50 protein-coding genes (1 of these 50 running past the window's edge) are annotated in these 57,671 nt (G+C 43.4%); 33 read left to right on the top strand and 17 right to left on the bottom strand.

Annotated features, from left to right (window positions below):
* Positions 1 to 208, bottom strand: partial view of a hypothetical protein gene (locus SFU91_13595; GenBank protein ID MDX2130062.1) — the 5' portion only. It extends 167 nt beyond the left edge of the window; only the first 208 of its 375 coding nucleotides appear in the window; it begins with the start codon at positions 206 to 208; its stop codon lies off the left edge, out of view.
* A gap of 141 nt (positions 209 to 349) precedes the next feature.
* Between SFU91_13595 and SFU91_13590 the strand changes: the two genes are divergently transcribed.
* From SFU91_13590 to SFU91_13575, 4 genes are all read left to right on the top strand, one after another.
* Positions 350 to 862, top strand: coding sequence for a YkgJ family cysteine cluster protein (locus SFU91_13590; protein MDX2130061.1), 513 nt, complete (start codon positions 350 to 352; stop codon positions 860 to 862).
* A gap of 368 nt (positions 863 to 1,230) precedes the next feature.
* Positions 1,231 to 3,327, top strand: coding sequence for a thiamine pyrophosphate-dependent enzyme (locus SFU91_13585; protein ID MDX2130060.1), 2,097 nt, complete (start codon positions 1,231 to 1,233; stop codon positions 3,325 to 3,327).
* Positions 3,328 to 3,558: 231 nt separating this feature from the next.
* Positions 3,559 to 4,437 carry an ABC transporter ATP-binding protein gene (locus SFU91_13580; GenBank protein MDX2130059.1) on the top strand — a complete coding sequence of 293 codons (879 nt, stop codon included), beginning with the start codon at positions 3,559 to 3,561 and terminating at the stop codon, positions 4,435 to 4,437.
* Positions 4,434 to 6,005: a hypothetical protein gene (locus tag SFU91_13575; GenBank protein ID MDX2130058.1), complete on the top strand. Its 1,572-nt coding sequence runs from the start codon at positions 4,434 to 4,436 to the stop codon at positions 6,003 to 6,005. Before SFU91_13580 ends, SFU91_13575 begins: the two co-directional genes overlap by 4 nt.
* Before the next feature lie 662 nt (positions 6,006 to 6,667).
* Here SFU91_13575 and infB read toward each other — a convergent pair.
* From infB to SFU91_13560, 3 genes are all read right to left on the bottom strand, one after another.
* Positions 6,668 to 10,051, bottom strand: a complete 3,384-nt coding sequence (infB, locus tag SFU91_13570; GenBank protein ID MDX2130057.1) for a translation initiation factor IF-2 — start codon at positions 10,049 to 10,051, stop codon at positions 6,668 to 6,670.
* Between the two features lie 92 nt (positions 10,052 to 10,143).
* Positions 10,144 to 11,691 (bottom strand): transcription termination factor NusA, encoded by a 1,548-nt coding sequence (gene nusA, locus SFU91_13565; GenBank protein MDX2130056.1) that lies wholly within the window; start codon positions 11,689 to 11,691, stop codon positions 10,144 to 10,146.
* A gap of 87 nt (positions 11,692 to 11,778) precedes the next feature.
* The gene (locus SFU91_13560) at positions 11,779 to 12,363 is read right to left on the bottom strand and encodes a hypothetical protein (GenBank protein ID MDX2130055.1); all 585 of its coding nucleotides are present in this window, start codon (positions 12,361 to 12,363) and stop codon (positions 11,779 to 11,781) included.
* A gap of 446 nt (positions 12,364 to 12,809) precedes the next feature.
* Between SFU91_13560 and SFU91_13555 the strand changes: the two genes are divergently transcribed.
* A complete protein-coding gene (locus SFU91_13555) occupies positions 12,810 to 15,278 on the top strand; it encodes a zinc-dependent metalloprotease (protein ID MDX2130054.1) in 2,469 nt (822 codons plus the stop codon).
* 112 nt (positions 15,279 to 15,390) lie between these two features.
* Here the strand turns inward: SFU91_13555 and SFU91_13550 are convergent, their stop codons facing one another.
* Positions 15,391 to 15,939: a hypothetical protein gene (locus tag SFU91_13550; GenBank protein MDX2130053.1), complete on the bottom strand. Its 549-nt coding sequence runs from the start codon at positions 15,937 to 15,939 to the stop codon at positions 15,391 to 15,393.
* A gap of 579 nt (positions 15,940 to 16,518) precedes the next feature.
* Here SFU91_13550 and SFU91_13545 point away from each other — a divergent pair.
* Entirely contained in the window at positions 16,519 to 18,405 is a 1,887-nt protein-coding gene (locus tag SFU91_13545) for a CocE/NonD family hydrolase (protein MDX2130052.1), read from the top strand.
* A 200-nt stretch (positions 18,406 to 18,605) separates the two neighbouring features.
* Here SFU91_13545 and SFU91_13540 read toward each other — a convergent pair whose 3' ends face one another.
* Positions 18,606 to 18,749, bottom strand: coding sequence for a hypothetical protein (locus tag SFU91_13540; protein MDX2130051.1), 144 nt, complete (start codon positions 18,747 to 18,749; stop codon positions 18,606 to 18,608).
* A 292-nt stretch (positions 18,750 to 19,041) separates the two neighbouring features.
* Positions 19,042 to 19,572 (bottom strand): hypothetical protein, encoded by a 531-nt coding sequence (locus SFU91_13535; GenBank protein ID MDX2130050.1) that lies wholly within the window; start codon positions 19,570 to 19,572, stop codon positions 19,042 to 19,044.
* Positions 19,573 to 19,906: 334 nt separating this feature from the next.
* On the opposite strand from SFU91_13535, the gene SFU91_13530 reads away from it, so the two are divergent.
* The 5 genes from SFU91_13530 (at position 19,907) to SFU91_13510 (ending at position 22,168) form a co-directional block, all read left to right on the top strand.
* Positions 19,907 to 20,200: a hypothetical protein gene (locus SFU91_13530; GenBank protein ID MDX2130049.1), complete on the top strand. Its 294-nt coding sequence runs from the start codon at positions 19,907 to 19,909 to the stop codon at positions 20,198 to 20,200.
* 286 nt (positions 20,201 to 20,486) lie between these two features.
* The gene (locus SFU91_13525) at positions 20,487 to 20,753 is read left to right on the top strand and encodes a hypothetical protein (GenBank protein MDX2130048.1); all 267 of its coding nucleotides are present in this window, start codon (positions 20,487 to 20,489) and stop codon (positions 20,751 to 20,753) included.
* Between the two features lie 12 nt (positions 20,754 to 20,765).
* Positions 20,766 to 20,996, top strand: coding sequence for a hypothetical protein (locus SFU91_13520; protein ID MDX2130047.1), 231 nt, complete (start codon positions 20,766 to 20,768; stop codon positions 20,994 to 20,996).
* A 234-nt stretch (positions 20,997 to 21,230) separates the two neighbouring features.
* Positions 21,231 to 21,923 carry a response regulator transcription factor gene (locus tag SFU91_13515; GenBank protein MDX2130046.1) on the top strand — a complete coding sequence of 231 codons (693 nt, stop codon included), beginning with the start codon at positions 21,231 to 21,233 and terminating at the stop codon, positions 21,921 to 21,923.
* Between the two features lie 35 nt (positions 21,924 to 21,958).
* Complete coding sequence (locus SFU91_13510; GenBank protein MDX2130045.1) at positions 21,959 to 22,168, top strand: DUF2283 domain-containing protein; 210 nt, start codon at positions 21,959 to 21,961, stop codon at positions 22,166 to 22,168.
* Between the two features lie 21 nt (positions 22,169 to 22,189).
* Here SFU91_13510 and SFU91_13505 read toward each other — a convergent pair whose 3' ends face one another.
* Positions 22,190 to 23,749 (bottom strand): family 10 glycosylhydrolase, encoded by a 1,560-nt coding sequence (locus tag SFU91_13505; GenBank protein MDX2130044.1) that lies wholly within the window; start codon positions 23,747 to 23,749, stop codon positions 22,190 to 22,192.
* Positions 23,750 to 24,044: 295 nt separating this feature from the next.
* Between SFU91_13505 and SFU91_13500 the strand changes: the two genes are divergently transcribed.
* From SFU91_13500 to SFU91_13490, 3 genes are read left to right on the top strand one after another with little or no spacing between them, the layout of a single operon-like run.
* On the top strand, positions 24,045 to 25,091 hold the full coding sequence (locus tag SFU91_13500) for an efflux RND transporter periplasmic adaptor subunit (GenBank protein ID MDX2130043.1): 1,047 nt from the start codon (positions 24,045 to 24,047) through the stop codon (positions 25,089 to 25,091).
* Between the two features lie 17 nt (positions 25,092 to 25,108).
* Positions 25,109 to 26,086 (top strand): ABC transporter ATP-binding protein, encoded by a 978-nt coding sequence (locus SFU91_13495; protein MDX2130042.1) that lies wholly within the window; start codon positions 25,109 to 25,111, stop codon positions 26,084 to 26,086.
* Entirely contained in the window at positions 26,083 to 27,039 is a 957-nt protein-coding gene (locus SFU91_13490) for an ABC transporter ATP-binding protein (protein MDX2130041.1), read from the top strand. Before SFU91_13495 ends, SFU91_13490 begins: the two co-directional genes overlap by 4 nt.
* Here the strand turns inward: SFU91_13490 and SFU91_13485 are convergent.
* A complete protein-coding gene (locus tag SFU91_13485) occupies positions 27,032 to 27,433 on the bottom strand; it encodes a type II toxin-antitoxin system death-on-curing family toxin (protein ID MDX2130040.1) in 402 nt (133 codons plus the stop codon). The two genes, SFU91_13490 and SFU91_13485, sit on opposite strands and share 8 nt — an antisense overlap.
* Positions 27,433 to 27,633, bottom strand: a complete 201-nt coding sequence (locus SFU91_13480) for a hypothetical protein (protein ID MDX2130039.1) — start codon at positions 27,631 to 27,633, stop codon at positions 27,433 to 27,435. The genes SFU91_13485 and SFU91_13480 overlap by 1 nt, the downstream gene beginning before the upstream one ends.
* Positions 27,634 to 27,681: 48 nt before the next feature.
* Here SFU91_13480 and SFU91_13475 point away from each other — a divergent pair, with 48 nt between their 5' ends.
* Genes SFU91_13475 through SFU91_13465 form a run of 3 tightly spaced genes read left to right on the top strand, consistent with a single transcriptional unit; the run spans position 27,682 to position 30,221 of the window.
* Positions 27,682 to 28,818 carry an ABC transporter permease gene (locus SFU91_13475; protein ID MDX2130038.1) on the top strand — a complete coding sequence of 379 codons (1,137 nt, stop codon included), beginning with the start codon at positions 27,682 to 27,684 and terminating at the stop codon, positions 28,816 to 28,818.
* A 19-nt stretch (positions 28,819 to 28,837) separates the two neighbouring features.
* Positions 28,838 to 29,971, top strand: a complete 1,134-nt coding sequence (locus SFU91_13470; protein MDX2130037.1) for an ABC transporter permease — start codon at positions 28,838 to 28,840, stop codon at positions 29,969 to 29,971.
* A 49-nt stretch (positions 29,972 to 30,020) separates the two neighbouring features.
* Positions 30,021 to 30,221 carry a DUF433 domain-containing protein gene (locus tag SFU91_13465; protein MDX2130036.1) on the top strand — a complete coding sequence of 67 codons (201 nt, stop codon included), beginning with the start codon at positions 30,021 to 30,023 and terminating at the stop codon, positions 30,219 to 30,221.
* 6 nt (positions 30,222 to 30,227) lie between these two features.
* On the opposite strand, the gene SFU91_13460 is transcribed toward SFU91_13465, so the two are convergent.
* From SFU91_13460 to dapA, 4 genes are read right to left on the bottom strand one after another with little or no spacing between them, the layout of a single operon-like run.
* Positions 30,228 to 31,271, bottom strand: a complete 1,044-nt coding sequence (locus SFU91_13460; protein ID MDX2130035.1) for an ATP-grasp domain-containing protein — start codon at positions 31,269 to 31,271, stop codon at positions 30,228 to 30,230.
* A gap of 18 nt (positions 31,272 to 31,289) precedes the next feature.
* Positions 31,290 to 32,105, bottom strand: a complete 816-nt coding sequence (locus SFU91_13455; GenBank protein MDX2130034.1) for a M48 family metallopeptidase — start codon at positions 32,103 to 32,105, stop codon at positions 31,290 to 31,292.
* Positions 32,106 to 32,156: 51 nt separating this feature from the next.
* Positions 32,157 to 32,915 (bottom strand): imidazole glycerol phosphate synthase subunit HisF, encoded by a 759-nt coding sequence (hisF, locus tag SFU91_13450; GenBank protein ID MDX2130033.1) that lies wholly within the window; start codon positions 32,913 to 32,915, stop codon positions 32,157 to 32,159.
* A gap of 22 nt (positions 32,916 to 32,937) precedes the next feature.
* Positions 32,938 to 33,858: a 4-hydroxy-tetrahydrodipicolinate synthase gene (dapA, locus tag SFU91_13445; protein MDX2130032.1), complete on the bottom strand. Its 921-nt coding sequence runs from the start codon at positions 33,856 to 33,858 to the stop codon at positions 32,938 to 32,940.
* Between the two features lie 352 nt (positions 33,859 to 34,210).
* Here dapA and SFU91_13440 point away from each other — a divergent pair, with 352 nt between their 5' ends.
* From SFU91_13440 to SFU91_13395, 10 genes are all read left to right on the top strand, one after another.
* Positions 34,211 to 35,302 carry an outer membrane beta-barrel protein gene (locus SFU91_13440; protein MDX2130031.1) on the top strand — a complete coding sequence of 364 codons (1,092 nt, stop codon included), beginning with the start codon at positions 34,211 to 34,213 and terminating at the stop codon, positions 35,300 to 35,302.
* A 71-nt stretch (positions 35,303 to 35,373) separates the two neighbouring features.
* On the top strand, positions 35,374 to 37,602 hold the full coding sequence (locus SFU91_13435) for an ATP-binding protein (protein ID MDX2130030.1): 2,229 nt from the start codon (positions 35,374 to 35,376) through the stop codon (positions 37,600 to 37,602).
* A gap of 110 nt (positions 37,603 to 37,712) precedes the next feature.
* Positions 37,713 to 38,696 carry a response regulator gene (locus SFU91_13430; protein ID MDX2130029.1) on the top strand — a complete coding sequence of 328 codons (984 nt, stop codon included), beginning with the start codon at positions 37,713 to 37,715 and terminating at the stop codon, positions 38,694 to 38,696.
* 84 nt (positions 38,697 to 38,780) lie between these two features.
* Positions 38,781 to 38,939, top strand: a complete 159-nt coding sequence (locus tag SFU91_13425; protein ID MDX2130028.1) for a hypothetical protein — start codon at positions 38,781 to 38,783, stop codon at positions 38,937 to 38,939.
* Between the two features lie 483 nt (positions 38,940 to 39,422).
* Complete coding sequence (locus tag SFU91_13420) at positions 39,423 to 39,710, top strand: hypothetical protein (protein ID MDX2130027.1); 288 nt, start codon at positions 39,423 to 39,425, stop codon at positions 39,708 to 39,710.
* A 30-nt stretch (positions 39,711 to 39,740) separates the two neighbouring features.
* Positions 39,741 to 40,277, top strand: a complete 537-nt coding sequence (locus SFU91_13415; GenBank protein ID MDX2130026.1) for a hypothetical protein — start codon at positions 39,741 to 39,743, stop codon at positions 40,275 to 40,277.
* 194 nt (positions 40,278 to 40,471) lie between these two features.
* Positions 40,472 to 40,693, top strand: coding sequence for an antitoxin VbhA family protein (locus SFU91_13410; protein ID MDX2130025.1), 222 nt, complete (start codon positions 40,472 to 40,474; stop codon positions 40,691 to 40,693).
* Complete coding sequence (locus SFU91_13405) at positions 40,686 to 41,294, top strand: Fic family protein (protein MDX2130024.1); 609 nt, start codon at positions 40,686 to 40,688, stop codon at positions 41,292 to 41,294. Before SFU91_13410 ends, SFU91_13405 begins: the two co-directional genes overlap by 8 nt.
* A gap of 178 nt (positions 41,295 to 41,472) precedes the next feature.
* The gene (locus SFU91_13400; protein MDX2130023.1) at positions 41,473 to 41,919 is read left to right on the top strand and encodes a hypothetical protein; all 447 of its coding nucleotides are present in this window, start codon (positions 41,473 to 41,475) and stop codon (positions 41,917 to 41,919) included.
* A 150-nt stretch (positions 41,920 to 42,069) separates the two neighbouring features.
* The gene (locus SFU91_13395; GenBank protein ID MDX2130022.1) at positions 42,070 to 42,648 is read left to right on the top strand and encodes a DJ-1/PfpI family protein; all 579 of its coding nucleotides are present in this window, start codon (positions 42,070 to 42,072) and stop codon (positions 42,646 to 42,648) included.
* Between the two features lie 358 nt (positions 42,649 to 43,006).
* Here SFU91_13395 and pscD read toward each other — a convergent pair whose 3' ends face one another.
* From pscD to SFU91_13380, 3 genes are all read right to left on the bottom strand, one after another.
* Positions 43,007 to 43,387 (bottom strand): photosystem P840 reaction center protein PscD, encoded by a 381-nt coding sequence (gene pscD / locus SFU91_13390; GenBank protein ID MDX2130021.1) that lies wholly within the window; start codon positions 43,385 to 43,387, stop codon positions 43,007 to 43,009.
* A 130-nt stretch (positions 43,388 to 43,517) separates the two neighbouring features.
* Complete coding sequence (gene dnaK / locus SFU91_13385; protein ID MDX2130020.1) at positions 43,518 to 45,434, bottom strand: molecular chaperone DnaK; 1,917 nt, start codon at positions 45,432 to 45,434, stop codon at positions 43,518 to 43,520.
* A gap of 695 nt (positions 45,435 to 46,129) precedes the next feature.
* Entirely contained in the window at positions 46,130 to 46,555 is a 426-nt protein-coding gene (locus SFU91_13380; GenBank protein ID MDX2130019.1) for an Hsp20/alpha crystallin family protein, read from the bottom strand.
* 535 nt (positions 46,556 to 47,090) lie between these two features.
* On the opposite strand from SFU91_13380, the gene SFU91_13375 reads away from it, so the two are divergent.
* The 6 genes from SFU91_13375 to SFU91_13350 all read left to right on the top strand — a co-directional run bounded on the left by SFU91_13375 (position 47,091) and on the right by SFU91_13350 (position 57,583).
* The gene (locus tag SFU91_13375) at positions 47,091 to 49,385 is read left to right on the top strand and encodes a PP2C family protein-serine/threonine phosphatase (GenBank protein ID MDX2130018.1); all 2,295 of its coding nucleotides are present in this window, start codon (positions 47,091 to 47,093) and stop codon (positions 49,383 to 49,385) included.
* Positions 49,386 to 49,656: 271 nt separating this feature from the next.
* A complete protein-coding gene (locus SFU91_13370; GenBank protein ID MDX2130017.1) occupies positions 49,657 to 50,973 on the top strand; it encodes a DUF6175 family protein in 1,317 nt (438 codons plus the stop codon).
* A gap of 43 nt (positions 50,974 to 51,016) precedes the next feature.
* A complete protein-coding gene (locus SFU91_13365; protein MDX2130016.1) occupies positions 51,017 to 52,462 on the top strand; it encodes an LPP20 family lipoprotein in 1,446 nt (481 codons plus the stop codon).
* A gap of 394 nt (positions 52,463 to 52,856) precedes the next feature.
* A complete protein-coding gene (locus SFU91_13360) occupies positions 52,857 to 56,660 on the top strand; it encodes a multifunctional oxoglutarate decarboxylase/oxoglutarate dehydrogenase thiamine pyrophosphate-binding subunit/dihydrolipoyllysine-residue succinyltransferase subunit (protein MDX2130015.1) in 3,804 nt (1,267 codons plus the stop codon).
* Between the two features lie 54 nt (positions 56,661 to 56,714).
* Positions 56,715 to 56,933 (top strand): hypothetical protein, encoded by a 219-nt coding sequence (locus SFU91_13355; protein ID MDX2130014.1) that lies wholly within the window; start codon positions 56,715 to 56,717, stop codon positions 56,931 to 56,933.
* 38 nt (positions 56,934 to 56,971) lie between these two features.
* Entirely contained in the window at positions 56,972 to 57,583 is a 612-nt protein-coding gene (locus tag SFU91_13350) for a hypothetical protein (GenBank protein ID MDX2130013.1), read from the top strand.
* The last annotated feature ends 88 nt before the right edge of the window (positions 57,584 to 57,671 follow it).

Here is a 57,671-nt window from a genome sequence, read left to right as displayed (position 1 = left end):
AGCCGCACGCGTTATCGGTGCAACCATTATTTTGGGTTTCGGTAGGTTGAACTGCACTGCAACAATCTTTGTTGGAATGCTTCACCATCAAATTCGTTTTGCAGCACAAGCCTAAGCCACTCTTTCCAATCGAAAGTAAATGTGCTCCTTTTGTGAGCGGTAAACTCAACAAGGCAAGCATTAATAAAAGGCTTAGTGTGCGATTCAATTTTATGAAATTGTTTAAAGAAAATCTTAAATGGATTTAACCAATAGATGCAAAGTTAAATATAAACATCCAATTTGACTTCCTCGTTTTTTCTAGCTTAAAAATTGTTGAGAAGTGTATGTTATAGCGAATGAGAAACTAATGATTTCACCTACTGATTTACCAATCCTCGCGAAAGAAAAGCGCGTCGAAAATGAGGCGTTTGGTCGTTTGCTTCGGCAGTTTCCTTCGTCACTCATTGACCCGCTTGTGCAACAGCTTTACCTCATCGTTTCTGCTGAAATCGATTGCACCGCTTGCGCCAATTGCTGCAAAATCCCTCGCCCAGCAGTTTTAGTATCCGAACTAACTCCTTTAGCTAATGCAAAGGGAATGACGCTCGCGCAATTTATTGAAAACCACACCGATTCGATTCCATTTTTAGACGAAGCCGGAAATCAAGAATTCATCTATTATCTCAAACCTAAGCCGTGCCCAATGCTCAAAGGAAATCTTTGCAGCGTTTATCAAGAGCGGCCGCTCTCGTGCGCCGATTTCCCACACCTTGATAAGCCGCATTTCAAATATCGGTTTCGACAAGTGCTCGAAAACTACACGCTCTGCCCAATCGTTTTTGACGTTGTCGAGCGATTGAAACTTCATATTGGTCAATAAATGATTACGGCAGCAATTTTATTCTCCCATTTACTTTTCGCCTTTTGTTTTCACTTCTTGGCAAGCGCTTAAAAAAATCATATTTTTGAAATTCATTCGAAAACGCTTGCATTGATTTACATTTAGCAGAACTTTTTCACCGATTTTTGGGTGCGGTTAGAGAGAGCCGCCTCACCAATTTTAGCAGGTTAGCTCCTGCCTCAATTTTAGTATTCAGCGTGAAGAAATCAGAAGTAAAAAAAGCTCCAGCTAAATCGAAGTCCTCAAAGGTGACTTCCGTCAGCAACAAGTCTTCATCACATTTACGCACGTCTCAACCCTCTTCAAATGTTCATGCTTCGATTCAAAAACACTTAACTGAAGTTACAATGCCAGCACAAGCCGCGCTCTCTGAAGCCGCCGTTGAAACGGCCAAGCACCTTGAAATGAACCTTGAGACTTATACGCTCAAAAAGTGGTATAGCCTCCTTTACACCGGTCGTCAATTGGATATCAAAGCGGCGGGGTATTTGAAAAAAGGGATGGGCTGGTCGTATCACGCCCCATATCAAGGCCACGATGCCATTCAAATGGCGCTTGGGCTTTCGTTTCGCCCGAATAAAGATTTTCTGTTCCCTTATTACCGCGATATGATGACGTCGCTTGCAGCCGGTCTCACGCCCGAAGAAATTATTCTTAACGGTCTTTCGCGCGATGCCGATGTTGCCGGTGGTGGCCGCCACATGTCGAATCACTTTGCTAAGCCTTCAATGCGTGTTCAAAACGTATCGTCGCTTACAGGTAATCACTCGCAACACGCTGCCGGTGTGGCACGAGCAATAAAAAAATATGAGGGTGATGAAATTGCATTTTACTCTGCCGGCGAATCCTCTTGCTCTGAAGGGTATTTTTATGAAGCCTTGAACGGGCTTGACCGCGAAAAACTTCCGGCCATTTTTGTCATTCAAAATAACCGTTTTGGAATCAGTGTTCCGGTGAAAGATCAGTTTTCAGTTACGCCGATCGCACAGGTGTATAGCGGTTTCCCGAACCTAAGAATCATCTTCTGCGATGGTACCGATGTTTTTGACTCTTGGCGAGCAATGCAAGACGCCGTTCAACATGTGCTTGCAGGTAAAGGCCCTGTTCTCGTTGAAGCCGATTGCGAACGAATCGGGTCACACTCCAATTCAGATAATCACTTGCTTTACCGTTCGCAAGAAGAACTGGATGAAATCAAACAGCGAGACCCTCTCGTGAAATTTCGCCACTACTTGCTCGAGCACCAGATTCTTACCGAAGCTGAAATGCATGAGATCGAAAAGGAAGCCGATGCGGTGATTGCCGATGCGTGTGAACGCGGTGAAAAATCACCCACGCCCAAGCCCGAGTCAGCGATGAATTTTATCATTCCCGAGTTCCACCCGGTTGACGGCGACTTGCACGCGCTTGATTCGCCCGAAAACCCTTCCGATCTTTATACCGATGAAGTCATCACCTTGCTTCAAGGATTGAACCTGACACAAAAAGAGGAATTCCGCCGAAACCCGAACACGTTCCTTTGGGGACAAGATGTGGCTTCAAAAGAGAAAGGCGGCATCTTTAATGTCGATAAAGGCATGCTCCAAGAATTTGGCGAGCGACGTGTGTTCAATGCACCAATTGCCGAAGATTTTATTGTTGGCACCGCCAATGGTTTTTCACGCTACCGCGAAGATATTTGGGTGTTGATTGAAGGCGCTGAATTTGCAGACTACATTTGGCCGGCGATGGAACAAGTGGTGGAGTGTACACACGAATACTGGCGTACGAAAGGTCAATTTGCTCCGAATATTGTCATGCGTGTTGCTTCAGGGGGCTATATCGGCGGCGGACTTTATCACTCACAAAATGTGGAAGGTGCATTTGCCACCTTCCCCGGCATGCGAATCGTAATTCCGGCCTTTGGTGATGATATTCAAGGGTTGATGCGCTCCGCATTCAGAGCAAAAGGCTTCACGGTAATTTTAGAACCGAAGTTTCTTTATAACAACCCGTGGTCAAAAACCAAACGGTTAAAGGATAAAGTATTAATTCCTTTTGGAAAGGCACGCACGCGCCGCTACGGATCTGATCTTTCCATTATCAGCTATGGCACAACCGTGCATCATTCATTGCTTGCGGCTGAACGCTTGCAGAATGAATATCAAATTTCTGCCGAAGTGCTCGACCTTCGCTCAATTCGACCGCTTGATACCGATGCCATTATTGCAACAGTGAAGAAAACCAACAAAGTGCTCATTGTACATGAAGATAAAGTCTTTGGTGGGTTTGGAGGAGAAATTGCTGCACTCATTGCTGAAAATTGCTTCGAACACTTGGATGCTCCGATTATGCGCATCGGCTCAACCGATACGCCGGTCGGGTTTTCAAAGTTTTTGGAAGAATTTACTTTGCCCAATGCAGAAAAGGTTTTCCAAGCAGCATTAAAACTCTCACAATATTAAAAGCGGTACAAGGCTAGTCAGCCTATTTTCGATTTGATAGGGACGCAATTGCGTCCCTTTTTTATTGAGCCTTACCCTTGATGTTGTCATTGCTTAGATCGATTGACGATAGTTCAATTGACCAAAGCTAAATTGATTGTAGTTCAATCGGTAACTTTTCTTATGTGATTGCGTTTTACTTTTTCTCCCCTCGATATCCCCTTGGTAAAATATTCAACTTGCATTTCATCTATGCTTGAGATTCAACTAGTTTCAAAACGTTACTCCTCGGGTCATTATGGCGTTAAAGACTTTTCTTTGACACAACGATCGGGCGTCTTGGGACTTTTAGGGCCAAATGGTGCCGGAAAAACAACTTTGATGCAGCTCATCGCCACCCTCACAAAGCCAAGTGTTGGAGCGATATTTTTCGATGGAATTGATCTTCTTAAAGAGCCGGAAGCGCTCCGCATGAAATTGGGTTTTCTTCCTCAAGATTTTGGTGTTTATGATAATCTCACTGCTTTGGAATTTTTGACTTACATCGCCTCATTAAAAGGCGTTCGATCGAAATCGAAGATTACCGAAATGCTTGAGTTGGTGAATCTCCATTCGGTGATGCATCGCAACGCCGCCTCTTTCTCGGGGGGAATGCGGCAACGGTTAGGAATTGCGCAGGCACTCATAAACGATCCTAAGCTGCTCATCGTCGATGAACCCACGGCCGGACTTGACCCCGAAGAGCGGGTTCGGTTTCGAAATATTTTAAGCGATATTGGTCAGGGGAAATTGGTCATCCTATCTACTCATATAGTTTCCGATATAGAATCGATTGCAACGGACATCGCCATCATGAAGGCGGGCACCCTTCTCGTGCATGAATCGCCGGAGAATCTGATGTTGCGAGCTAAAGGAAGGGTGTGGGAGTTTTTAATCACTTCTCATGATTTCGAGTCACTCCGCGCATCGCTGAAAGTTTCATCGGCAGTGAGAAAGGCGGATGGCATTTTTATCCGTGTGGTTTCAAATGAAAAACCGCATCCCAACGCTTCCCTTGTTGAGCCTTCTCTTGAGGATGCATTTCTCTATGTGATGAATTTTTCTCAAAACCCTTCTTTCCTTACACAATGAAACAATCACTACGTTTATCGGTTTTGCGCGAGATTGTGCTCACCGATTTTAAGTTACGTTTTCCGCGGCTTTCAACTTTTGCCGTTTTGCTCTTAACCATTGGAGGAACTTTTTTTCTCATCCCCGACCCTTCCTCTGGGTTGACAATGATTATGATAAAAGGCGTTCGAGCAACTTATAGCCCCGATACCATTGCCCTTGGCTCTGCGATGTTCTGTACGATTCTTCTTACTCTTTTTGGATATTACATCGTTAGTCATACCATCCGCCGAGATATACAAAGCGGCGTTGGGCTACTGTTGGCCTCCACCCCAATAACAAATACCGAGTATCTTTTTGGGAAGTTCCTTGGCAATTTTGCCTTGCTCTTTTCAATAATGGCGGCACAAATGATGGGCAGCATTGCGATGTTCTTTCTGAGAGGTGAAGGCACTTTTGCGTTATGGCCTTACCTTTTCCACTTTGGATTGATTGCCTTGCCGGGGCTTGTGTTTATTGCGGTGATTGCATTGCTCTTTGAAAGTATTAAGCCACTTTCCGGCCGCGGTGGCGATATCCTGTATTTTTTTGTTTGGGTTTTTTTGCTGAGCCTTATCTCTCAGTCGATGGAGTCTGAGAATTCGTGGCATCGGTTTATTGATTCCATTGGCTTAATCGCTTTGCAAGATATATTTCAAAATCAATTTGGCACAAAGTCATTTGCGGTAGGGGCTGTGGAGTATAAGCCGGGAACGCCCACCGTTTCTTATAATGGATTTTCACCGGAGCCAATGTTTTTGCTTTCGCGGTTCACCTCTGCCATTTTATGGATACCATTACTTGGTGTTGCCTTGTTATTCTTTCATCGGTTTAATCCCGAGTTAATCAAGAGTGCCAACAAAGCCAATTCAAGAAATTGGTTTCTTTCAATTAATCAAACCTTGAAACCGGTTTCACGAGCCTTATTGCCTTCTTTTACTCTTCCATTTCCGTTTATCAATGGCGTGCTTCAAGAGGCGTTGCTTTCTCTTCATCAACATCCTTTGGTATTCGTTTTGGGGATTGGAATTTGGGTGGGGGCATTTATCACTTCAGACCTTGAAACAACAAGGCACATTTTTCCAATCATAGCATTTTTTGGAGCGATGCCGCTGCTTGCCGATTTGCCGATTCGTGACCGCCAAGCCGGCGTACTCTCGCTCCTTTATGCCACGCCAAGGACCAAAGAATTATATCTTTTTAGGAAAATCTTCGCCGGCCAATTCATTCTTTCAGCAATATTATTAGTTCCTCTCGCGCGATTATTCCTCTTCGATTTTCAGTTGGGTTTTTCACTTTTTTGCGGGATTATCACCATCGTTTTGGTTTCACAGTCATTTGGAATTTTAAGTGGTAACTCTAAACTCTTTATCGTATCTTTTTTGCTTTTCATTTATATCGTTGAAAATTCGCCGAAAGAACCGTCACTGGATTTCTCAGGCTTTTTTGGAATTGCTGATTTTTCAGTTCCTCTTTATTTTGCCTTAGGATCTCTACTATTTTTTATTTGCTCCTTCGGCTTTTTTAGAATGCAACAGCACCGAGATTAGTAAATATGCCCTTTCCAAAGTTTAAAAACGCGTTCGGATTTTCGAAAGCAATACGTGCATTACCTTTTTTCTTTTTTATCCATCATTTGGAAGAAATATTTTTTCTTCATAGTTGGTTAAGTGAACCGCCATTTCCGCTTCTTACCTTTATTCAGAAAATTGATACCTCTGTACATTTGTATATCGCCTCGTTTTTATTGGGGATTTCAGGATTTTGGGTAGTTTTTTTCTCTCATAGGTTTTTTAGTGAGGAAAATTATTTCAGAATTATTTGTGCTTTTTCCGGTTTAGTTTTGCTCAATGTGTTTTTTCCTCATATTCTTTTTACTTTTTATTTTTTGCATTATACACCGGGCATTTTTACTGCGGTTAATTTTAACTTGCCTTTAACGGGTTTTATTTTTGCTTGTTTTTACATTTACAAGTTATTGCCAAAAGGTGAAGTGATTCTTTACGGTACGCTTGGAGGTGTCTTTGGTCTTATTTTGTATTTTATATTTTTAAAGGCAAGCGTTGTGGTAGATTTCTTGATTTAGAATACCCTTATTTTCTAATGGGATTCGACAGACATTGGGTTATTTTCTGAAATTAAAAAAGGGATACTGCATTTAGCAATATCCCTTTTTTGGTGATTGGATTTTGAGTTTTGTTGTGGTATCGCTTTATCGTGCGTCGGCAGTAGCAAGTTTTCGTTTTGTTTCAACGGTTTGAACCACTTCCACAATGTCGCCAACCTTGACATCATCATAGTTTCGCAAAGTCAAGCCGCACTCGAATCCGCTGGCCACTTCTTTGACATCATCTTTGAACCGCTTGAGTGAAGAGAGCTCGCCGTCGTAGATTTGAACACCATCGCGAAGGAGTCGAACTTTGCCGTCGCGCGAAATTTTTCCATCCAGTACAAAACAACCGGCCACATTTCCGAATTTCGAGATTTTGAACACATTTCGAATTTCGATGGTACCCACCACTTCTTCTTTGAATTCCGGAGAAAGCATTCCTTCAAGCGCTTTTTCCACCTCTTCAATGGCGTGGTAAATCACGGTATAGAAGCGAATGTCAATTGATTCACGCTCGGCAAGTTGCTTTGCTTTCAAGTTCGGGCGAACACGGAATCCGATGATGATTGCATCGGAGGCGGCCGCTAGCAGCACATCCGATTCAGAGATTTGACCGATGCCGCGGTGAATGATATGAATCTTAACCTCTTCGTTTTGCACCTTAATAAGACCTTCCGCCAAGGCTTCAAGTGATCCGCCGACATCGGCTTTGAGCACAATGCGTAATTCCTTAATTCCGGCTTGGCCAATTTCATCGAGTTTCATACGGTTGCGAGCACGGAATTCCTGTTCACGGCGAATGAGTTGGCGACGCTGAGCGATTTCACGTGCTTCCCGCTCGGTCTCCATTGCATTGAAAATGTCTCCGGCCTCAGGCAATTCTTCAAAGCCGAGGACGCGCACAGGCTCTGATGGATAAACCACTTCTTTTCGATTTCCGCGCTCATCAAGCAATGCGCGTACCTTCCCGGCGGCTGCACCGGCAATAAAGGCATCCCCAATTTTCAAAATGCCTTGTTGAATGAGTACGGTGGCAATAATGCCTTTTCCGCGGTCAAGTTCTGCTTCAACAACGACCCCACGCGCTAAACGCTCTTCATTGAAATCGGCTTGCAGCGACATTAATTCGGATTGAACAAGAACTTTATCTAAAAGCTCACGAACATTCAACCCCTTTTTCGCCGAAATTTCCTGACACTGCACATCCCCGCCCCATTCTTCTACAAGCACGCCGTTTTCAGAAAGTTGCGTGCGAATCTTATCCGGGTTGGCTTCCGGTTTATCAATTTTATTAATCGCGACAACCAATGGAACATTCGCTGCTTTTGCGTGGCTAATGGCTTCAAGGGTTTGAGGCATCACGCTGTCATCAGCGGCAACAACAAGAATCACAATATCCGTGACTTGCGCCCCGCGAGCACGCATCGCCGTAAAGGCTTCGTGACCGGGTGTATCCAAAAATGTGATGCTTTGACCGCTTTCAAGTTTCACTTCATAAGCACCAATATGCTGTGTAATCCCGCCTGATTCGCCAGCCACGACATTGCTACGGCGGATGTAGTCGAGAAGTGAGGTTTTTCCGTGATCGACATGACCCATAATAGTTACGACAGGCGGACGGGTTTTGAGAATCGGTGAAACTTCTTCATCAATTTCCACGACTGTAGCTTCAACATCCGAGACGAAGAGAACATCTTTGCCGAATTCAAGGGCAAGAATTTCAATTGTTTCGCGGTCAAGGCGTTGATTAATGGTAATGAATTTGCCCATTCGGAAGCACTTTTCGATAACCTCCTTGGGTGTTACGCCCACTTTATCGGCGAATTCGTGTGCCGAGGCAAATTCTGTAATCTTAATCTTCTTACTGTCTTCAGCGGCTTGTTGGGCAGCGAGTTCTTGACGCTCTTCACGCTCTTTGGCGCGGCGCTTTCGGAATCTTTGCCGCATCACGGATTCGCTCACCTCATCCATATCACTAATGGTTTGGCGAATATTGCGTTCGACAAGGCGAGAATCGACTTCGTTCTTTTTCTTCTTTTTTCCTTTTGCGGCCAAGCCGGCATCTTGTTTATCGGCGATGCCGCGTTTGATAATTTGATCGCTGCTAGCGGCTTCAAAAACAGGTTTTTTAGTGGCAGCAGCGGGCACTTCGCGTGAGGTTGTTGGAACAAAATCTTGCAATTCGGTTTTCCGCTCGCCTAAGTTTTTCTTTTTATCTTTCTTCTTTTTCTTTACGAGCCCAAGTTCCTCACGGGTTTTGAATTCAACCACTGTAAGTCCGCCCATTTTGGTGCGTTCTTTGGCTTCGATTAAGCTCTTTTCATTTCTTCCAAGGCTGTAAAGCGAATCCGGATCAAACGCATCTTCATTTTCGCCGTGAAGTTGCGGCGCAGCGGGTTCACTCTTTTCAGGGGCTTTGAAATTGCTTGGTGATGCACTCGGCTTGCCTTGTTCTTGGCCAAAACCCAATTTGCCATCTCCTTTTTGTGGGGGTTTTTGAGTTCCTCGTTGGTCTGGTTTTTGACCGAATCTGGCATCTCGGTTTTCGGGTTTTCTGCCGTCATCTCGGCGAGTCTCGCCTTGCGGTCTTGTGTCTTTGTTTTGAGGCCCACGCTTCTCATTTCGTTGATCCGGCCGGGCATCTCCCTTATGTTCACTTTTATGTTCCGGTCGTGCTTCGCCGCGCGAACCTCTTTGCCCGCCTTGCGCTTGACCTGATTTTTCCGTGGCTTTATCTGAACCCTTTTCTGATCCTCTTTCTGATCCTTTTTCTGATCCTTTATCAGACTTGAATTCAGATTTATTTCCACCTTGTTTTTGATCTTGTTTTCGATCTCCAGATTTCGGAAAATAAGTTGAAGGAAGCTCGACGGTTCCCACAACTTTGATTCCCATTGGTCGTGTTGTTTTTTCCGTTTCAACCGGTGCCGATTTTGCTTCCGAAACCTCTTCGATAGGCGAAATCACTTTCGGTTCAGCGGGAGCCTGTGTGACTGGTTTTTCTTCGATAAGCGGCTCAGATTTTACTTCAGGAATCGGTTCAGGTTTTGGGGCTTCCTTTTCGGCTTCTTGCACTTCTGAGGTTTTGGATTCAACAATTGGCGGCAGAGGCTCTTCCGGTTCAGAAACCGTTTCTTCCTTTAAGTCTGGCTTTTCTAGAAAAAGCGGTTCACCTTTGAATGAGGGGATTTTCTTTTTTTGCGATTCATCGAATAGTTGATCAGCTTGCCCGGAGCTTTTTGCGGCAAGCTGTTTCGATTTCTTTTCTTTATCGGCCCGCAATTTTTTTTGCGCGTCGCTCTGCTTCTTTTCCGCTTGAAAGTGAGAGAGAATCACTTCTCTCATTTCATCGGTAATTTTTGAAGAAGCCGATTTGACCGCCATATTATTTTCGGCCAAAACTTGCAGGATGTCTGAGGCACTAACCGTCAGTTCATCGGCAAGGTCAAGAACCTTGTATTTTTTTACTTCTTTTTCTTCAGACATCTGACCTCTCCTCTTCTCTACGATTATCGGGTATGTGTTGCTCGATCCGTGATGAGTAATAAATTCTCAAAATTTCTATACTTTATTAAAAACTATTCTTGGGTCTTAGGTGTATTTTCTTCCCCTTCGCCACTTTCACTTTCGCCGGTTTCACCTTCTTCGCTGTATTGCTCTTCAATGGTACGGAAGATATTTTCGGCAATTCGGTGCCAATACCGACGCTCTTCTTCGGTAATCACGCGGGTATGCGTTCTTTGCGGAAAAGATTGCCTTGAATTTTTTCCACCAAAGAGTTTCAGTTCTTCTTCTTGTTTTTTTGGCGGCAAAATCAATGCTTCTTCGATTCTTTCAAGTCCGGCTTCTAAAACTTTTTTGGCGGTGTCGAGACCGGAGTCCAAGAGTTGATAAACAATGTCATCGCCGAATTCTTCGCGGAATTCGATGATGTCGATGTCGGTGCTGTCATGCAATTCATCGGCTTCGCGATAGATTTCAATTTCAAAGCCGGTGAGCTTTTCGGCCAAAAGAATATTGTTTCCATTTTTGCCGATGGCGTATTTGATTTGATCAGGCTTCAAGGTCACGCGAGCTTTTCGGTTTTTGAAGTCAACGGATACGGAGAATGGATCGATTTTTGCAGGCTGCAAGGCTTTGGCGATATAGATGTGATTCTCATCGCTAAACGGTATGACATCAATATTTTCGTTATTGAGTTCGCGGACGATATTTTGGATGCGCACCCCTCTTTGACCTACACATGCGCCGACCGGATCGATTCTTGAATTGGTTGATTCGACAGCAATTTTCGCTCGCTCGCCGGGTACCCGTGCAGATGCTTTGATCATGACCTTTCCTTCGCTGATTTCCGTCACTTCGCTTTCGAAGAGTTTGACGAGGAATCGGTCGTCGGTACGGGATGCAATCACGCGCATTGGGCCGTCTTCGCGCTCCTTTTCAATTTCGGTGCCATCGGGCATGCGAAGCCGCATTCTTTCGCGCTCAACCTTTTGAATATACACTTTCATCATTTTGGTTTTGCGCGGGTTATCGCGTTGCATTCGCTCGGCATTGGGGAGGATAATTTCAACCTTTTGATTTTTGCCGGTATTGAGTGTCAAAACGGTTTCTTTCGGGCGAATTTGATAGACTTCCGCTTGAACGATTTGCCCCACAAGGTTCACACACTCTTCGTAAATCGCCATCCGTTCGGCATCGCGAACTTTTTTCTGCACGGCTTGCTTAATGATTTGGATCGATTTACGAGAAAGAATTTTTTCAATTGGCATTGGCCCTTCTTCATAGAAATCACCCAATCCTAAATCTTCATCAATTTCTTTAGCCTCATCAAGCCCGATTTCAATTTCACGGAATTCTACTTCTTCAACAACTTTGCGCTTGATATAAATTTCTAAATCACCCTTGGCCGAATTGAGAATAATGCGTGCTTCGGTTTCGGGATCATAATCCTTCCGAAGCTGCTTTTGTATGGCTTCTTTTAAGAGGTCAACCAACTCCATTTTCACCGCGTTGGTATCGGCTTTTTTATCCTTCAAGCGATCATAATCGTCGAACGATGAAAAGGCATCTGCGATTTGGGCTTTCTTATCGATTTTAAGCTCTTGCTTTTTTATTTTCGGCATTGGTCGATTGAGTTGATTCTTTTGGCGCAGCTGCGCTTAAAGACGAGTTATGATAATCGATGACAAAAAGAATTGGTGCACCACCTATTAAATATCAATTATGACTTGCGCTTCAGATACCGAATCAAAAGGAAATGATTTTGGTTCCTCTTGACGAACCCGCTCACCTTTTTTGGGTTTCCGCGTTGTATCCAAAACGAGTACGGTTTGATTGGCTTCATCGGTTTCGATGGCCAATAATTTTCCTTCCGTTTGCGGTAATACGCTTTGTTTTACACTTCCCGCTTCTTCTTTCAATCCGTGCTTCAACTTCAGCGAAACCCGCCTGCCGATATGGCGTTTTAATCCGCGAATATCTTTAATCGGCCGGTCTGCTCCGGGCGAAGACACTTCGATTCTCAAATAATTGCGAAACAGCTCTTGAATTTGTGGCGAAGCATCAAACACTGCACTGAGATGACGGCTAAAACGCTCACATTGCGAGATGGTTACACCGGTTTCAGTATCGAGAAAAATTTCAAGAGTATCGGATGAATTGTAGCTTCTCAGCACACATTCCACGAGATAAGGTTCAGATTCTCCGTCATCAAGCGGGTTTTCACCTAAAAAAGCATGAAGTTCTGTTTGAACCCACGTTTTTGCTTCTTCTTCTCTTGTTTGAAATTGACTCATCGCGATTCACGCTTCAATTTAGAAACAAAAAAAGTGGGTTTTTCTCCCACTCTCAGATTTCGAATCGAAGGAAAGTCGATTAAATAAAGTTAAATAAAATCGCGTAAATATAAGGAAAATCGCCCGAGTTGCAAGCATCAAGAATCATTTTTCGCCCAAATTGTAGGAATTAAGAGGCTTCGAGGGTCAATTTTTGGGGATGGTTAAAAAAAATTTACAAAGATTTTTTTTAGAAACATCTATTCTTCTTTCACAGTTAATTCTAGCCCTTCTGCTTGCCGGGCTTTACTTTATGGGCGAATCCACCCTTTTGATTAAAAGCTTGGAATTCCATTGGCTGCTGTTGCCTAATTAATTGCATTGAGTTAAAAGATGATAAAAACTAAAAAAATTCCTATTCTTCAATTCCTGAATGATTCTATTTAACGATGTTAACAAAACAAACTATGAAGTTCTTTGCTGGTGGCGCAAAGCCGTTTTTCCATTATCTCATTGTGCTTATGGGAATTGTAGCGATAAATTCATTCGCACAAGCTCAAGCACCCGCCTCGCGCGATAGCGCAGGTTCAAAATTCAAACCCTACGCCGAAGTTTTAAAAGGCACTCGGATGCTGAAAGGTGTCTTTGATGTGCACCGCACCGAGGATAAGGTGTTTTATGAAATCAACCCCAAATATTTTGGAAAAGAATTTTTAGTCGTCGCACAAGTTTCAAAAACGCAATCCAGCTATGGATATGGCGGAACCGAACTTGCCAACCGCGTGGTGAAATGGCAAAAGAAGAATAACAGTGTTCTTTTGCGCGATGTCTATTACGGACTTCGCTCCACCGATAACAGTGCCATAGAAGCCGTTTCTTCATCCAATATCGATGCGATTCTATACACCTTTGATATTCTCACTTATGGGAAAGATTCATCAGTGGTAATTGATGTAACGCAGTTTTTTGTTTCGGATGTTCCGGAGTTTTCACCTCGCCAGCAGCAAGCACAATTCGCTCAAAGTTACGATGCGCAATCGCTCGACCCGAAGCGCTCGTTTGTTGAAAGTGTTAAAGCTTTCCCAACCAACATTGAAACCCGTGCCGTGCTCACTTACCGCGCCAATCCTATTGATTTGGGTCGCGTGCAACAATCGCCGCAGCCACAGCCGGTTCGCCCACGCGCCGATTTTGCTTTAGGAACCATTTCAGTGGAAGTGCACACCAGTATGGTGCTTTTGCCCGAAAAGCCAATGCGTCCGCGCGAATTCGATTCTCGTGTTGGGTTTTTTACCGAAAACTTTGTCGATTACACCAACGCCAACGATGGCATTGAAAGAAAAAGGTTCATCACACGTTTCCGCTTGGAAAAGAAAAATCCTTCGGCTGAGGTGAGCGAGCCGGTGAAGCCCATCATTTTTTACATTGCCCGCGAAGTGCCCGATAAATGGCGGCCTTATATCAAGCGTGGTGTGGAATCGTGGCAGAAAGCCTTTGAAAAAGCCGGATTCAAGAATGCCATTTTAGCCAAAGATGCGCCCGATGATAATCCGAATTGGGATCCTGAAGATGCACGCTACAGCTCGATTCGTTGGCTTCCTTCTGAAATTCAAAATGCTTATGGGCCGTCGATTGCCGATCCGCGCAGTGGTGAGGTGATTGATTCCGATATCAAATTCTTCCATAACATCAATGCGCTTACGCAGCGTTGGTATTTCTTGCAAGTCGGCGCCGTTGATGAACGCACCAACACAATGCCTTTGCCCGACGATCTTTCAGGCGAATTGATTGAGTATGTGGCCGCTCACGAAGTTGGGCACACGCTTGGTTTCCCGCATAATTTCAAAGCTTCGCAAAGTTATACGGTTAAGCAACTTCGCGATGCCCAGTTTACGGCACAGTATGGCACTGAAGCCTCCATTATGGATTACGGCCGCTTCAATTATGTGGCGCAGCCTGAAGACAAACCGCGCCCACGCTTGATTCCGATTATTGGCCCGTATGATGAATTCGCGGTAGAATGGGGGTATCGCGAGTTTGGCAACATCTCGGTTGAAGAAGAGAAAAAGAAGCTCAACGAGATTGCAATGCGCCAAATCAAAAACCCGATGCTGCGTTTCGGCCGGCAAGGTGACCCGCTCGACCCTACCGCGCAAAGTGAAGACATCGGTTCCGACCCGCTTGAAGCTTCACCGCTTGGACTGAAAAACCTTGCTCGAATCTCTAAGAAACTTTTGTCCGCTTATGCAAAAGCCAATGATGATTATGATAAGCTCAAGGAAATTACGCGCGAATTTTTTGGTCAACGCAGCCTTTTCACAGGGCATGTGGCATCGCTGATTGGTGGAATGGTAGAAACCAATTATTACTACACACAAGGTGATAAGAACTTTGAGCCGGTTTCGCGTGAACGGCAAAAAGCAGCAATGAAATTTTTGCAGGAGAATGTTTTCCAGTTGCCGAAAGATTTAATCCCAATGGAAGTCATAGACCGTATTGGAGCAGCCGGCTATGCCGACCTTGTGCAGCAGCATCAAGCCCGTTCGATTCGCCAAGTCTTGAGCACCGCGCGAGGAAGCGCACTTGTGGATTATGAACTTACAGGCCGCGCGCCATATTCGCTTACGGAGATTGTGAACGACCTTACAACCGGCATTTTCGCCGATGCTCGCAGTGGAAACGTGAACCAAATGCGCCGTAACCTTCAACGCGAATTGGTGAATCAATTGATTGGAAAGGTGAGAGCCACGCCTCCTCGCCCGGTTTTGCCGAACCAAACCGTTGTGGGTGAAAGCTCGGAAATGAAAGCGCTTGCGCGCGGTCAGTTGGATAAAATTCTGAAACTTGTTTCGTCCACCTCTCCGGCCAATGAAGCCACCCGTGCGCACTTTACGGATTTGCGCGTGGTGATTAAAGAAGCTTTAGGCGAAAAGTAAGTTTTTTGAATTCTTGATAAAAAAGCCCGCACACTTGGTGCGGGCTTTTTTTCTTCATTGAATAGGTTAGAATAGCGGGCTTGTATGACCCGCTTTTTTTGCTGTGTGATTCTTACTGAATGATTTCCCCACGGGTGACATTAAAACTGCCGTTGGGGATTTGAACGGTGGTAGAACCTGTAGTAAATGTGCCTGAAAATGTTCCGCGTATCCGACCACCCACATTGCCATATTCTGATACCACAATTTGCCCTGATAAAGATAAGTATGTGACACTTCCGACTGTTAGACCAATTGCCGAACTTCCGTCCTCCACCATTTGATAAGTGCCTGTGGTTTGTCCTGAAAAACCCAAGAGAATTCCGACAGAAGTTCCTCCTGAAGTTCCGCTTATCCCGCAAACGGTTGTAGTTTCGGTGGCAACATAGACACCGAAGGCATCGGGCACAAAACTGTTTAAGCGAAATGTTTCTCCATCGATTGTGGAGGTAACATTGTTTGCCAAAGGTGTTACACTTGTGGTGGTATAGGTTGTTCCGTTTAGCGTGAAGCTACTTGATTGCCCACCTGTTCCGCCGCTATCGGTTGGGTTGTTATCGCTTTTGCAACTAGAGAAAACGATTGTAAAGACTGCGATGATAAGAATGCGTGCGTAATTCATATGTATATGTGGATATGTTGAATTAAAAACCTACAAGGAAACATTACAAAATTATACTTTTTTTGTTTTATTATCAACAATTTTAAGTGTTCTTGGACATACAGATATACTTTAATTTATTCAATTATTTCATCTTTGAAATTTGTGTAAAACAGTCGATTGATATTCTTTGAAAGAATTGAATAACCCCTATTAAATTAATACATTATGGATTTTTAGCGATTTCAATGCCCCTAATTTATGAGTGAAAAAAAACAGAGATAAGCGAAATTTTATTCCATTAAATCGGCGAAAGTAAAGAGCAAAAAACCTATATTAATCACTTTTGAAAAGGGGGAAATTTCGCATGCGAATTCGCTCTTTAAGTTTACCCTTACTATACATTGTGATTTAATAAAGCAAGAATCAGCGTGCGAAGGCATGAAAAGCATAATTAATTTCACATTTTTTCCCGATTTTGGTTCTAACCTTCCACCTCTTAGCCTGTTCAATTTAAGTACAGCTAATTTTCACTATTGAATAGTTTGCACTAATCCGCTTTTTCGTTTATTGTATAAACAAAATTTATTCTGCTTGATTATGAAACTTATTGCACGTTTTGTTCTCCTTTTTCTTTTAAGCATCTCATCTCTTTTTGCTCAAAATGCCGATTCCCTGTTCATTCGGCAAAATTACTTCAAGCGCGAAGTCATGATTCCAATGCGCGACGGCGCACGGCTATTCACCGCCATTTATCTCCCGCGCGACTCCGCCAAAACATACCCCATCATCATGAGCCGCACCCCGTATAGCTGTGCGCCTTACGGAGAAGCCAATTACCCAACATCCCTTCGCCCAACCGAGCTTTTGCGCGAAGGCTACATTTATGTGTTTCAGGATGTTCGCGGTCGGTGGATGTCGGAAGGGGAATTTGTGGATGTTCGCCCCAATATTGCAGGCAATTCCACCAAAGACATTGATGAATCGAGCGATACTTACGATTCCATTGAGTGGCTTATCAACAATATTTCATACACCAATAAACGCGTGGGGATTTGGGGAATTTCCTACCCGGGCTTTTACGCCTCTGCATCCATCCCCGACGCTCATCCGGCCTTGAAGGCTGTCTCGCCGCAAGCACCGGTTACCGATTGGTGGATTGGCGACGACTTTCACCACAATGGCGCCTTCTTTTTGATGGATGCATTTTCATTTATGTACTCTTTTGGCCGTGCCCGACCAAAGCCCACCACCATTGGCAATACGGGATTTCAATTTCCAACGCCCGATGCCTATTCCTTTTATTTGAAAACGGGCGCACTCAAAAATTTTAATTCACTTTACTATAAAGACAGCATTGCGTTTTGGAATCAAATGGTTGCACATCCGAATTACGACGACTTTTGGAAAGCGCGTACCATTTTACCGCATTTGAAAAATGTCACGCCTGCCGTGATGACCGTTGGCGGGTGGTTCGATGCCGAAGACCTTTATGGGCCGCTGAAAGTCTATGATGCCATTGAACGAAATAACCCAAGCGCGAAAAATATGTTGGTGATGGGGCCGTGGTCGCACGGGGCGTGGTCTCGCGTTGATGGCGACAGGTTAGGCTATGTGCCCTTTGCTTCAAAAACAGGGGTTTTCTACCGAGAATCCGTCGAGAAATTATTCTTCAATCATCACCTTAAAGGCGGGGCAGAACACAATATGCCCGATGCGTTGCTTTTTGATGTTGGTGCAGGCGAATGGCGGAAGTTTGAAGTGTGGCAGCCGAAAAATGCCGTTGAAAGGAACCTTTATTTTCACGCAAACGGGAAACTTTCATTTGAACCGCCAAAAGACAAAAGCGGGTTCGATGAAGTGCTTGCCGACCCGATGCGCCCCGTGCCTTACACCGCCGAAACCCGCATCGACCGCAGCATTGAGTATATGATTGAAGATCAACGCTTTGCCTCGCGCCGGCCTGATGTCTTCGTCTATGAAACCGATGAACTTCAAGAGGATATCACGCTTACCGGAAAAGTGCTCGCCAATCTCTTTGTTTCGACTACGGGTACCGATGCCGATTATGTTGTGAAGCTGATTGATGTTTTCCCCGACTCCGCGCGCGATGAATTCAGCGGCAAACCCTCCGCCCGAAGAGCCTTTCCTGCACCCGTCAGGCTTGGCGGCTATCAAATGCTCGTTCGGTGGGAAGTGATGCGTGGCCGCTATCGCAAAAGTTTTGAAAGGCCTGAAGCAATGACACCCAATAAGCAAGAAACCATTGCCCTTCCGCTAATGGATGTGGTGCATACTTTTAAGAAGGGGCACAAAATCATGATTCAAGTGCAACACTCAATGTTTCCGCTTGTGGACCGTAACCCGCAAAAGTTTGTGGATATATACCGCTGCAATGATTCCGATTTTCAAAAAGCCTCACAGCGAATTTTCAGAAATACCAAGGCAGCTTCACATATCAAAGTTTCCGTGTTGCCGAAGCCGTAGGGAGATGAGTATTCAATTATGAGTTATCAGTGTTGAGTTATCAGTGTTGAGTGAATCATATCCTTTATGTCATTCCGACTTGTTCGGAATCTGAGAGCCTTACACTCGCGGTGGTTTAGCCTGTGCCGCACTGAGCCTGCCGAAGTGTCGAAACCGCCGTATTGTGAAGGGGGTCATTGAGCCTGTCGAAATGACCCCCTTCATTCTGTTATTCCGACTTGACCGGAATCTGTAAGCCTATCATTTGCAATTGTCATTTCGAGCGCAGCGAGAAATCTCCGATTCTCCCCAAGCCCAACAATAAGGTGGCCACGGCTTGTCGAAACCACCGTATCGTGAACCACTCACCTTCAGCATGTCATTCCCGCAAGTCACGAAGTGACGCGTCGGGAATCTGTAAGCCTTTCATTCGGGGTGGGCGATCCTCTTGAAACCACGGTTTCTCGCAAAGGCGCGAAGGCGCAGTAATCCATTGTGCTCTTTGTGGACTTTCTCCGCGGGCTCCGTGTTTTGGAATTGCAAACACAAAGGTCGCAAAGCAAGAACGTAAGGACACGGCAATTTCTTTATTTCTTATCTCTCGACTTCCTTTCGCTACTAATCGCTTTTGAAATCTTACATGCCGAATTTCTTTTATTAAAGACTTACGCCAACATTAAACAAAAAAATGAAAGCCCTAAATGTTGGTAATTCTGGGATGTAATTGTAGCGAATATCGAATGAGAATTGTCCTTCACTATCGAAAATAGGCACTATCAATTCAATACCCGGCGTCAATGTTCGATACGATTGAAATCTATCGGGGTGCTCGTTTAGATTGAATAGTAGTACTTCTAAATTAATTCTTGAACTACCTACCATCATATAAGGCCTTACAACAAAGGGTGCACTGGGAATTGCATAACCGAGTTCAATAGAAGGTTGACTGATAGAATTTGCGGTTAAGAGAGCATAGGCATTGATAAACAATGTATATGAAAATCCAAATGTGACACGGAATGGTGAGAAATAATTGGCTCTTGCACCAAAACCTATGCCATAATCATTGGTTGTTGCACCTGAATAAACATTAAGATTTATCGATTCTCTATACAATGGGAGGACTTCATTTTTTGAAACAATGACATTTACTGAGTCTTCTTTGTTTACTTGTATTGTTTCGGGCACATTTTTGTTAGAAGTATAAAACGAATTACAACCCGCAGAAAAAAATAAACCAACCGCGAACAACATTATCAGAGATAGTCTTTTCTTCATATTTTGAGGATGAAAAAGAGAATATTGATCAATTCATTGAAATCTTAATTAAAGGAAGCCCTTAATATTTAAGCAAGACAATATTTTTTTTTCTTTATGAAATAAGTGAATTATCAGTGTCTTCTCTGTTTTGCAATTTCAAACAGGGGGTATAAGGTGTAAATTCAATAGCTGCTTTAATAAAACACCGCCACAACTCGGCGGTTTTTTTTTATTTTTATGTTGTTTAGAACAATGAACGTTTATGCCTTCTTTGCACTATGCGTCGGACGTTTGCGTTCCGATTTCTTTTTCAGCCTCACGGCTTGAGCCTCATTGGAATTTCGAATATTTCTATCTACTCTTTTATTTTTTATCCAATGACTTTGCATACTTTTTTGTAAACCACGCTGCACTTAATAATGCTGTTACCATCAATACAACAATTCCGATTATCACAAACGCTTGGTTAATTTTATTTCTTATCTCTAAAAACAAACACGCACTACTTATTATTATTACAGGCACAATGAACCGCATCATTACCTCAGCCCCATAACGGTTTATTTGATACCAATTTTCCTCCGATATAAAAGATTCTTCAAATCTTACCCCATACAGGTAATTCATCGGGATTTTCCCAAAATACAGTGGAATACATAACGCAATAATGAAGAATTCACACAAGATGATCGTCATGAGGTCGGTGTACATTTGCTTGGGTTGAGTTGGTTTTTTTTAACTCACTTTAAAATTTACATTACTTTTCTGAAAAATCTATAGCATTGTTTTCATTTTCTTGATAAAGATTTTCCAATGAAAGGCTCACAGATTCCCCTGCGTGCTTGACGAACATCCTTAAACACCGGAATGACGGCGTTTTTTTATTTCGAAACACAAAGGTCACGGAGAATGCCTCAAAGTCCACAGCGGTTTTCTGCGCCTTTGCGGCTTTGCGTGAAACCGTAGCTTCGTACGGCGGTTTCGACAAGCTCAACCATCGCAATGTTGGGCTTCTCAGTTTCCGGACAAGCTGGAATGACAGCGTGTATGTCAGTGGCGCAAAACACGGTGGTTTCGATAGGCTCAACAACCACGTTTTGGTGGATTAATCCTATTCATCCTTGAATCCTGAATATCCTGATTCAGACGGGGTTTTGTGGCGTGCGGGATTCCGAACGCGCTTCGCTTGTCGGAATGACAACATCCAAAACTCTGTGGTTTCGACAGGCCGTGGCCACCTCGCTAATGTTGGGCATGTCGGATACCGAACAAGTCGGTATGACATGCCTATGATTGGTGTGAGTGGAAAGTCTGAGATTTCTCGCTGCGTTCGAAATGACAATTGCAAATAATAGGCTTACTGATTCCGAACGCGCTTCGCTTGTCGGAATGACAACATCCAAAGTTCGGTGGTTTCGGCAGGCTTAACCACCTCGTTTCCCATTTCATTTTTCTGTCATTTCGAACGGAGCAAAGCGGTTTGAAGAAAGTTGGGAAATCTCTGGTGTGCGGAAGTTCTAAGATTTCGCTCATTCAATTCGCAATTCATGTGCGAAAATTCTAATTTCCCAAAACCGCTGAACCACATGAAAAAAATTCTCTCCATCGAAGATGACGCCGCGCTTGCCTTAGGAATCAAAGCAGGGCTTGAAGCCGAAGGTTTTGCAGTTACGCACATCGCCGATGGTACCAAAGGCTATGCCACAGCCCTTCAAAATAAGCACGACGCCATCCTGCTCGATTTAATGCTTCCCGGAAAAAATGGCACCGAAATTTGCCGCGACCTTCGGCTCAACGGCATCGATACGCCCATCATTATGCTCACCAGCCGAGCCGAGGAAACCGACCGTGTGGTAGGGCTTGAAATCGGAGCCGATGATTTCGTGGCGAAACCATTCAGCATGCGCGAACTCGCCGCCCGATTGAAAGCCGTTTTGCGCAGAACCGAACCGCAAAAGAAACCGATTCCCGCTGCTGCAAAGCGCTTTCAGTTTTCAAAGTTTGAAGTTGATTTTGATAAAGAAGAAGTGCTCGAAAATGGAAAACCCATTCGCCTTTCCGTTAAGGAATTTGAGGTGCTAAGGCACTTTATTTTGAATGAAGGAAAAGTAGTCACTCGAGAAGATCTTTTGGGCGAAGTGTGGGGCTATCATGTTTTTCCGGATACGCGAACGGTCGATAACTATGTGCTCGCACTTCGAAAGAAATTTGAAGTCACGCCTGCCGAACCCAATCATTTCCTGAAAGTACCGACAAAGGGATATAAGTTTGTCAAGTAGTTCTACAAGAATTTATGGAAAGACAAATATTATTTATGAAAAAGCTCAAAGTGATTCATGACAAAGAAGGGAACACGCTCACCGTTTGGTTTGGTGATCCCGCTGTAGAATATTCTTGCGATGAAACCGATGATGATACAATCTTGATGAAGGATAAAGAAGGGCATATCATTGGTATAGAAAAACTGAACTATTATACTGATTCAGAAAATGTGTCTATCACACTTGAAAGCTTTCCTTCGTGAAGAAAGCAGTCGTGCATTTCGTTACGGCACAACAAGGATTTCACTCCCTTTACTTTCATTGCCATACCAATCCATCACCCGAATCCGCAGAGATTCCCCGCTTTGCAACCCTCGAACCCGAATCATCCCGTTTTGAAGTGGCAAGAGTGAGAGCAAAAGTCGCTCTCTCGGTCGCTGTGCATCGTCACGATTCATCTCACCGGAATCAAGCCCAACAGGCGTGATGTGGTATAAATTCACCCCGCGAATTTTGGCTTCTTCTGCGTTTGAAATTTGAAGCGAAACCACCACAAGGGAATCCTGTTTCATGATGCTAATTACAATTGGTGTAGGCGGAATGGTGTCTGATTTCCACGGCATTGACGGCGGTAAGGCTTCCGAATCAAAAAGTGAATCGAGTTCTGCAATGCTTGAATACGGGTAAAAGATAAATCCCTCTGCACCCGAATTCCGAACGACATTCACTTGCGCACGCCACTCGGCTTTCACGGCTGGCTTATAAGTGCCAAGCCCAACATACAAATGACGGTAATTTTTATTTTCCGCCCAATCGTTCACCAGCTTTTCAAATGCCGGATTGAACTGTTTCTTTTCGCGTTCGGCTTTGGTTGTAGGGCCAAGATGAAAATAAATCTGTGGCGCAAGGTAATCGCAGTAGCGGCGCTTCGTCCACTCCCTCGAATCTTGATACACTTCGGTTTTGCTTTCCATAGCCGGCTCTGAATCCACGCGGCGATAAACGCCAATCGGTGTCACACCGAATTGAAGATGAGGTTTTATCTTCACAAGTGTATCCGCAATTTCAGCAACGATTCGATTGATGATGTCGCGTCTGAAATCGGGCAGCGGCAGTTTCGCGGGGTTTTGTGTGGCAAAGGCGAGCGAATCAGGAAAATCTTTGGAAGGGTAGCGAAGGTAGTCATCCAATTGAATGCCATCGGGCGAATAGCGGTGGGCGAAATCGGCGATGAGCGTTTTCAGATATGCTTGCACTTCGGGAAGTGTGGGGTTCAGCCACACATCGCGCCAGTCGGGATTCTTCGACGCTCGCGGGTCAATCCACTCCGGATGCGTTTGCCAGATATAGGGCACGCCTTGTGAGACTTTCGAAAAATTTTTCCCGCGAACGATAAGCGTATTAAACCACGCATGAAATTGAAGCCCGTGTCTTTTGGCGCAGTCAATCGCAAAGGCCACTGGGTCGTAGTCGGGTTCTTTACCAAAAGTGCCTGTAAGATATTCATGAATTGGCTCAAAGCGATTGGGGTAGAGGACATCGGCACGAACACGAACTTGAAAGAAAACGGCATTGAATTTCTTTCGCTTGATTTCTCGAAAAAGAGAATCGAGCGAGGCGCGTTGAAGTGCGCTGTTAGTCGTTTTTGGCCAATCGATGCCGAATGCCGTGGCAATCCAAACCCCGCGAAGTTCGCGTTTCACCGCATGATGTTCTAAAGAATCAGATTTTCCAAATGGATTTTCACTCGAAACGAAGTGACTGGATAGACGAGCCCCCGCACATGAATAAAAGGGAGGAACAATCGAAAGAAGGAAAAAAAAATAAATTAATCGTTTGAACACACTATTCGAATTTTTGATAGAAATTCAGTCAAATAATAAATGAGAAAAGTAGCATAGCCCTAAAAAAACTTGATTTAGGAAAGCAGGGTTAGAAAAAGGGCTTGAAAAAAACATTATAGTGTGGTTTTAGAGTGATTTTTTTGAAAGATTGAAAATTTAATGTTGAAAAAAACGGTCTCACAATAACTCAGAAGGAAAAAACAAAATTGGATGAATAGAAATAAAATTTGTTAAAATTGAAAACAGAGAAAGTTAGATGACGAAGGCTAAATTTACCAATTAATTGATAAAATTAATGAACCCGAATCGTTACAAAATCGGTGCACACTTTGGCAACAAGTGGTTTCGCCATTATAGCATATTCTTCAATAGCTCGTTTCGGAATCGAATTGGAACAAGTGCAATCGCGATAATGCTGCTCATGATGTCGTGTGGGAAACAAAAAAGCGATGTCGTTGAAGCAACGGGAATTATAGAATCCACCGAAGTGCGCGTGAGTGCGTTGGTTTCAGGACAAGTGCGCTCGGTACTTGCCGAAGAAGGGAAAATCGTATCGCACGGTGATACACTTCTTTTTATCGATGACACCGATTACCGTTTTCAAGCGGCGCAAGCGAAAGCAGGGTTCGACCTTGCTTCTGCCCAATACCGATTGCTTCGCCGCGGTGCAAGAGCCGAAGACTTTGAGATTGCAAAGGAATCTTTACAAAATGCTTCCGTTACACTGCAAAATGCCACATCCGATTTTCAGCGACTTGAACCGCTTTACCGCACAGGCGGCGTCTCCGAAAAAATCTATACCGATGCGAAAGCGCGCGTCGAATCGGCCTCGACTCAGTTTAGCAGCGCAAAAGCCAATTTTGAAAAAGTTCGAAACGGCGCACGACTCGAAGAGCTTGAAGCCGCAAAAGCACGGTTAGAACAAGCAGAAGCGATGTGGCAAGCGGCAGAAAAGAAAGTCTCCGACTGTATCGTTCGTGCCCCGCTCTCGGGCGTCATTACAGCGAAAAGTATCGAGCAAGGCGAAGTGGCACTTCAATCCGCAACACTCTTTCGCATTGCTGAAACAAAAAAGATAAAACTGAAAATATTCGTCCCTGAACCCGATTTGCCACGAATTCACTTAGGCGATTCAGCCACACTTAAAACCGATGCAGACGATGGAAAAACCTACACGGCGCGGGTGAGCTACATTTCACCAAAAGCGGAATTCACTCCAAAAAATGTGCAAACCAAAGAAGATCGTGTTCGGCAGGTGTTTGAAATATGGCTCGAAGCAGAGAATCTCTCCGGAGACCTGAAAGCCGGTCTTACAGCCGAAGCAACGCTTCACATCAAGTAAAGGCAGAATCGTGAGCGATGGTAAATGCGATTGAAATAAATTCCGTTACGAAATCGTTTGGGGCAATCACCGCTCTGAAAGCGATCTCACTCTCTGTAAAAAAAGGAGAGATGCACGCCTTGCTTGGGCCTGACGGCGCAGGAAAAACAACCCTCATTCGGATGCTCTGCGGAATTCAAAAACCCGATAACGGCAAACTCACCGTTCTTGGAGTGGATTCAGGTTCAGAAGAACTCAAATCAAAAATTGGATATCTCTCACAACGGTTTTCGCTTTATCAAGATCTTTCCATCGACGAAAACATCGCATTCTTCGCCGAAATCCATCAAGTGAAAAACTATCGAGAGCGCAGAGATTCACTTCTCGAATTCACACGACTTTTGCACTTTCGCGAGCGGCTTGCCGGCGCACTCTCAGGTGGAATGAAGCAGAAGCTCGCTCTTGCCTGCACCTTAATTCACACGCCTGAAATCATTTTCTTGGATGAACCCACCACCGGCGTTGACCCGGTAACCCGCCGAGATTTTTGGGCATTGCTTTCAAATCTTCTGAAAAGCGGCGTCACGATTCTCGTCTCAACACCGTATCTCGACGAGGCCGAGCGATGCAGCCGCATCTCAATGTTGAATCAAGGTGAATTAATCGCCTCAGGAACGGCTACTGAACTTCAGGAAAAGTATGGAGAAACCACTTTTGAAGTCATTCTCCAAAACCCAAGAGCCACATCCGAGAAACTGAAAACCGTTCCAAGGTTTCAAGCAGCCCTTTCCGATAGCGTGGTGTTTGGTGAGCGAATAGAATTCATCTTTCACACGCTAAGCGAACAAGACGCTCTTCAATTGATTCAAGAAACATTTGCGGCAGTGGGAATCGCGCCCGAACACTGTCGAAAAAAGAAAAGCAGTTTGGAACACATCTTTATTCAACTTGTCAAAGTCTCTGAAAAAATGAACGCTGAAGCAAAGGGTGCGGAAAGAAAGGAGAGCGAACAATGAATGCCATCGATACAGAATTGCTCACGAAAACTTTTGGGAAATTTACAGCAGTCGATCATGTGACTTTAAGTGTTGAGGCAGGAAGCATTTATGGGTTCTTAGGTCCAAATGGCTCGGGCAAATCCACCTTAATTCGAATCCTCTGCGGGCTGCTTTCGCCCTCCGGCGGAAAAGGGTTTGTGGGCGGGGTTGATATTGTTAGCGAACCCGAAAAAGTGCGGCAAAGCATTGGGTATATGGCGCAGCGATTTTCGCTCTATGAACATCTTAGCGTAGAACAAAATCTTGATTTTTTTGGCGGCATTTATTCGCTTGAAGAATCATTTCACAAGGAAAGAAAAAAAATAGTGATTGAATCGGCCGGGCTTGAAGGACTTTTGAAACGCTTCCCGCGCGAACTTCCGGGCGGAATGCGGCAACGCCTTGCGCTTGCAGCCGCCATTTTACACAACCCAAAAATTGTGTTTTTGGATGAACCCACCGGCGGCGTTGACCCCATCAGCCGTCGGCGATTCTGGGAACTTATCAATCGCCTTGCAGACAGTGGAATGACGGTTTTTGTAACCACGCATTTCTTGGATGAAGCAGAGTACTGTACAAAAATCGGATTCATCTATTACGGGAAACTCATTGCTGAAGGTTCTCCCTCTCAATTGAAAAGAAATGTGATTCAAAACCCAATTCTTGAACTTGAAACAAGTGCACCGGCGGAATCGATTGCAATACTCTCAAAAGAGCCGTGGGTTCATTCCTCATCGCTTTTTGGAAATTTTATTCACTTGAGTGTCAATTCCGTGGCGGAAGGGAAATCATTTGCAGCAACGGCGTTGGCAAAAGCAGGCGTGGCGTGGAGTCGAATAGAACCGATATCACCAACACTCGAAGATGTATTTATTCATTTGATTGAAAATGAAACAAGACGAGAGGGGAGTAAAAATAAAGAAATCAATTAGAAGATTTGACAAGACGGGATTTTATCCACGCCTGAACAGTCTCAAGGGTTTCTTTACCTGAACCGACATCAGTCGCAAAATCAATCAACTCTTGATTCGAAGCATGAAGTTCGTAATCATTCAGCTTCAAAAAAAGTAAAGAAGCTTCTAAACCGGTTCGTTTGTTTCCGTCTTGAAAAATGTGACCATCAATAATGTTGAAAAAATATACACCGGCAATGTGGTGAATTTCAGGGTAAAGGCGTGTTCCGAAAACTTCAGCATTAACAATTTCAATCAAATAATCTAATGCTGCAGGTTTAAGCAGATTTTCAGGAGGAACATAGTTACCACCGAATTTCTCAATCATCAATTGATTAATCGCGATAATATCGTTTTTAATGAGATATTCCATCAGGCTAACGCTTTCCAAACTTCTTCGTAACGCACCAAATGTTCTTGAATCAAACGATTCACTTTTTCATCTCGCGATTCACTTATATGACGATGATTTTCGTCAATGATTTCCTTTAGAAGTTCTTTTAAGAGAGGTTTATTCTCAATTAAAACTTCTTTTAATGCCGATATTAACTCCTTTTTTTCGACTTGTGTCATGCGAATAGGTCTGGTTGACTTTTACGATATCATTAATATAACAACTGAATGTGGAATAGAATCTACGCCATCGCGCGCAAAGAGTTTTACCAAATCAGGCGCGATAAACGCTCGCTTGGATTGCTCATCTTCGTACCCGTTTTTATGATGTTTGTCTTCGGCTTCGCGATCTCACTTGATATCACGGGCATTCAAATTGCGTTTGTCGACTTCGATCAATCGCCCCGCTCTCGCGCATTAAAACAAGCCTTTTTGAACGACCCACATTTTATTTCCGCAGGCGGGAGAAATGGGGAATTTTCCAATGAAGTTGAAGCAGGTAATCTTCTTGAAACCGCTCGCGCAAATATGGTCATCATCATTCCTCCACGATTTTCTGCTCGGCTTGATGCGGGGGAAACGATCGCAGTTCAGGCCCTCGTAAGTGGCGACAATGCCAACACCGCAAGTGGTGCCTTAGGGTATGCTGCACAGTTTGTTCAATCCTTTTCTTCCTCGGTTCAGCTTGAGCAGCTTGCGCGATATGGCCAAAACTCGCCCACAGTAATCGATTACCGCCCGCGCTATTGGTTTAACCCCGAACTCAAAAGTTCTAAATATCTCATCCCCGGGTTGATGGGGTTTGTGCTCATAGTCTCTACCGTTCTTTCAACCGCGCTTTCCATTGTCCGTGAAAAAGAATTGGGCACCATTGAGCAAATAATGGTCTCGCCGGTTCAAAGCCGCGAATTTATACTGGGTAAAATAATCCCATACTTCTTTATCGGGTGTGGGCTTGCGGCGTTTGTTGTGGTTACCGGATGGATTGTGTTTGACGTTCCGCTTAGCGGAAATCTTGTGATGCTCACACTCTCTTTACTACTCTTCATCTTTGGCGGACTTGCAATGGGGCTATTCATTTCAACCATTGCTGAATCGCAAGAGGCTGCATTTTTTATTGGCGTGTTTACCACACTCTTGCCCACACAGTTGCTTTCAGGATTCTTAATCCCAATCGAAAATATGCCCACCATCTTGCAAGCCGTCACCACCGTTGTTCCCGCAAAATATTTGCTCAATATTCTGCGAGCGATCTTGCTCAAAGAAGCCCCAATATCCACATACATTAGCTCTTTTGCGGCATTGGCCATTTTTGCGGTGCTCACTTCTACCGTAGCAAGCCTTAGACTCAAAAAATCATTTTAATGTAATCAGTGAAAGGGATATGAAAGCCATTCGCGCATTAATGCTCAAGCAGTTTCTTGAAATCAAAAGCTCCTTTCAATTACGAGCACTTACACTGATTGCGCCATTAACACAGTTTATTGTCTTTGGCTTTGCGTTCAATTTTGATGTTGAAAACATCACGCTTTCGGTGCTTGACTTCGACCAAAGCACGGAATCGCGCGCGCTCATCTCTCGCTTTAATGCCTCGGGGTATTTTAAGCTTGTTTCATTCCTCACGAAGGATAACGAAGTTGAAAAAGTATTGTTAGATGGAACAGCCTCTGTGGTCATCATTATTCCGCCCGATTTCGCAAAGCGATTAACCCAAAACAACGCGCCAACACTTCAATGCGCCTTTGATGCCTCAAGCGGAAACACGGCACAAATCGCTTCCAATTATGTCTCGGCAATTATCGGTGCGTATGGGCAAAGCATACAGGTTAGCATGCAAGAAAGGAGTGGCGCGGTTGGTGTTCCTACGGCGGGAAACGCCACGCTTGAGCCGCGGGTGTGGTACAACCCCGATCTCAAGAGTCGCAATTTCTTTGTGCCTTCCATTTTAGCGCTCATTCTTTTGCTGACCACGGTCATTGCGGCATCAAGTTCGATTGTCAAAGAGCGCGAAACCGGCACGCTTGAGGGATTAATCGTCAGTCCTATAACGCCACTTCAACTCATTATCGGAAAACTTGCGCCATTTATGGTCACAGCATCCATCACAATGATAAACCTGCTGATTCTCTCCGCTGTGGTGTTTGAGGTAAAAATGCGCGGCAATGAATTGCTCTTTGCTGTGCTTTCGCTTGTGTTTATTTCAATGATTCTCGGAATTGGTCTTTTCGTTTCCACAATCTCACGCACGCAGCAGCAAGCCGCATTCACGACCGCCTTTTTTATTCTGCCGCCAATGCTATTCCTTTCGGGCTATGCCTTTCCGATTAGTTCAATGCCGGAGTGGGTTCAGCCGATTACTTACTTTATTCCGCTTCGATATTTTATCGTCATCGTGCGCGGGATTTTTCTGAAAGGCAACGGACTCGTTGAATTGTGGGATAGTATTCTTGCAATGCTCATTTGCACGGTGGTGATTTTCGCTGCAAGTTTTATGCGCTTTAGGAAGTCGTTGGAATAATGACGAACTTTCAATATCAAAAGATGAAAACAGATAGGAGTTTAGTGAAATGAATTGGAAAGAACGTGTCTCCTCAAATCCAACCATTTGTCAAGGTGCGGTTGTCATAAAAGGCACCAGCATTATGGTTTCTGTAATCTTGGATTGCCTTTCTTCAGGGATGAGTGTTGATGAAATTCTCAAAGAGTATCCCTCAATAAAGAAAGAAGACCTTCAAGTGTTGATAAATTATTCTGTATCCTCGAATTAACTCTCCTCAAAACACACTTCCCGGCAAGGCCTTGCGGTTAAGCGCGAGCCCCGCGATAAAGCGAATCATCTCGTCATACGATTTCCCCGAAACCTTGAATGCCCGCGCAAGACCCGCATCCGGAGAAATATCCGGGTTTGGGTTCACATCAATCACATACGGCTTGCCTTCGCGCGAAAGCCTGAAATCCACCCGCGCGTAATCCCTACATCCCACAGCCTCGAAAGTACGCATCGCCAAAAGTTTTATCTCACCCTCTAATTTTGAATCCAATGATGCCGGGCACTGAGGAACAGTCGATTGATATTCTACACTCGCTTCATCCCACTTGGCTTTATAGCTCACAATGCGGCGAAGCCCTGTGGGCATTGAATCAAACTTAATTTCAGAAATGGGCAGCACGCGCGGCTGTGAGGGATGAGCAAAGTCGTGCTCGAAATCGGGGTCGCCGCAGATCGAGACATTGAACTCCCGACCATCGATAAATTCTTCGGCAATTGCTGCCTGTTTATGCTGATTCCAAATAAATGCCACTCGCGCTTTTAATTGCTCCTCTGACTCCACCACCGATTCATTGGCAATTCCAATGCTTGCATCTTCATGTGCCGGCTTCACCATTAAAGGAAACTGCAATGAGGTGTGAATATTCTCTCCAATCAAAAACAAATCAAATCGCGGCGTGGGAACATTGCGTCGGAGTAAAACTTCCTTCGTTCGGGCTTTATTAACGCAGAGTTCTAAGGTTTTTGGTCTTGAACCAGTATAAGGAATCCGCATAATCTCAAGTGCCACCGGCACCAAAACTTCGCTTTGCGAAATGCCGTAGGTGCCTTCAAAAAGGTTAAATACGGCATCAGGCTTGAGGTCGCGAAGCTGTTCCATCAAAAGAACAATATCGCCGATGAAGGGAATACTTGAAACATGAAATTGCGGCTCTAAACTTCCCACGATACCGGCCGCGACTTCCATTAGCCCCATCTCCGATTTCAAATCGCGCGAAAGGCTGCTGCGGTCAGGCACCGCGTTGTAAATAACAAGAATGTGTTTCACAGTGCTTATGATCTTGACTTATTGTCGCGGCTTATACACCCTCAATGCTTCAGGCATTTGGGCTTTGAGATCTCGGATGCGCGTTTCATCTGAGGGATGCGTGCTCATAAACTCCGGTGGCGCTTGCCCGCCTTTCATCTCCCGCATTCGTTCCCAAAAGGCAACCGCGGATTCAGGGTTGTAACCTGCTTTTGCCATAAAAATGAGCCCCAATTTATCCGCTTCAGATTCATGCAATCGGCTAAAAGGAAGCAATAGGCCAAATTGTGCCCCAAGCCCGAAGGCTGCCATAAAAAGCTGCTGCGTTTGCTGTGGCTTATCTTTCAGCGCTTGCGCAATCGCCATTCCACCCAAGTTGGTAAGCAAGCCTTGCGACATACGCTCGCTGCCGTGCTCGGCAATCGCGTGCGCGATTTCATGACCCATCACTACCGCAAGCCCCTCTTCATCTTTTGTGATAGGAAGAATACCGGTGTAAAACACAACCTTCCCGCCCGGCATACACCACGCGTTCACTTCGGGGCTATCGACCAAATTAAACTCCCACGCAAAATCGTTTAAGCGATCTGCCATTCCATTTTCTCGGAAGTAGGCTTCAACCTGTGCTTGAATACGCGCCCCGCATCGCTTCACCATTTCTGTTTGCTCGCGGTTGGTGCTGAGTTTGGCTTGGCTTAAAAAATTGCGGTATTCACCGCTGCTCATCGAAAGCATTGTGGATGAGGGAATCAAATTCACTTGCCTTCGGCCTGTTACGGCCACGGTTGTGCAAGCGGCTACAAGCATAAGCGTAGTAAGCAAAAGCGAGTAATAAAACCGCCGTGTTGGTTTCATAAGATGGTTTGAAATGATGTGTTGGTTGGAAAAATAAACTTGGTCAATGAGCTAACGCCGAACCTCAATTCCTTTCGAAGCCAAATAATTTTTTGCTTCATCAATGGTGTATTCTCGGTAATGAAAAATCGACGCGGCAAGTGCGGCATCGGCAGCACCTAAAGTAAAGGCTTCTTCCAAATGTTTAAGATTTCCGGCACCACCCGAGGCAATAACCGGTATGGAAACAGCGGTTGAAATGCGTTTAAGTCCTTCGAGGTCATAACCGGCTTTGGTTCCATCGCGGTCCATACTTGTAAGAAGAATTTCTCCCGCGCCCCGCTCGGCCACCTCTTGAGCCCATTGCAAGGCTTCTTTTCCCGTGGCTTGTTTGCCGCTATGCGTAAAAACTTCCCAAGTATCTACTCCCGTTCGCTTGATATCAATCGCCACAACAATCGCCTGTGAGCCATAAATTTCGGCAAGGGTATTGATGAGATCTGGCTGCTGAACGGCGGCGGTATTGAGTGAGATTTTATCTGCGCCGTGAAGAAACGCTTCGCGAGCGGTTTCAAGTGAATTGATTCCGCCGCCCACTGTAAGCGGTATGAAGACTTCTTCCGATACTTTTCGCACTTCTTCAAGTGTAGTGCGACGGAGTTCAATGGATGCGGAAATATCGAGAAACACCAATTCATCGGCTAAGGCTTCATTGTAAAAACGTGCCTGTTCCAAAAGCGACCCCGCATCGGCAGGGTTTTCAAAATTAACCCCTTTAACAACCCTACCGCCTTTCACATCCAAGCAAGGAATCAATCGTTTGGCTAACATCGGCTATCCTTTGACGTGCTCTTTAAACAGCCGCAAACTGTTTCAGAAGACCAAGCTTTTCGATTTCCGCATCCAATTTCTGCAGTGTTGCAGGCTCGCCCGGGACAATCGGGGCGCGATAAGTGGCTTCGCAAAGGCCCATTCGAGAAAGGATATATTTTACCGGAATCGGGTTTGATTCCAAGAAATTCATCGTGAAAAGACCATAGTACTTGTTGTGAATCGCGCGGGCTTCATCCAATTTCCCTTGATGCATCGCGGTGACCAATGATTTCACAACGGCAGGAATTTCATTGGCCGCTACGGAAATCACCCCATCTGCGCCCAAAGCCATCATAGCAAGCGTGAGTGGGTCATCGCCACTCAGCACTGAAAGATGAGCGGGGCGAGATCGCAAAAGCTCCATTATTTGATTCATATTGGCCGAAGCTTCTTTCACTGAAACAATATTCGGTACCTCGTTTGCCAATTTGAGAAGCGTATCGACCGCAATATTTCCGCCCGTTCTTCCCGGAACATTATAGACGATAATCGGAAGCGAAACCGCCGCTGCCACCTCAGAAAAATGCTTGATATACCCTGCTGCCGTTGGCTTGTTGTAATACGGCCCAACTGATAAAATGCCTTGCGCCCCGGCCTTTTCAGCCGCCTTCGAAAGGGCCACCGCATGATGGGTGCTGTTGCTTCCGGCACCGGCCATTACGCGAACACGGCCTTTGGCTTCATTGACAACCACTTCAATCACCCTGCGCTGTTCATCGGCTTCAAGCGAGGGCGATTCGCCCGTCGTTCCGCAAGGAATAATAATATCTGTTCCCCCTTCAATCTGAAAATTCACCAAACGCCGAAGCGCCGCCTCATCAAGCTTTCCTTCTTGTGTAAATGGCGTAACCAAAGCAACAATTGATCCTGTAATCGCTCGGTGTGTTCCGTTGTTATTCATGTTCTTTTGTATCAATATTTAGTGCAAAATTTCCTATCGGTAAACTTCCTATTGGTAAACTTCTGAAAATCATTTTGTAACTCAGAAATCAAGATCACTGTTGCTATCGATTCAATTACAAAATGATTTTCAATTTAGGGAGAAAAGGGGATTATTTATTTCAAATTTCTTTCAAAATGAAAATGAAAGCATGCAGTAAATGAAAGTACCTTCATTTAAAGGCTTATGGTAAATTGTAATTGATATAAAAGTTTGATTAAATTTGAATCTGCATCACTTTTCTACATAAGCACACACAATCGCTTGTCTAACATAGTTTGGCAAGTTTTTTTTAATTCAAACAACAGTTATCATGAAAACTTTTACGGTTTTACAAAGAACCTTTCTCATTGCCCTTGCCCTTTTACTCGCCAATTTTTCAGTTTCCGGTCAAGATGCACCAAAGGCCGCTGAGCCAACCATTAAGTGGAGTGGCTATGTTGGGGCGTATTATGCTTGGGATAACGATAAAGGCGCCAACCCTCGTCAATTTTCCTTCATCGCACCAAACCGAGAAGAATTCGGTTTAGATATTGCAATGCTTTCATTTGAGTATGCAGCCGATAAAGTTCGTGCCAAAGCCACCATCCAATATGGCGATGTCGTTCGTGGTTGGAGCGGTATTAGCACCGACGCTTTATTGAATCGCGGCAATATTCAAGAAGCGTATGCTGGATTTCGTCTCGGACAAGGCTTTTGGGTTGATGCCGGTTTCTTCCTAACACATGTTGGAACAGAAGGCTTTTTCCCGAAAGATAATTTTTTAAGCACCCTTGCCACAACCACACTCTATGAGCCTTTCGGTCAAGCAGGCGTTCGTTTTACTTATGAATTCTCAAATAAACTAACCGGCCAACTCAATCTTTTAAACGGCTTTAGCACCTTTGCAAGTGATCAGCCCAGCAATGAAAGCCCGCGAGCACAAGCTTTTGGAATTCAATTAACTTATAAGCTGAGCGATAATGCTAAGGTTGTTTATGACAATGTCATCGGTGAAGTCAATGCAGGCGCAAACTTCCGTACTTATCACAATCTTTATTTTAGTGTGACAAGCGGTAACTTGGAGTTTAATGTCGGTGGTGATTTTGCAACGCAAAACAAAACACCAACGGCAGGCGAATCCGCCACTTATCTCTCCGGCTTAGCAGAAGCACGCTATGGCCTTAGCGACCTTGTCAGAGTGATGGGGCGCGTTGAGTATTTCAACGATGAAAAGAATGTTCTCGGCTCAGGCAATCTTCAACTTGCAGGTTTCACCGGTGGATTTGATCTTCGCCCCGCTGAAAATGGTTTCATCCGTCTTGAAGGCCGCTATTTACAAGGGCTTGATGATGCAAAACGCTTCAATGGCGCAAGTTCAAAATCCAGACTTGAAGTTGTTGTAACAACAGGCGTTTCTTTCTAACTTTATGTATCACCTCAAACGGGTGAGCTTTACTCACCCGTTTTTGTTTAACCGAAATTCTTATATCGACAATGGCTGAAAAGGAAATTGATCTTACTGCTTCCTCTGTAAAGAAAACTGAAAAGGGAATCTTCGCTCCGGCCGTCAATTTGATGAATAGGCTTAAATATCCCGCTAAGTTTATCATTATCAGTATTCTTCTGGATGTACCCAGCTTGATAATGATTTTGCTGCTCACCTCGGTCAGAAACGAAAGTATCGATTTCGGTCAAAAAGAAATTTATGGGGACATTTATAATCGCCCGTTAAAGAATATTCTTGTTTATGTTCAGGAGCATCGAACCCACATGCACCTTCTTTTAAGCGGCCGCACGGAGTCGCGCCAAAAGGTTAATGAGTTTCAAAAATCTATCGATCGTGAGATAGCTGTTTTGGATTCCATCGACCTTATTTATAATGAAGATTTGGCAATTGGCGATCGATGGAAGCAACTGAAAGTGCGTTGGAAGGCCGTCAATAAAATGGCAACTTCTTCCTACAAAGATCAGAGCTATGAAGAGCATACCCGAATGGTTGAAAAAACTTTGGAGCTTATTTCTTATGTCGGCGACGTCTCAAACCTTATTCTTGACCCTGACATTGACTCCTACTACATTATGGATGCCACACTTCTTAAACTTCCGGCCATTCTAAAAAACATTGCCTCAGCACGCGATCTTGGCATCGATATCGCTTTAGGCGACGAATTAACTGCTGAAAAACGGGCTCAGCTTATTTTCGTTTTGCCCGGGGTTATTCGATCGCTTACGGAGGAAATGAAGGCGGGTATGGCAAAGGCTTATGTCTTCGAAAACATCAATAAAAATGCACCGAAGGTGAAAGACCGCGTTGACCGTGAGTATCAAGATGCCATCAATGCCATAGAAGTATTCTTGAACACCACAGCAGCTATTAAATCTACTGATCTTGATAGCACTGCTAACTTTATGCCCGATCGTCATTACGCGGCTGCGAGCGATGCGATTGCCAAAATTAACACCCTTTATGATCTTGAATTTAATTTACTCGACGATCTCATTACGGTTCGAATAAATGCTTTGCGGTTTCAAAGAACCTTGATGCAAGTCGGCGTTCCTATTTTGTGGCTTTTGGTAATTTATCTTCTTGTGGGTTTCTATCGCTCGGTGATGCGTACGGTGGAAAGCTTGGAAGAAATCTCGAAAAAGCTTGTTGCCGGTGCTCGTGAAAAAGTTGAACTTGAAGCCGAAGACGAATTGGCTCAAGTCGGGGAAGCGTTTAATGTCATTGGTCAAGCCCTTGTGGAGCGTAATGTTCAGCTCGAAGAAAATAAAAAGCAGCTTGAAGATTCTATTCAGATGGTTGAAGAGAGCTATAAAAAATTGTCGGAATCGACGAATCAACTTGCGGAATCGAATCGGCAAATTCAAGAGCAACAATCGCAGCTCATTCAATCCGAGAAAATGGCTTCCCTTGGTCAAATGGTGGCAGGTATCGCACACGAAGTCAATACGCCGCTCGGGTTTGTGCGTAATAATATTGAAGTGCTTGAGCGTACACAACAAAAGATTTTTGAATTGCTTGATCGCTATAACACAATGCGAGATCAACTCGCAACAGGCGAACTTCAAAATTTGGAAGCAACCTTAATGGAAGTAATGGAAATGAGTGCCCGCTCCGATAAAATGGTGGCAAAGTCACAAAATATTTTGAGCGAATCCCTTGTCGGGGTTGATCGTATTCAAGAGCTTGTCATGTCACTCAAAGACTTTTCGCGGCTCGATGAAACAGCCTTTAAACCCACCGATCTCAATCAAGGTCTTGAATCGACTCTCAAAATTGCGAACAATGTCATTAAGTATAAGGTTGAAATTGTTAAGCAATATAGCGATAACATGATTATCGATGCATTTCCCGCCCGATTAAATCAGGTGTTTTTGAATCTTGTGACCAATGCCGCTCAAGCCGTGGATGAAAAAGGAGTGATTACTCTTAAAACTTATTTCGACCGAGATGAAGAAGGCAGAGAAGTGGCTGTTATTAAAGTTGCAGATAACGGAAAAGGAATTCCGGCTGAAAATATGAAGAAAATTTTCGAGCCCTTCTTTACGACCAAACCGATTGGTCAAGGAACCGGGCTTGGTCTTTCAATTGTCTATAAAATTATTGAGCAACATAAAGGGACAATTTCTGTTGAAAGTGAATTGGGTAAAGGAACCGTTTTTACAATTCAACTTCCTAAGAAACAAGTTTCTGTTGGTGCAAAGCCCGTTAATGTGTAATTTGAAATCCGTTTGTATTTTTGAGTTGCTTTTTCTTTTTGAGATTTGTTCTCAATTTAAAATAGCCTACTTCTCCTAATGGGATTTCTTTAATCGATAACTTTTTTTCTATGCCAGAATCACATATTCTTTTGGTTGATGACGAACCAATGGTACTTAGTTCACTTTCACGCTTGCTTGAGGACGATTACACGGTTCATACCGCTGATGGTGGTGCAAAAGCAATTGAACTTGCAAAAAAGTACCCGATAAAGGTTGTCATTAGCGATCAAAGAATGCCCGGAATGTTGGGCCACGAAGTGCTTCGCCAAATCAAAGCCATTAGCCCAAATACCATTCGGATGTTGCTTACGGGTTACTCCGATTTGGATGCTATTATCAGCTCTGTCAACGCCGGCGAAATATTCCGTTATATCAACAAGCCTTGGAAAGCGGATAACCTATGCAATTTGGTTAAGCTCGGCATTCAGATTTATGATAAAATTACCTTGCTTCAAAATCAAGAAACCCAGAAGCCATCGAGTGGAGTCCCTTTAGGTGTTCAACGCAGTGTTCATATCGAAGTTGAAGAGAAAAGCGGCTCTGTGCTTTTTGTTGATTACGGTCCGAATGAAGCTAAGAATTTGGCGGATAAATTTTCAAAAGGTTTTGATGTAACAAGCGCCACTTCGGTTGATGAAGCCTTCAAAGAATTGGCAAAAAGGCCAATTTCAGTAGTAGTCAGCAATGTTAATTTTGGTGATATCGATGGGATTAGCTTCCTTAATACCATTCGTCAAGAATATCCTAATGTTATCACAGTTATCCTCACCGAAGTGAAAGATGCAACGCTTGCCGTACGCTCCATCAATGAACTCGGGGTTTTCAAGTATTTGGTAAAGCCTACAGCAGATAATGTCATTGAGCAAACGATTAAGGATGCAGCACAGCGTAGCAAATCATATCAATCCACGCCAACGCAGAATGTTCGTCAAGCGGCAGAAACCATTGCACCGGATTTGGTTACGCCAAAAATCGAAGAAAGCGCCCTACGCTTACGCCTAAGAGCCGCTCAAGCCTTGCTTTCGAAAACCAATCTGCGCAGCGAACTTTAAGCATCGCTTGAAAAAGTAACTGTTCTATTCAAAAAGCCGCAAGTTTCTTGCGGCTTTTTGTTTTGTATTGGTCATAACAAAAAGGTGGTTGAGCCTGTCGAAACCACCGTGCATGAGCCAAACACTTTTACGCCGTCATTCCGGCTTGTCCGGAATCTGAAAGGAACAAAGCAAAAAAGCATGTCATTTCGAGCGAAGCGAGAAATCTCCGCAGCTCCGCACACCACAAAACGAGGGGGTTGAGCCTGCGCCGCACTGAGTTTGTCGAAGTGTCGAAACCTCCGTAACAAGGTTAAAGTCATTTCGAGCAAAGCGAGAAATCTCCGATTTTCAGCACGCTTACAAATTAGGTGGTTGAGCCTTTCGAAGCCACAGAACCTTATTAATCCACCATATTCAAATAGAACACAGATGACACAGATTAAATGGATTAGTGACGTTGATCCGTGCGAATCAGTTTCATCAGCGTTATCCGTGTTCTATTATTAGAAAAAGCGGAGAGAAAAAAAGTTCTTTCAAAAATCCGTCGTCTTTTCTAAATTCAAAACCTCGTTCCTTCAACTAATCTCATACAAATTTCCAATACTGAAAGACAAATAAGAATGACATGAGCTGGTTAAAGCGGAAAACTTACAATGATTAAATTTCATTAATAAAAAGAAATAACAAAGAAAACTCTAAAAGATTGCAACTGAGGGAATTTTTCGGAATAAGGCATAAAAAAATATGAAAAAGATTTTATTTCTTCTTTTAATTATAATTATAAATGCTTGTTCAAATAAAAGTGAAAATAAAATTGAGCAAGAGTTTATCGAAAAATCAGAGCAAAATCTTGAATTGGAATATATAAAAAAACGTGATAATTCCATTTATTATTTTGAAGCCGAACTTGATAAGAAATCTGGTTTTGGTAGTAATATAGTTAAGCTAAACAATGCCTCATTATTAGCTTTAGAACAAATTCTCAAAGATATATTAATTAACTCAACTAAAGATAGTATTATTAAATCCTGAAAAATAAATTTAGAAACATTAATAAATGAAGTGGGATTTGGAAAACTTGATGGTCTTGTGATAGATTATAAAAATTCAGAAATTTTTATAACCTCCAAGAATTTATTTTATAGTCACTTTAAAGAGAAAAATATTAATTCTATTAGAAATCTTTTTGAAGAGCAGTTGGAAGCTATATTTACTGCTTTAGCATCTGATGCAAATGCAAAAATATATTTCTTTGAAATCGACACTTCAAATAGTAATCATCAAATATATAGATGTATTGGAGGATTTACGCAAGATATTGATCCCTTTCCTCCGGACTATTTTTTTATTTTGGTATCAAGAAATGACTATGTCTATGTAATTATGAAAAAAATCGATATGCAATTGGATCAGCTAAAAGAAAGCGGTGAGATTTATAATAGTATCAATGCAGATTCGGCTGTTTCAGAAAATGATAATGTTGGTGAAATTGCTTGGAGTAAATATCAAAAAAGATTTCATGTCCTTTTCAAAACCAATGAACAATTTGATTCACTACAAAATGAACTAAACTTAATTATTTCAAATGCTAAAAATTAGAAGTAATTAACATTAATTTTGTTTTAACTTTATAATTGTATTATTTTTTTTTCAACCTGTTAGTATTGAATACTTTAAGTTTTCAACCTTCTCGAACGCAAAGCCGGGAAAGGATATAAGCATTTTTGATGCGGCAGTGTCAAGCTTTTGACCTAAATATTTTGTAAGCTTAGAAAGGATTTAAGACATAAAAAATGTACAACACGATAGAAATAGATAGAAGTAACCTGACAATAATGGGAGTTAAGTTTTCGGACTTGAAAACCTTGGAAAACACTGCAAATGCCTTGGGGAGTAATATGTTTGAAGGCTTTAAACCGACACCAAAAGGTATTGAAATCATAAGGGACTATGTGACTGGCAAAATATCGCTAATAGAACTCGTGAGATTAGCCAAACAAAAAGCCTATGTCTAATTCTTATAAATATATTGACCCCGACTTTATCTACACTGATCCAAAGACTGGACTTTTAAGGAACATTTTAGACATTACAGACCCCGATGTATTGATTTTTGTTGAAAGTGGTGCAGTAACTAAACGACTTCAAGAACTTTACGATAATCCCATACAAATAAAGGGCATTGACAGCCTTTTTGACATTCACAAACATTTATTTCAAGACATTTACATTTGGGCTGGCAAAAAGCGAACAGTTGAAATTAGCAAAGATGGCAAACAGTTCTTCCCTACTTCACACTTTGTCAACGCATTCAGACACATTGACCAATTAATTGCTGAGTTCAAGAAAATTCCGAAAGACAATAAAAAACTACTTTCCGAGAAATTGGCTGAAATTTTAGATAATGTCAACTATTTACACCCATTCAGAGAAGGAAACGGGCGAACACAAAGAGAGTTTTTAAGACTATTGGCATTAGAGAAAGAGTTGACACTAAATCTAAACCCACCAGACAACAAAAGTACTTACGAACGATATATGAAAGGAACAATTGAAAGTGATGTAAATACTTTAAGAGAGTTAATTATTGAACTAATAGACACGAATGAGAAATAAAATAACTGCCTATTACGCAGGTTTTACACAGGAATGTTGACTGATAAACTTGGAGATTTGATCTATATTAAATTCAGTACAATTTGACAGTTTTGTTCTTCGAATTAAAAATCTTTGAAGCTAAAACCGGCACTAAACCAAGTGCCAAATCTTATTCATTAAAACTAAAAAAAGAAATATGAAAAAAATTGTGCTAGTTGCATTCTTGACATTATTGTCTGTAAATTCTTTCGGTCAAACGACACCTGAAGAACTTATTAATAGCTTCTTCAAAGAGTATAGCAAAAATACAAACAAGGCATTAGATGACCTTTATGCAACTAACCCTTGGACATCAAGAATTAAAGATGGAATAGAAAAAATAAAGAAGGATGTCAATGGTTTTATTGTTGACTATGTTGGAAAATACTACGGATATGAGCCAATAACTAAAAAACAGTTTTCCGATAGTTTTGTGCTGTATTCATATTTGGTAAAATACGAGAGACAACCAATGAGGTTTACCTTTGAATTTTATAAACCAAATGATAAATGGATATTGTATTCCTTTAAGTATGATACAGAGTTTGATGATGAAATTGAGCAGGCTGCAAAGCTCTATTATTTAGATCTTGATAAAAAGTAGTACTGATAAGGATTTTGCGTTAGTCTGGTCGTTATATACTTGGAAATTTCTGCTCCGAATTGAAAATCAGCGAAGCAAAACCCGCCCGAACGCAAATCACGAAAACGTTATGTGTAACCTTTTGACGACAACAAAACAAACAATTATAAAATGAAAAAAGCTGTATTAGTAACATTTGACAAGTTCACAGACATTGATATTTTTTTAGCGTGGGACTTGCTTAACCGAGTTAAAATTCGTTACAAAGAGTTTCAAGTAAAAATTGTTGGAACAGAAACATACCACAAATCTGTGTGCGGGCTTGACCTGAAAACTCACGGACTTATTGAAGAGTGCAATGATGCGGACATTGTATTTTTTGGAAGTGGACCCGGGACAAGAAATGTTATCAAGGACGAAAATTATTTAAAACGGTTCAACCTTGACCCCAACAGTCAAATTATTTGTTCTATGTGTTCAGGTGCATTAATTATTGCCGCACTTGGACATTTAACAGGACTTTCTGCAACAACTTATCCTACTGCATTTGAGGCTTTGAAAAGTTATGGTGTTGAGGTTTTAGACAACAAACATTTGGTGATACACGGAAATATCGGAACAGCAGCAGGATGTTTAGCAGCAGTTGACTTGGTTGGTTGGGCTATTGAAAAATTATACGATAACAAAGTTAGGGAAGATGTGATCGCATCAGTATTACAAATTGGACAAGGGCAAGTATGCTTATATTAACTGACAAAATAAGAAAGGCTACACATTTCACGGGCTTTACGTCAGGCGTCAGGCGGGAGACGTGAAATCTTGGAGTTTTGTGCTTTTATTCAAGAACAGTGCTGAGTTGACAGTTTTAACTCCGGTGCTACTTTGTGAAGTGCTCCGAACTGTAAGTCAGCGAAGCGAAACCCACCCGAGCACAAAGCCCGAAACCGTTTTTTCCACAAAGAAAAAAAGGTGATACCTTCCGTATCACCTTTTTATTTTTTTGCGGGCTGTAGGCTGTGAAGCTGTACGTTTCGCAAGGGTGGTATTTCCCACCGAGCGCGTTTTATGTGTTCTTCAAAGAAGAGTGTTGTTTGGTTGAAGTCCCCTCTTACTTGAAAAATTCGTCGAGCGTGTAAACGCGTCCACGCACTTCGACGGAAAGTTCGTTGTTATTTGGATTCACAAAAACCTGCATCTCGCGAACGGTCCACTTGACACCACGGCTATCATAATCCATATTATAGCGTTCTTCATTGAGTTTAACCGTGTCTTCGGTACGAATCGCAATGTCTTCATTTGAGGAAAGCACACACACTTGAAGTTGGCCTTCTTGTAATTTGCGTTTCATTTCCTCGGTGTTTGAAAGCCTGCCATAACCGGCGGCTGAGGCAATGGTAAGTTTCAGTTTCCCGCGGTCGCCGCGCTTGGCTTGTGTGATGAAGTATTTATCCAACTTATGCACCACATTTCCTGAACGAGTAATCGGCATATCAATAATGATTAAAATGTTGTACTTCAAAAGCCTTTATTCAATATCGAAAAAAAGAAACAAAAAAGAGGCATAAAAAGAAAAGGGCTGTGCATTTACACAGCCCTTTCGGACGATTTAACCCATCCGCTTATTTATCATCAACCACTTCAAAATCAGCGTTCTTTACTTCGCCGTCTTTACCGGCACTTCCTTTTTGCGACGCGCCATTACCACCTTCGCTAGGGCCAGAAGCACCCATCGGGTTCGCAGAGCCTTCGTACAGTTTCTTCGAGGCTTCGCTCCACTCGGCGTTTAGTTTTTCAACTGCAGCTTTTATAGCTGTGGTGCTGCCTGTTTTTTGTGCATCTTTCAATTCATCAAGTGCACGCTGCAAGCCCGAGGCAGCATCTGTTGGAAGTTTATCGCCCAATTCCTTGAGTTGCTTTTCGGTTGAAAAGACAAGTGTATCGGCGGTGTTCTTGATATCCGCTTCTTCCTTTTTCTTCTTATCATCTTCGGCATGAGCCTTGGCATCTTCACGCATTTTTTGAATTTCCGCATCCGAAAGTTTGCCGCTCGCTTCAATGCGAATCTTCTGCTCTTTTGCTGTGGCTTTATCTTTGGCAGAAACGGAGAGAATACCGTTGGCATCGATATCGAAAGTCACTTCAATTTGCGGAACGCCACGCGGTGCCGGCGGAATACCATCCAAGTGGAATCGACCGAGCGTTTTGTTATCAACGGCCATCGGGCGTTCGCCTTGAAGCACATGAATTTCCACCGAGGTTTGGCTATCAGAAGCCGTTGAGAACGTTTCCGATTTCCGCGTTGGAACAGTGGTATTGGAATCAATGAGTTTTGTCATCACACCGCCCAAGGTTTCAATACCAAGCGAAAGCGGCGTGACATCCAAAAGAAGCACATCGGTAATATCACCCTTGAGTACGCCGCCTTGAATGGCTGCACCAATGGCCACCACTTCATCGGGATTGACGCTCTTGTTGGGTTCTTTCTTGAAGAAATCCTTCACCATTTGCTGAACCTTCGGAATACGGGTTGAACCGCCCACAAGCACCACTTCATCCAATTGGTCAATATCAACTTTTCCATTCTTCAGGGCGCGTTTGCAAGGCTCAAGCATACGGTCAAAGAGATCGGCGCAGAGCCCTTCAAATTTGGCGCGTGTTACATTCACCACCAAGTGCTTTGGTCCATCCTGCGTAGCGGTAATGAAGGGAAGGTTCACTTCTGTTTCAGTGCGAGATGAAAGTTCAATTTTTGCTTTTTCAGCAGCTTCTTTCAAGCGTTGAAGTGCCATTGGATCTTTACGTAAATCAATGCCTTCTTGCTTTTTGAATTCATCGGCAAGGAAATCGATTAAGCGTTGATCGAAATCGTCGCCACCAAGATGCGTATCGCCGTCGGTTGAGCGAACTTCAAAGACGCCGTCGCCGAGTTCAAGAATCGAGACATCGAAGGTTCCGCCACCAAGGTCAAAGACGGCCACTCTTTCGCTGGCTTTCTTTTTATCCAAACCATAAGCCAATGCGGCTGCAGTCGGTTCGTTAAGAATACGCTTCACTTCTAGCCCTGCAATTTTGCCTGCATCTTTTGTGGCTTGGCGCTGTGCGTCGTTAAAGTACGCCGGAACGGTAATCACCGCTTCGGTCACTTTTTCGCCTAAGAAGTCTTCAGCCGTTTGCTTCATTTTTTGAAGGATCATTGCTGAAATTTCTTCTGGAGAATATTGCTTATCGCCGATTCGAACTTTCACGCTGTTATCGGACGAAAATACTTCATAAGGCACGAGTTTCATTTCACTCGTAACTTCTGTAAGCGCACGACCCATAAAGCGCTTAATCGAATAAACCGTATTTTTTGGATTCGTTACTGCCTGACGCTTTGCCGACTGACCAACCAAGCGATCCCCATTTTTTGCAAAACCAACTGCCGAAGGCGTTGTTCGATAGCCCTCAGAATTTGCAATGACAACCGGCTCACTGCCTTGCATTACCGCTACGCATGAGTTGGTTGTTCCCAAATCAATTCCTATTATTTTACCCATTGTTGTAAAGATGATGTTAGAAAAATTTCCTTGTTGTGGTTTTTAATTCGTTGAGTTTCTAAGAGGTTTCTCTTCTAATGATTTTCTGTATTCATCACGCTCTTTTGTTTATTTCGAAAAGAACACGCTATACTTCACTTATTATAGTTCAAATGTCGTGCCAATTAAATCTTTCCTGATGATATGCCATTATTGCCGATTCATTGTCATATTTCTGAACCCTTCAATTGTTTGAATTGCCGTTTTATGACAAAAAGTTTGTTAAGAGACAAATTGACAGACATTTTACTTACTAGTTTTTCTCATTCGCTATCGTGAAACATCAACGGCCTTTGAATTTTGTGGGAATTTGGAGTCTTTGAAGAAAGGGAAAAAAAATTCAAGTGAATTCAAAAAAATGATTAATAAAAAAAGCGCTCCCGCAGAAAATGAACGAAACTGCGAAAGCGCCATTGAAAAAGGAGTATAACTATGAACTGATGATGAAAAGATTATTTGCGTTGAATTGGTTCCCTAAAAAAACAAAATGGCCGATTTATTTTACTAACTCCCTAAAATATTAGACTTAAATATGGTATTAAGAAGTGACCGTTTTGCTCACGAACTTGTAGAATGTCGTCAATTCTCAATCAAAACAAAAAAAGCGCTTGGTTTCCCAAGCGCTCTTAAAGTATCAACGGTCTAAAGCGAAACGGTTATCGAATCGTTACTTCTTTAATGTTTTTAACAGGCTCGATTTTGGCCAAGCGAAGATTTAACACCCCGTCGGTATAAGTTGCCTCGATGTTTTCCGTAGAGATGTTTTCACCCAAGGTGAAACTTCGTGAAAATGAACCAAAGAAGCGTTCAGTTCGGCGGAAGTTCTTGGTTTTGTTATCCGTTTCAGCCTTTCGCTCTGCACGGATGGTTAACACATTATCTTCCACACTAACCTTGACATCTTCCTTTTTAATACCGGGTAGTTCAGCTTCAAGGAAAACATTTTTTTCATCTTCCGAAATATCGACTCGGAAGGAAGAAATTGTATGTGGAACGAGTGTATTGAATTTATCACGAAGCACTTCGTCGAAGACACGGTCGATTGTAGCAAACGGATTGCCGTTATCAAATTTTACTAACATATTTGAATCCTCCTGTTTGATTAGAAAAGTTGTGAATGAAATAATTAACTCAAGTACTTTTTATTTTCCGAGATGTGACAAACTTGAATCGTATCCGAAGACTTTGACCCTATTTGCTTACCTCTCACTCCCTATAATTCAATTTCCGTGCCAAACGGACATTTGCTGATTTATGCTCCTTTTTCGTTGATTTGAGCGAAAACTCCCATCCACGTTTTCAACAATTCAGTTTTCGCTTTTGCCGCCTGTTATTTTTTCATATACCGGCCTTTTCTTCAGTCTTCTGTCACGACGAATTGTCAGTGGCAGCTATCGTTTTCACCCAATTCATTCTGGATAATTTTTTTGTGATCTATAACAAAGAAACATTTCTTTGAGAAATGCGAAATAAAAGAGATGTTGATGGCTATCTCATGATTTCACTTATTGGTTGACACTTTTTCATTTGGGGAATGTGACAAGATGGATTGTATGTTTATTGTATGATCCGCTTTGGCTCACCTCTTAGGCTTAGAGTTTTGTTTATATTGAATTCATGACCAAAAACCGTAGCCGTTTATATTTATACTTTACGCTTGCACTTGGCTGTGAGCTATTATTATTCACGATAGATGTGGTGCTTTACTATGCCAAAAGCCCCTACATTCTCTCGTGGCTTGCGCTCTTTAAAGATATTTTAGCGATAACCGTTTTTGCGGTTATCTATTCTTTCTCTCGCGATTACTTCAAATCCACATCTTCAATCGAAAACAATGCTGATGGCTCGGGCTTGTGGATTGAGCCGGTTGAAATTTTAAAGAAAGGGACAACCTATTTACTGCTCATGATTGTGGTGCTGAGTTTAATGAGCACCGTTATGTCTCCGGCAACATTTTCGTTTGAACAAGCGCAGGAGACCAAAGTTCTTGTAGCCGGGTCGCTTTACGCGGTAATTAAATCGCACATCGTTTCCCTTTCTTTAGCGACATTCCTTTCATTTGGACTGATTGCGCTAGAGCGCTTGGTTCTTTTTCGCCGTTTGCAAAACACCAAAACCAATTTTCTCACCACAATTGGTCTTCTATTGCTAGGGGCACTCGCTTCGCTTGGTACTTTTCCGGGAGAACAGCCAAATATTATTGCGGGCATTCTTTTAGGCGTTGGCGGGGCAATGATGCTAACGAATATTTTTCGATTGTCTTGGATTATGCCAATGAGCCGGCGAGATAAGCTGCGCTCTATTTTTTTAGTGATTTCTATTTTGGTTGCTTTAGGCTCCCTTTACGGCGCTTTTGAAGCAGGTATAATGCTGCTCGCTTTCAGCAATTCTTCTGCATTCTTTTGGTTTGCAATTTCGATTTTTTTGGGCGCTTACCTCTCAACGGCCTTTTTGAGTTTGCTTTTTTATTTACCAACCTCCGAAGCAATCGAGAAAAAGGCTGCAGAAGTTCGCAACCTTTATGCGATGAGCAAATTCATTACAGATGTTTTTGATGAAGAAAAAATTTATTCATCACTTGTCAATTACGCGAGCGAATCTTTCGGAAATGGGGCATCCGTATGGTTTGATATTTATCAACCTTATTCGCTTGAAGCAAAACTTTCTCCATCAAAAATGAATGAAGAGCGGGAATTGGCTTCGAAATTACCTACTGTTCAGTTTCAAGAAAATCAATCTGGCGGGGGATTGTTTAAGACGGTTTCACAACAGAATATTGATTTAAAAACGATTCACGATTTTTCTAAATCATCTCAATTTATTTGGAGTGGAATTTTAGCAGAAAAGCGTCCGGTCCGAATCGATGATGTATTGCTGGATAAGCGTTTAAACCCTGAAGCGTCAACCAAAAAGTCACTTGCGCTTCGATTGCGTTCGCAGCTTTCTCAAAAGTCCCGAGGTGAAATCGCTTCAATGGTGTCTGTGCCACTGATTGCCCGTAGCAAAATCATTGGTGTTTTACATGTTTCTAAAGATGTCGAATATGGTTTTGTCAAAGAAGACATCGAACTGGTGACAACCTTCGCCGATCAAGCCGCAATCGCAATTGATAACTCCCGATTGATTCGCGAGTTAATCGATAAAAAGCGGCTAGAGCAAGAACTTTCGGTGGCTCAAAAAATTCAATTAAAACTTCTCCCGCAATCGGCCATTTTAGTCCCGGGATTTGACATTGATGGCGTTTCATATCCAGCTTATGAGGTAGGGGGCGATTATTACGATTTTGCACAACTCAATGAAGGCACAACGGTTTTGGATGCCGGAGTCGTGATCGCAGATGTCTCGGGGAAGGGAACCTCAGCAGCCTTTTATATGGCGGAGATGAAAGGCATCTTTCAATCGCTCTGCCGCATTTATCCTGACGACCCCAAGTCACTACTTATTCGTGCCAATGAAGCCATTACCAAAGGACTTGATAAGGGGGCATTTGTAAGTGCTCTTTATGCCGTTATTCGTTCTAGCGATAACAGCGTGCTGGTGGCCAATGCAGGCCATTGCCCTCCTGCTTTTGTCCATAGCAAAGGCTCCGGGGTTTTACGGATGAGCGGCCTTGCTTTAGGGCTGGATAAGAGTAATGGCTGTGAACTCTTTAAGCGTGCTGTTTCTGAGCAACGCATTTTTATGAAACCGGGTGATGTGCTTGTTCTTTATACCGATGGCGTTATTGAAGCAGTTTCTCGTAATGGAGATCAATTTGGATATGAAAATTTGCTCTCGACAGTAGAAAAATCAAAAGAGAAAAGCGCTTTTGAAATTAAAGGGGATATCTTCCACGCCGTTAATGCCTTTACTGCCGATGGTGGCTCGGTCAATGACGATCTTACAATTGTGGTCATAAAACTGAATGCTTGAGATGAGATTTTTCATTCCGGTTGCTCGTCAATAATTAAACTGTTTTCGCGAACCATCTGATTTCATCATCATTTTTTCTCAACTTCAACTTCCAATGTTGTAAATTTCGGATGTGAATTTAGACGCCATACTTCGACTTTTGGTTTAAAGCATAAAATCTCTCTTTGCCTTTATTGTGAGGCATCGCAAGGCGATGAAACAAGTCTTTTGATCATCGTATATAAATTCATTTTTGTTAAGAACTTTAAGACGATTCTTAAATCCAACTCTTATGCCGGCACCGTTAAATTTTTTTCGTTTTCGACCGTTGAACATTCGATCACTCTTCACAAAAATGCTGAGTGGCCTTTACATTGTGCTGCTTTCTGCATGTGCTTCAACAACAAGTTCTTTATTTTTTCCTCGGCCTATTCAGGCACAAATGCCGCGCTCAACCGAGGCCGTGTTTGTCGAGGTTTACGATGCTGCCAATGTAACCATTCGCGCAAAAGGAATTGGAAAGGATGTGGACGAAGCCACTGCAGATGCGCAAAAATGTGCGGTCTATTTTATGTTGTTCAAGGCGACGGATAGAATATTGCAAACGGCTGCTGAAGAAGATGCCTTTAAGGGTGTGCAGGATCAATTTTTTGGTACGGAGGCCCTCAATGCTTCAAATGCCATTGCTTGGACGGGTGAAGAGATTTTAAGCCGCGTGAAAATGTCGAACGGAAACATTCGAATTGAGCGGTTGGTGAGAATCAATACCGAAAATTTGAAGAAGTTTCTGGCATCCTTGGGTGCGGTGGCTTCGCAAAGCGATCTTACCGATTCGCAAAGTAATCCTTTCATTATGGTTTTACCGTCGGTTGCCAAAGGAGAAAGCCCAATTGACGCAATGGCGAAAAACCCACAGCTTAAAACGGCTGCAACCGTCATTGAATCATTTTTAACCAATCGCCGATATCAAGTTCGCGTGCCCGAGCAGCAAGATGCTGTATCGGACTTGGCGCGTGCCGTCGGTTCCGTTAAGGGCGTTGGAGAAGATATTACCTATCAATTGGTATTGAGCATCGGTGCCGATATTTATATCACTTATTCTGTAACGGTTGAGCAAGGGAAACTGGGTAAAAAAGCCGCGGTGACTTGCAAGGCCTACGAAACTACCACGGCATTACTTTTGGGCTCAGAAACCGGATACAGCCCGGAACGGCCTTCGGTTACTGATGCCGCCGTAATTGAAGAAGCAATGAATGACGCAGTTGGAAAAGTGCTTTCCCGCGTGAGTGGCTATTGGAAAGAAGATTTAGACCGCGGGCGGCACTTCAAGTTGATTTTCAAGATTACCGGTAAATTCAACGATACCTTTGCCTTAGCCGATGCGGTTGAAGAAGCGTTGAAAGGAATTACGACGCAAGCCAAGCAAATCGCTGCCACTGAGCAAACGATTGACTTCGCTATCCGCCAAAATAATGTTCAAACGGCTAATGAATTTTTTAAGGAACTTGAAAAGAAATTGAAAACGGACAAAACTTTTCAAGGCAATGGCGCAAAACTCCGCAGGCTGCAAGTCAAGGATAAATTGATTTTAATGGCGATTGAAAAGTAACGATAATTCAAATTCAACTTGACTCACTCTAACATCTGATGTTATGAAACGGATTCTTCAAAAAACGTTTTCACTCCTTCTCACCGCATTGGTGATTCATTTATCACTTTCATGTGCCTCTCAAACAACCGCTTTAGCGCCGCTACAGGTGGTTGCAACGGCTGAAGCACAGGTGCCGCCGGCGTGGGTGAGCAGCGGGAAGGATTCGCGCTTTCCGGATGACGCCTATTGGCTGGGTGTCGGAAGCGGACGCGGCGGAAGAGCACTCGAAAATGCACGCGATCAAGCGCGAAACGCAATTGCCAAGCAACTGAAAATGACCGTTTCCTCTTCAACCACACTAAGTGAAATGTCATCTTCGGGCACTTCAGGAAATTTTAACATCACCAACCTTCAAGAGCGAATTCAAGTGGTGGTGGATAAAATGGATCTCAGCCTTATTACGCAAGGCGATGAATTCGTTTCGAAGGTCAAGGGCACGACTGATGTTCTAATGGTTTTGGAAAAAGCCGCATTCATGAAAAAGCTCAGAACCGAGCTTGATGAAATTGTCGCGGGAGCACGAACAAAAATTAGTGCAGCCGAAAGTAATGCGACAAGCGGAAATATTGCCTCTGCCGTTGGGCAGTATATCGATGCGCTTAATGCCTATGAGCCGTTCACGCCCAAACAGGTTTTTTATAACGGTATTTTTCCGGGGAACGCTTATCAAGCCCCGCAAGATGCTTCGCTTGCAGCCATTGAAACGGGTTTAGGGAAATTGCTCTCGAAGGTGTACTTAAGAAAATCCGCCGGCGATAAGCAAACGGGTGAAGTGGGCCGGGCCTTGGAGCAGCCGCTCAGGGTAAAGGCCGTTGCGGTAGATGCAGGAAAAGAGACGCCGATTCGCGGGGTGACGGTGCTCTTTATGAATGGTGAGCGAGAAGTCGGTTCAAGCGTGACCGATGAAACAGGAACTGCATCACTGATATTTTTGACCACCACCGAAGGCACGGTGAGCAACCGTGGCAAAGTAACGGCTCTGATTGATTTTACAGAACTTAGCAATCGGCTTCGGCAAGAAGCTGCAAAAACGACTTCCGTTTCGTTCGACTATACGGCAAAAGTTTCTCCCTTTACTTGCGATATCACGGTGCAAGGCGTGGGAAGTGATGCGGCTAAAGTCAAATTGATGAAACGAATGGTGGCGTATTTTCAAAAGCAAGGAGCGGTGATTAAATCGGGCGCGCCGTTGGTTATAACCGCAACGGTTACATCAACCGAAGCGGCTCGGGTTCAATCGCCAAATGGAGAGTTAATTTTGCAAGATGTTTCTGCTTTGGTGAGCTTTGCCAATCGCGCGAGTGGCGAGGTAGTGTCTTCGGCTACGGTTTCGGCGAAGGGGTTGGATAAATCGGAAACAGTTTCGGTTGAAAAAGGAATGGAAAATCTTCAGTTTGATAGCAACGCGATTCTTGAGGCAATTTTATCAGCGAAGGGTTCGCGGTAATAAATAGCATTGAATGCACGAAAGAACCAAGTCCTTTTCATTTAGCAATTTTAGTAACACTTCTGTTTTTGAAGAAATTTAGGAAGCCTTGGTCATTTCTTGATTAATGAGAAAATCAACACTTGAGTCAACGACTTGTTCTAATTCCGTTTTGAATCACTCAATGAATTGCGCATCTGAAGTCTGCCTTCCTTTGATGCTCTTCCTTTACCTTATTAGAGTCAAATTTAAATTTCAATAAGTAAAGTACTTAAAACTTGCCCTCCCTTGCGTACATTCGCACTATCGAATTAAGACTGCCTTTGGTTTCGTTTTCAGCTCTTTTTTCAGGCACGAAAGCCGCACCTTAACAACAATCAATTTTTTTCTGTCACTTCTATTGTAAGGACAACTTATGAGCATTACTGATCAAGCCGTTCAAGAAAAATTAGTTGAAATCTTTGGGTTCAATACCCTTTTTATTGAAGATCTCTATCAAGAGTATGAAAAGAACCCTGAAGCCGTCAAGCAAAGCTGGCGCCTCTTTTTCGATGATCTTCGCCAAGGGAAAGTGGATTTGTCGCTTCTTGAACATGACGAATCGCGATATCACGAAGAGTCCGCAGTTATTCAAACCGCTAATTTAAATGCTTCTTCAAGTCCGCGCAGCATTTCCGCTTCTTCTCCAGCCAATGGCGTTCCGAAATCAGGCACACCCATTATGGGTAAAAACTACAATACCCTTGAAGAGTTAAAGCTCGGAGATGGCGAAAAAGCGACTGCCATTTTGGGAACTGCGGTTCGCATTGTTGAAAATATGCAGCAAAGTCTTTCGGTGCCTACAGCTACAAGTGTTCGCACGATTGCAGTGAAAGTCCTTGAAGAAAATCGCATTATCATTAATCAGCACCTTTCCGCAACGGGTGGCGGGAAAATTGCTTTCACGCACATCATTGCTTGGGCAATCGTTAAAGCGGCAAAAAAAATTGCGGCGATGAATGCTTCGTTTGCTACGGTTGCCGGAAAGCCTTACCGCATCGAGCATCAGCATATTGCCATTGGCCTTGCCGTGGATATGACAAAAAAGGATGGCTCACGCTCACTTGTGGTGCCCAATATCAAATCGGCGGAACAAATGAACTTCGCGCAGTTTTTTGCCGCTTACAATAAGCTTATTGCCAAATCGCGCAAGAACCAACTTGACCCGGCCGATTTTCAAGGAACAACCATTTCACTGACCAATCCGGGAACAATCGGTACGGCCTCTTCGGTGCCGCGCTTAATGGAAGGTCAGGGTGCGATTATCGCTACCGGCGCGATTGATTTCCCGCCGGAGTATCAAGCAATGTCGCCCGAGGTACGTGCGCAGCTTGGCATCAGTAAAGTGATGACAACGACAAGCACCTACGATCACCGCATTATTCAAGGCGCAGAATCCGGCGAGTTTCTTGCATTGATCAATCGGTATTTACAAGGTGAAGAGAATTTTTATGATGAGATTTTCACCGATCTCAAAATGCCCTACAAGCCTTGGAAGAGTATGACCGATAAAAGCACCATCACTTTTGGTGGTGCTGTCAATATGGAAGAGGTGATTCGTAAGCAAGCGCGTGTGATGCAAATGATTAATGCGTATCGGGTTCGCGGCCATCTTATTGCCAATATCAATCCTTTGGGCTATGAGCCGACTTATCATCCCGAGCTTGACCCTGAATTTTACGAGCTTACACTTTGGGATTTGGATCGCGAATTCATCACAATGAGTTTTGGCAATAAAGATCAAATGCTTCTTCGCGATGTCATCGGCATTTTGCGCTCGGCTTATTGCGAAAAAACCGGCGTTGAGTTTATGAACATTCAATCGCTCGAGCAAAAGCGTTGGATTCAACAGCACTGTGAAGATGCCCGCGTAAAAAAGATTTTCACGAAAGCTGAAAAAGAAGAAATTCTCTATAACCTCATTCGTGCCGAAGGGTTTGAGCGCTATTTACACACCAAGTTTTTAGGGCATAAGCGCTTTTCGATTGAAGGCGGTGAAACGGCCATCGCCATTTCCGATTACTTGGTGAAGGAAGCCGCAACTTATGGCACCGAGGAAGTGGTGATTGGTATGGCACATCGCGGACGACTGAATGTTTTGACCAATGTAATTGGCAAATCGTATGAAACGCTTTTCGCCGAGTTTGAAGGAAAAAAACTGCCTCTCGCCGCGGGTGAAATCACGCAAGGCTCCGGCGATGTGAAGTATCACTTGGGCGCGACGGGAAAGCGAACCGGTCATAATGGTAAGGAAGTAACGGTTTCTGTAGCGTCAAACCCCAGCCACCTTGAGGCGGTGAATCCAGTAGTTGAAGGAATCGTTCGGGCTAAGCAAGACCGCCGAAGCAACTTTGCTTCTCAATTTTCTGAGCCGCGCCGAAAAGCTGAGCGCGAAGTGCTTTCGTTCCTCATTCACGGCGATGCGGCTTTTGCCGGACAAGGTGTTGTGGCTGAAACGCTGAATCTTTCGAAGCTCAAAGGCTACGCAACTGGCGGCACAATTCATCTCATTATCAACAATCAAATTGGATTTACAACAGGTCCGGATGAAGCGCGTTCAACACTCTATGCCACCGATGTCGCTAAGATGGTGCAAGCGCCGATTTTTCATGTTAATGGCGAAGACCCTGAGGCGTGTATTCGCGTGATTCAAATGGCGCTGGAATACCGAATGACTTATGGCGGCGATGTGGTGATTGATATGATGTGTTACCGCAGGCACGGCCATAATGAAGGTGATGACCCGGCTTACACACAACCCGTTCTCTACAAAAAGATTAAAGACCGCCCGTCGGTTCGTGAAATCTACGCGCAAGATTTGATTCGCGAAGGCAGTTTCACCGAAGCCGAGGTTGAAGCTTTGATGAATCGATTTAAGGATGAACTTGATCAAGCCTACGAGAAAGCCAAAGCCTATAAAGCCACGCACGATGAGGCTGAAATCGAGCAAAAGAAAAAGGCTGATCTTACTTTGGCGATTTCACAAGAGGAATTGCCTGTAACTAATCGAAACCCTGAAACGAGCGTCCCGCTTGAAACCTTGCAACAAATTGTGGAGTCGATGTTCCGCTTGCCCGAAGGATTTCGGATTAATAAAAAGCTTGAGCAGCAATTTGCAAAACGTAAACAGTTGCTTGGTGCCGATGCTTCACAAACCCAAATCGATTGGGGCTTTGCCGAGTCTCTTGCTTATGGCAGTATTGTTTTGAGCGGTCATCCCGTCAGGCTTTCGGGGCAAGACAGCACGCGCGGAACATTCAGCCAACGCCACTTGGCCTTTGTAGAAACGGAAACGGGCGAAGAGTTTATTCCGCTTCGGCATATCACACCCACGCAAGCGCAGTTCAATGTGTTTGATAGTTTGCTTTCAGAATTTGCGGTGATGGGGTTTGAATTTGGTTATAGCGTCGCCGACCCGCTTTCACTTGTCCTATGGGAAGCACAGTTTGGCGATTTCGCCAATGGTGCGCAGATTATGATAGATCAGTTTATTGCAAGCACGGAGTCGAAGTGGGGGCAGAAGTCGGGGCTTGTTCTGCTTTTGCCTCACGGCTATGAAGGTCAAGGGCCAGAACACTCTTCGGCGCGGCTAGAGCGATTTTTGCAGCTCTGTGCAGAAACCAATATGCAAGTGGCTTACCCCACAACGCCGGCACAGTATTTTCATTTGCTTCGCCGCCAAATTATTTCAGGCAATATTAAACCGCTTGTTGTGATGACCCCGAAGAGTTTGCTTCGACATCCGCTTGCCGTTTCTGTTCCACAAGATTTAACGAACGATCGGTTTCATAATGTCTTGGATGATGTTCAATCGCCAACCAATGTCAAGCGAATTGCGCTTTGCAGCGGGAAGGTTTATTACGACTTGCATCAGTATCGTGTAAAAGAGCAACGGCATGATGTTGCCGTGGTTCGGGTTGAACAGTTTTATCCTTTCCCAAAAAAGAAACTGCAGCATTTATTTGAAAAGTATGGAACCGCTACCGAGGTGGTGTGGGTTCAAGAAGAGCCTAAGAATATGGGCGCGTGGAGTTTTCTTTTGCCTCGCTTGATGGAAATTGTTCCGGCTTCAATGAAACTGCGCTATATCGGGCGACCTTCGTCGGCAAGCCCTGCAACCGGTTTCTTGAAGCAGCATGAAGCCGAACAGTTGGCGATTTGTGTTCAAACTTTTGAGTAAATCCAATTTTTTCTTTTTATTGGTAAACTCATTTTGTAACCCATAAAATTCACTATGACTAAAATTGATTTACGCAATCGCCGCCTTCGTAAAGCTTTTCGAGATGCGGGGGCTCGAAAGGGTACAAAAATTTATGTGATTAAATCTCATGATGGCTGGCTCGTTGCTGAGGAAGGCCGTAATACCGAATTAGCCTTAGTCCCGAATAAAGTAAAAGCAATGAAAGAGGCTAATTTGGTTTCTAAAGGTCGCCCTGTGGTTATAATTAATTAGATTTTTTTAGTTTATTTTTCTTCGTTTTCTCCCTATTTATGAGAAACCGTAATGTTTTTGTTAACTGCCCATTTGATAACGATTACTTCCCCCTTTTCCGACCTCTATTGTTTTCGATTATTGCTTTAGGATATCGACCCCTTTTATCTGAAACGGTTGATTCGAGTCATTCACGCATTGATCAGATTAAAGGATTGATGAAATCTTCGCAATATTCAATTCATGATCTTTCAAGAGTCGATTCTATTGTTGATGTCCGTAAAGATCAGTTACCTCGTATGAATATGCCTTTTGAATGTGGTTTCGATTTTGGGCTTAAATATTCTGGCGTTTCTAAATTTGCTACAAAGCGCCTCTTAGTTTTAGACCGAGAGAGTCATCGTTACAAAACTTTTCTATCAGATTTATCCGGAAGTGATATCGGCATTCATCATAATTCTCTGGAGCAAATGATAAAAGTTGTTCGAAATTGGTTTCTTCATCATACATCTGTCCATTTAAGCTACAGGCAAATTTTGATTGCTTATCACGAATTTGATAGCAAGCTTCAAGAACTTTTGATACAAGAGGGGTTGAACCCTCACAATATGTTTGATATTCAATTCAAAGAATTAATTCTTTGGATGTCCAATTTTTTGAAAAAATACTAATCAATTTCAGTTTAATGTTTTTCCGATATCTCACTGCCGGTGAATCGCACGGGCGACTTCTTTCCGCCACAATGGACGGTGTTCCTGC

This window comes from Chloroherpetonaceae bacterium, from assembly GCA_033763895.1.
Lineage (GTDB): Bacteria > Bacteroidota > Chlorobiia > Chlorobiales > Thermochlorobacteraceae > JANRJQ01.
Note: the sequence above shows the minus strand (reverse complement) of the source record. Positions and strands in the feature narration are given on the sequence as shown.

Excerpts from the sequence above, each read along its gene's own strand:
- SFU91_13590 (MDX2130061.1), top strand. The coding sequence starts at position 350 with ATGATTTCACCTACTGATTTACCAATCCTCGCGAAAGAAAAGCGCGTC.
- SFU91_13585 (MDX2130060.1), top strand. The coding sequence starts at position 1,231 with ATGCCAGCACAAGCCGCGCTCTCTGAAGCCGCCGTTGAAACGGCCAAG.
- SFU91_13580 (MDX2130059.1), top strand. The coding sequence starts at position 3,559 with ATGCTTGAGATTCAACTAGTTTCAAAACGTTACTCCTCGGGTCATTAT.
- SFU91_13575 (MDX2130058.1), top strand. The coding sequence starts at position 4,434 with ATGAAACAATCACTACGTTTATCGGTTTTGCGCGAGATTGTGCTCACC.
- infB (MDX2130057.1), bottom strand. The coding sequence starts at position 10,051 with ATGTCTGAAGAAAAAGAAGTAAAAAAATACAAGGTTCTTGACCTTGCC.
- nusA (MDX2130056.1), bottom strand. The coding sequence starts at position 11,691 with ATGCCGAAAATAAAAAAGCAAGAGCTTAAAATCGATAAGAAAGCCCAA.
- SFU91_13560 (MDX2130055.1), bottom strand. The coding sequence starts at position 12,363 with ATGAGTCAATTTCAAACAAGAGAAGAAGAAGCAAAAACGTGGGTTCAA.
- SFU91_13555 (MDX2130054.1), top strand. The coding sequence starts at position 12,810 with ATGAAGTTCTTTGCTGGTGGCGCAAAGCCGTTTTTCCATTATCTCATT.
- SFU91_13550 (MDX2130053.1), bottom strand. The coding sequence starts at position 15,939 with ATGAATTACGCACGCATTCTTATCATCGCAGTCTTTACAATCGTTTTC.
- SFU91_13545 (MDX2130052.1), top strand. The coding sequence starts at position 16,519 with ATGAAACTTATTGCACGTTTTGTTCTCCTTTTTCTTTTAAGCATCTCA.
- SFU91_13530 (MDX2130049.1), top strand. The coding sequence starts at position 19,907 with ATGCCTTCTTTGCACTATGCGTCGGACGTTTGCGTTCCGATTTCTTTT.
- SFU91_13515 (MDX2130046.1), top strand. The coding sequence starts at position 21,231 with ATGAAAAAAATTCTCTCCATCGAAGATGACGCCGCGCTTGCCTTAGGA.
- SFU91_13510 (MDX2130045.1), top strand. The coding sequence starts at position 21,959 with ATGAAAAAGCTCAAAGTGATTCATGACAAAGAAGGGAACACGCTCACC.
- SFU91_13500 (MDX2130043.1), top strand. The coding sequence starts at position 24,045 with ATGAACCCGAATCGTTACAAAATCGGTGCACACTTTGGCAACAAGTGG.
- SFU91_13495 (MDX2130042.1), top strand. The coding sequence starts at position 25,109 with ATGGTAAATGCGATTGAAATAAATTCCGTTACGAAATCGTTTGGGGCA.
- SFU91_13490 (MDX2130041.1), top strand. The coding sequence starts at position 26,083 with ATGAATGCCATCGATACAGAATTGCTCACGAAAACTTTTGGGAAATTT.
- SFU91_13485 (MDX2130040.1), bottom strand. The coding sequence starts at position 27,433 with ATGGAATATCTCATTAAAAACGATATTATCGCGATTAATCAATTGATG.
- SFU91_13480 (MDX2130039.1), bottom strand. The coding sequence starts at position 27,633 with ATGACACAAGTCGAAAAAAAGGAGTTAATATCGGCATTAAAAGAAGTT.
- SFU91_13475 (MDX2130038.1), top strand. The coding sequence starts at position 27,682 with ATGTGGAATAGAATCTACGCCATCGCGCGCAAAGAGTTTTACCAAATC.
- SFU91_13470 (MDX2130037.1), top strand. The coding sequence starts at position 28,838 with ATGAAAGCCATTCGCGCATTAATGCTCAAGCAGTTTCTTGAAATCAAA.
- SFU91_13465 (MDX2130036.1), top strand. The coding sequence starts at position 30,021 with ATGAATTGGAAAGAACGTGTCTCCTCAAATCCAACCATTTGTCAAGGT.
- SFU91_13455 (MDX2130034.1), bottom strand. The coding sequence starts at position 32,105 with ATGAAACCAACACGGCGGTTTTATTACTCGCTTTTGCTTACTACGCTT.
- hisF (MDX2130033.1), bottom strand. The coding sequence starts at position 32,915 with ATGTTAGCCAAACGATTGATTCCTTGCTTGGATGTGAAAGGCGGTAGG.
- dapA (MDX2130032.1), bottom strand. The coding sequence starts at position 33,858 with ATGAATAACAACGGAACACACCGAGCGATTACAGGATCAATTGTTGCT.
- SFU91_13440 (MDX2130031.1), top strand. The coding sequence starts at position 34,211 with ATGAAAACTTTTACGGTTTTACAAAGAACCTTTCTCATTGCCCTTGCC.
- SFU91_13435 (MDX2130030.1), top strand. The coding sequence starts at position 35,374 with ATGGCTGAAAAGGAAATTGATCTTACTGCTTCCTCTGTAAAGAAAACT.
- SFU91_13430 (MDX2130029.1), top strand. The coding sequence starts at position 37,713 with ATGCCAGAATCACATATTCTTTTGGTTGATGACGAACCAATGGTACTT.
- SFU91_13420 (MDX2130027.1), top strand. The coding sequence starts at position 39,423 with ATGAAAAAGATTTTATTTCTTCTTTTAATTATAATTATAAATGCTTGT.
- SFU91_13410 (MDX2130025.1), top strand. The coding sequence starts at position 40,472 with ATGTACAACACGATAGAAATAGATAGAAGTAACCTGACAATAATGGGA.
- SFU91_13405 (MDX2130024.1), top strand. The coding sequence starts at position 40,686 with ATGTCTAATTCTTATAAATATATTGACCCCGACTTTATCTACACTGAT.
- SFU91_13400 (MDX2130023.1), top strand. The coding sequence starts at position 41,473 with ATGAAAAAAATTGTGCTAGTTGCATTCTTGACATTATTGTCTGTAAAT.
- SFU91_13395 (MDX2130022.1), top strand. The coding sequence starts at position 42,070 with ATGAAAAAAGCTGTATTAGTAACATTTGACAAGTTCACAGACATTGAT.
- pscD (MDX2130021.1), bottom strand. The coding sequence starts at position 43,387 with ATGCCGATTACTCGTTCAGGAAATGTGGTGCATAAGTTGGATAAATAC.
- dnaK (MDX2130020.1), bottom strand. The coding sequence starts at position 45,434 with ATGGGTAAAATAATAGGAATTGATTTGGGAACAACCAACTCATGCGTA.
- SFU91_13380 (MDX2130019.1), bottom strand. The coding sequence starts at position 46,555 with ATGTTAGTAAAATTTGATAACGGCAATCCGTTTGCTACAATCGACCGT.
- SFU91_13375 (MDX2130018.1), top strand. The coding sequence starts at position 47,091 with ATGACCAAAAACCGTAGCCGTTTATATTTATACTTTACGCTTGCACTT.
- SFU91_13370 (MDX2130017.1), top strand. The coding sequence starts at position 49,657 with ATGCCGGCACCGTTAAATTTTTTTCGTTTTCGACCGTTGAACATTCGA.
- SFU91_13365 (MDX2130016.1), top strand. The coding sequence starts at position 51,017 with ATGAAACGGATTCTTCAAAAAACGTTTTCACTCCTTCTCACCGCATTG.
- SFU91_13360 (MDX2130015.1), top strand. The coding sequence starts at position 52,857 with ATGAGCATTACTGATCAAGCCGTTCAAGAAAAATTAGTTGAAATCTTT.
- SFU91_13355 (MDX2130014.1), top strand. The coding sequence starts at position 56,715 with ATGACTAAAATTGATTTACGCAATCGCCGCCTTCGTAAAGCTTTTCGA.
- SFU91_13350 (MDX2130013.1), top strand. The coding sequence starts at position 56,972 with ATGAGAAACCGTAATGTTTTTGTTAACTGCCCATTTGATAACGATTAC.